The sequence below is a fragment of the Campylobacter sp. genome, from assembly GCF_052169515.1.
GTDB lineage: Bacteria > Campylobacterota > Campylobacteria > Campylobacterales > Campylobacteraceae > Campylobacter_A.
Genome location: NZ_JBQNCH010000018.1, coordinates 1 through 49,447, shown reverse-complemented (window position 1 = coordinate 49,447; position 49,447 = coordinate 1). Strand labels below are relative to the sequence as shown.

General features: G+C 38.3%; 53 protein-coding genes and 2 tRNA genes. 28 read left to right on the top strand and 27 right to left on the bottom strand.

The window, feature by feature from the left end:
• Positions 1 to 240: 240 nt before the first annotated feature.
• Positions 241 to 316: transfer RNA gene (locus ACTTKV_RS07565), tRNA-Val, on the top strand.
• 21 nt (positions 317 to 337) lie between these two features.
• Here the strand turns inward: ACTTKV_RS07565 and ACTTKV_RS07560 are convergent.
• The 5 genes from ACTTKV_RS07560 to ung form a co-directional block, all read right to left on the bottom strand.
• The gene (locus ACTTKV_RS07560) at positions 338 to 1,756 is read right to left on the bottom strand and encodes an alanine/glycine:cation symporter family protein (RefSeq protein WP_442549973.1); all 1,419 of its coding nucleotides are present in this window, start codon (positions 1,754 to 1,756) and stop codon (positions 338 to 340) included.
• Positions 1,757 to 1,844: 88 nt separating this feature from the next.
• Positions 1,845 to 2,360, bottom strand: coding sequence for a hypothetical protein (locus ACTTKV_RS07555; RefSeq protein ID WP_442549972.1), 516 nt, complete (start codon positions 2,358 to 2,360; stop codon positions 1,845 to 1,847).
• A 40-nt stretch (positions 2,361 to 2,400) separates the two neighbouring features.
• Entirely contained in the window at positions 2,401 to 3,567 is a 1,167-nt protein-coding gene (locus ACTTKV_RS07550; RefSeq protein ID WP_442549975.1) for a replication-associated recombination protein A, read from the bottom strand.
• Between the two features lie 29 nt (positions 3,568 to 3,596).
• Positions 3,597 to 4,124 carry a pyridoxamine 5'-phosphate oxidase family protein gene (locus tag ACTTKV_RS07545; RefSeq protein ID WP_442549971.1) on the bottom strand — a complete coding sequence of 176 codons (528 nt, stop codon included), beginning with the start codon at positions 4,122 to 4,124 and terminating at the stop codon, positions 3,597 to 3,599.
• A gap of 151 nt (positions 4,125 to 4,275) precedes the next feature.
• The gene (gene ung / locus ACTTKV_RS07540) at positions 4,276 to 4,968 is read right to left on the bottom strand and encodes a uracil-DNA glycosylase (protein ID WP_442549970.1); all 693 of its coding nucleotides are present in this window, start codon (positions 4,966 to 4,968) and stop codon (positions 4,276 to 4,278) included.
• Between the two features lie 61 nt (positions 4,969 to 5,029).
• Here ung and ACTTKV_RS07535 point away from each other — a divergent pair, with 61 nt between their 5' ends.
• From ACTTKV_RS07535 to infC, 3 genes are all read left to right on the top strand, one after another.
• A complete protein-coding gene (locus tag ACTTKV_RS07535) occupies positions 5,030 to 5,605 on the top strand; it encodes a YbaK/EbsC family protein (protein WP_442549969.1) in 576 nt (191 codons plus the stop codon).
• Positions 5,606 to 5,947: 342 nt separating this feature from the next.
• Positions 5,948 to 7,768 carry a threonine--tRNA ligase gene (gene thrS, locus ACTTKV_RS07530; RefSeq protein ID WP_442549968.1) on the top strand — a complete coding sequence of 607 codons (1,821 nt, stop codon included), beginning with the start codon at positions 5,948 to 5,950 and terminating at the stop codon, positions 7,766 to 7,768.
• Entirely contained in the window at positions 7,765 to 8,283 is a 519-nt protein-coding gene (gene infC / locus ACTTKV_RS07525) for a translation initiation factor IF-3 (protein ID WP_442549967.1), read from the top strand. Before thrS ends, infC begins: the two co-directional genes overlap by 4 nt.
• A 337-nt stretch (positions 8,284 to 8,620) precedes the next feature.
• Here infC and ACTTKV_RS07520 read toward each other — a convergent pair whose 3' ends face one another.
• The 6 genes from ACTTKV_RS07520 to glmM form a co-directional block, all read right to left on the bottom strand.
• Positions 8,621 to 10,060: an acetyl-CoA carboxylase subunit A gene (locus tag ACTTKV_RS07520; RefSeq protein WP_442549966.1), complete on the bottom strand. Its 1,440-nt coding sequence runs from the start codon at positions 10,058 to 10,060 to the stop codon at positions 8,621 to 8,623.
• A gap of 116 nt (positions 10,061 to 10,176) precedes the next feature.
• Positions 10,177 to 10,722: a hypothetical protein gene (locus ACTTKV_RS07515; protein ID WP_442549965.1), complete on the bottom strand. Its 546-nt coding sequence runs from the start codon at positions 10,720 to 10,722 to the stop codon at positions 10,177 to 10,179.
• Between the two features lie 9 nt (positions 10,723 to 10,731).
• Complete coding sequence (locus tag ACTTKV_RS07510) at positions 10,732 to 11,166, bottom strand: CopD family protein (RefSeq protein ID WP_442549964.1); 435 nt, start codon at positions 11,164 to 11,166, stop codon at positions 10,732 to 10,734.
• A 9-nt stretch (positions 11,167 to 11,175) separates the two neighbouring features.
• Complete coding sequence (locus ACTTKV_RS07505; RefSeq protein WP_442549963.1) at positions 11,176 to 11,538, bottom strand: NINE protein; 363 nt, start codon at positions 11,536 to 11,538, stop codon at positions 11,176 to 11,178.
• A complete protein-coding gene (gene lspA, locus ACTTKV_RS07500) occupies positions 11,528 to 11,980 on the bottom strand; it encodes a signal peptidase II (protein ID WP_442549962.1) in 453 nt (150 codons plus the stop codon). Before lspA ends, ACTTKV_RS07505 begins: the two co-directional genes overlap by 11 nt.
• Complete coding sequence (glmM, locus tag ACTTKV_RS07495; protein WP_442549961.1) at positions 11,973 to 13,313, bottom strand: phosphoglucosamine mutase; 1,341 nt, start codon at positions 13,311 to 13,313, stop codon at positions 11,973 to 11,975. Before glmM ends, lspA begins: the two co-directional genes overlap by 8 nt.
• A 158-nt stretch (positions 13,314 to 13,471) precedes the next feature.
• Between glmM and rpsT the strand changes: the two genes are divergently transcribed.
• The 4 genes from rpsT to ACTTKV_RS07475 all read left to right on the top strand — a co-directional run bounded on the left by rpsT (position 13,472) and on the right by ACTTKV_RS07475 (position 17,504).
• Positions 13,472 to 13,741, top strand: coding sequence for a 30S ribosomal protein S20 (gene rpsT / locus ACTTKV_RS07490; RefSeq protein WP_009295094.1), 270 nt, complete (start codon positions 13,472 to 13,474; stop codon positions 13,739 to 13,741).
• A 15-nt stretch (positions 13,742 to 13,756) separates the two neighbouring features.
• A complete protein-coding gene (gene prfA / locus ACTTKV_RS07485; protein WP_442549960.1) occupies positions 13,757 to 14,824 on the top strand; it encodes a peptide chain release factor 1 in 1,068 nt (355 codons plus the stop codon).
• A gap of 343 nt (positions 14,825 to 15,167) precedes the next feature.
• On the top strand, positions 15,168 to 15,587 hold the full coding sequence (locus ACTTKV_RS07480) for a TOBE domain-containing protein (protein ID WP_442549959.1): 420 nt from the start codon (positions 15,168 to 15,170) through the stop codon (positions 15,585 to 15,587).
• A 351-nt stretch (positions 15,588 to 15,938) separates the two neighbouring features.
• Positions 15,939 to 17,504 (top strand): flavocytochrome c, encoded by a 1,566-nt coding sequence (locus tag ACTTKV_RS07475; protein WP_442549958.1) that lies wholly within the window; start codon positions 15,939 to 15,941, stop codon positions 17,502 to 17,504.
• Between the two features lie 30 nt (positions 17,505 to 17,534).
• On the opposite strand, the gene ACTTKV_RS07470 is transcribed toward ACTTKV_RS07475, so the two are convergent.
• From ACTTKV_RS07470 to ACTTKV_RS07460, 3 genes are read right to left on the bottom strand one after another with little or no spacing between them, the layout of a single operon-like run.
• Positions 17,535 to 17,762 (bottom strand): replication/maintenance protein RepL, encoded by a 228-nt coding sequence (locus ACTTKV_RS07470; RefSeq protein WP_103604762.1) that lies wholly within the window; start codon positions 17,760 to 17,762, stop codon positions 17,535 to 17,537.
• 1 nt (position 17,763) lies between these two features.
• Positions 17,764 to 17,949 carry a diacylglycerol kinase gene (locus ACTTKV_RS07465; RefSeq protein WP_442549957.1) on the bottom strand — a complete coding sequence of 62 codons (186 nt, stop codon included), beginning with the start codon at positions 17,947 to 17,949 and terminating at the stop codon, positions 17,764 to 17,766.
• Between the two features lie 31 nt (positions 17,950 to 17,980).
• Positions 17,981 to 18,130, bottom strand: a complete 150-nt coding sequence (locus ACTTKV_RS07460) for a diacylglycerol kinase (RefSeq protein WP_442549956.1) — start codon at positions 18,128 to 18,130, stop codon at positions 17,981 to 17,983.
• 52 nt (positions 18,131 to 18,182) lie between these two features.
• Here ACTTKV_RS07460 and ACTTKV_RS07455 point away from each other — a divergent pair, with 52 nt between their 5' ends.
• Complete coding sequence (locus tag ACTTKV_RS07455; RefSeq protein WP_442549955.1) at positions 18,183 to 18,941, top strand: exodeoxyribonuclease III; 759 nt, start codon at positions 18,183 to 18,185, stop codon at positions 18,939 to 18,941.
• A gap of 3 nt (positions 18,942 to 18,944) precedes the next feature.
• Here ACTTKV_RS07455 and ACTTKV_RS07450 read toward each other — a convergent pair whose 3' ends face one another.
• Complete coding sequence (locus tag ACTTKV_RS07450) at positions 18,945 to 21,365, bottom strand: bifunctional diguanylate cyclase/phosphodiesterase (RefSeq protein WP_442549954.1); 2,421 nt, start codon at positions 21,363 to 21,365, stop codon at positions 18,945 to 18,947.
• On the bottom strand, positions 21,355 to 22,227 hold the full coding sequence (locus ACTTKV_RS07445; RefSeq protein ID WP_442549953.1) for a cytochrome-c peroxidase: 873 nt from the start codon (positions 22,225 to 22,227) through the stop codon (positions 21,355 to 21,357). The genes ACTTKV_RS07450 and ACTTKV_RS07445 overlap by 11 nt, the downstream gene beginning before the upstream one ends.
• A gap of 143 nt (positions 22,228 to 22,370) precedes the next feature.
• On the opposite strand from ACTTKV_RS07445, the gene ACTTKV_RS07440 reads away from it, so the two are divergent.
• On the top strand, positions 22,371 to 22,817 hold the full coding sequence (locus ACTTKV_RS07440) for a type II secretion system protein (RefSeq protein WP_442549952.1): 447 nt from the start codon (positions 22,371 to 22,373) through the stop codon (positions 22,815 to 22,817).
• Between the two features lie 146 nt (positions 22,818 to 22,963).
• Positions 22,964 to 24,286, top strand: a complete 1,323-nt coding sequence (locus ACTTKV_RS07435) for an MATE family efflux transporter (RefSeq protein ID WP_442549951.1) — start codon at positions 22,964 to 22,966, stop codon at positions 24,284 to 24,286.
• Here ACTTKV_RS07435 and ACTTKV_RS07430 read toward each other — a convergent pair.
• The 4 genes from ACTTKV_RS07430 to ACTTKV_RS07415 are packed head-to-tail and all read right to left on the bottom strand — an operon-like array spanning position 24,275 to position 28,285.
• Entirely contained in the window at positions 24,275 to 25,081 is an 807-nt protein-coding gene (locus ACTTKV_RS07430; protein WP_442549950.1) for a metal ABC transporter permease, read from the bottom strand. The two genes, ACTTKV_RS07435 and ACTTKV_RS07430, sit on opposite strands and share 12 nt — an antisense overlap.
• Positions 25,078 to 25,869, bottom strand: coding sequence for a metal ABC transporter ATP-binding protein (locus ACTTKV_RS07425; protein ID WP_442549949.1), 792 nt, complete (start codon positions 25,867 to 25,869; stop codon positions 25,078 to 25,080). Before ACTTKV_RS07425 ends, ACTTKV_RS07430 begins: the two co-directional genes overlap by 4 nt.
• Positions 25,866 to 27,365, bottom strand: coding sequence for a nickel/cobalt transporter (locus tag ACTTKV_RS07420; protein WP_442549948.1), 1,500 nt, complete (start codon positions 27,363 to 27,365; stop codon positions 25,866 to 25,868). Before ACTTKV_RS07420 ends, ACTTKV_RS07425 begins: the two co-directional genes overlap by 4 nt.
• Before the next feature lie 2 nt (positions 27,366 to 27,367).
• Entirely contained in the window at positions 27,368 to 28,285 is a 918-nt protein-coding gene (locus ACTTKV_RS07415) for a metal ABC transporter solute-binding protein, Zn/Mn family (protein ID WP_442549947.1), read from the bottom strand.
• 144 nt (positions 28,286 to 28,429) lie between these two features.
• On the opposite strand from ACTTKV_RS07415, the gene ACTTKV_RS07410 reads away from it, so the two are divergent.
• Positions 28,430 to 28,789: a Fur family transcriptional regulator gene (locus ACTTKV_RS07410; protein ID WP_442549946.1), complete on the top strand. Its 360-nt coding sequence runs from the start codon at positions 28,430 to 28,432 to the stop codon at positions 28,787 to 28,789.
• On the opposite strand, the gene ACTTKV_RS07405 is transcribed toward ACTTKV_RS07410, so the two are convergent.
• On the bottom strand, positions 28,780 to 29,172 hold the full coding sequence (locus ACTTKV_RS07405; RefSeq protein ID WP_442549945.1) for an acyl-CoA thioesterase: 393 nt from the start codon (positions 29,170 to 29,172) through the stop codon (positions 28,780 to 28,782). The genes ACTTKV_RS07410 and ACTTKV_RS07405 overlap by 10 nt on opposite strands.
• Positions 29,173 to 29,217: 45 nt before the next feature.
• Here ACTTKV_RS07405 and ACTTKV_RS07400 point away from each other — a divergent pair, with 45 nt between their 5' ends.
• Entirely contained in the window at positions 29,218 to 29,943 is a 726-nt protein-coding gene (locus ACTTKV_RS07400) for a class I SAM-dependent methyltransferase (RefSeq protein ID WP_442549944.1), read from the top strand.
• Here ACTTKV_RS07400 and ACTTKV_RS07395 read toward each other — a convergent pair.
• A complete protein-coding gene (locus ACTTKV_RS07395) occupies positions 29,940 to 30,812 on the bottom strand; it encodes a DMT family transporter (RefSeq protein ID WP_442549943.1) in 873 nt (290 codons plus the stop codon). The two genes, ACTTKV_RS07400 and ACTTKV_RS07395, sit on opposite strands and share 4 nt — an antisense overlap.
• The gene (locus ACTTKV_RS07390) at positions 30,809 to 31,558 is read right to left on the bottom strand and encodes a DUF4197 domain-containing protein (RefSeq protein ID WP_442549942.1); all 750 of its coding nucleotides are present in this window, start codon (positions 31,556 to 31,558) and stop codon (positions 30,809 to 30,811) included. Before ACTTKV_RS07390 ends, ACTTKV_RS07395 begins: the two co-directional genes overlap by 4 nt.
• Positions 31,559 to 31,666: 108 nt before the next feature.
• Here ACTTKV_RS07390 and ACTTKV_RS07385 point away from each other — a divergent pair, with 108 nt between their 5' ends.
• Positions 31,667 to 32,230, top strand: a complete 564-nt coding sequence (locus ACTTKV_RS07385) for a manganese efflux pump MntP (RefSeq protein ID WP_442549941.1) — start codon at positions 31,667 to 31,669, stop codon at positions 32,228 to 32,230.
• Positions 32,231 to 32,327: 97 nt separating this feature from the next.
• On the opposite strand, the gene ACTTKV_RS07380 is transcribed toward ACTTKV_RS07385, so the two are convergent.
• Positions 32,328 to 32,402: transfer RNA gene (locus tag ACTTKV_RS07380), tRNA-Glu, on the bottom strand.
• A 68-nt stretch (positions 32,403 to 32,470) separates the two neighbouring features.
• On the opposite strand from ACTTKV_RS07380, the gene ACTTKV_RS07375 reads away from it, so the two are divergent.
• From ACTTKV_RS07375 to ACTTKV_RS07355, 5 genes are read left to right on the top strand one after another with little or no spacing between them, the layout of a single operon-like run.
• Entirely contained in the window at positions 32,471 to 32,941 is a 471-nt protein-coding gene (locus ACTTKV_RS07375) for a hypothetical protein (protein ID WP_442549940.1), read from the top strand.
• Positions 32,938 to 33,789, top strand: a complete 852-nt coding sequence (gene nfo / locus ACTTKV_RS07370; RefSeq protein ID WP_442549939.1) for a deoxyribonuclease IV — start codon at positions 32,938 to 32,940, stop codon at positions 33,787 to 33,789. The genes ACTTKV_RS07375 and nfo overlap by 4 nt, the downstream gene beginning before the upstream one ends.
• Positions 33,786 to 35,015 (top strand): OmpP1/FadL family transporter, encoded by a 1,230-nt coding sequence (locus tag ACTTKV_RS07365; protein ID WP_442549938.1) that lies wholly within the window; start codon positions 33,786 to 33,788, stop codon positions 35,013 to 35,015. Before nfo ends, ACTTKV_RS07365 begins: the two co-directional genes overlap by 4 nt.
• A 12-nt stretch (positions 35,016 to 35,027) precedes the next feature.
• A complete protein-coding gene (locus tag ACTTKV_RS07360) occupies positions 35,028 to 36,695 on the top strand; it encodes a fatty acid--CoA ligase (RefSeq protein ID WP_442549937.1) in 1,668 nt (555 codons plus the stop codon).
• Positions 36,695 to 38,428 (top strand): ATP-binding protein, encoded by a 1,734-nt coding sequence (locus ACTTKV_RS07355; protein WP_148821741.1) that lies wholly within the window; start codon positions 36,695 to 36,697, stop codon positions 38,426 to 38,428. Before ACTTKV_RS07360 ends, ACTTKV_RS07355 begins: the two co-directional genes overlap by 1 nt.
• Here the strand turns inward: ACTTKV_RS07355 and ACTTKV_RS07350 are convergent.
• The 3 genes from ACTTKV_RS07350 to folE all read right to left on the bottom strand — a co-directional run bounded on the left by ACTTKV_RS07350 (position 38,425) and on the right by folE (position 40,996).
• A complete protein-coding gene (locus ACTTKV_RS07350; protein ID WP_442549936.1) occupies positions 38,425 to 38,622 on the bottom strand; it encodes a hypothetical protein in 198 nt (65 codons plus the stop codon). The two genes, ACTTKV_RS07355 and ACTTKV_RS07350, sit on opposite strands and share 4 nt — an antisense overlap.
• A 497-nt stretch (positions 38,623 to 39,119) precedes the next feature.
• Positions 39,120 to 40,427: a flagellar protein export ATPase FliI gene (fliI, locus tag ACTTKV_RS07345; protein WP_442549935.1), complete on the bottom strand. Its 1,308-nt coding sequence runs from the start codon at positions 40,425 to 40,427 to the stop codon at positions 39,120 to 39,122.
• A complete protein-coding gene (folE, locus tag ACTTKV_RS07340) occupies positions 40,424 to 40,996 on the bottom strand; it encodes a GTP cyclohydrolase I FolE (RefSeq protein ID WP_087579435.1) in 573 nt (190 codons plus the stop codon). Before folE ends, fliI begins: the two co-directional genes overlap by 4 nt.
• 137 nt (positions 40,997 to 41,133) lie before the next feature.
• On the opposite strand from folE, the gene tig reads away from it, so the two are divergent.
• The 9 genes from tig to ACTTKV_RS07295 are packed head-to-tail and all read left to right on the top strand — an operon-like array spanning position 41,134 to position 49,214.
• Positions 41,134 to 42,465 (top strand): trigger factor, encoded by a 1,332-nt coding sequence (gene tig, locus ACTTKV_RS07335; protein ID WP_442549934.1) that lies wholly within the window; start codon positions 41,134 to 41,136, stop codon positions 42,463 to 42,465.
• Positions 42,465 to 43,055, top strand: coding sequence for an ATP-dependent Clp endopeptidase proteolytic subunit ClpP (gene clpP / locus ACTTKV_RS07330; RefSeq protein WP_004317374.1), 591 nt, complete (start codon positions 42,465 to 42,467; stop codon positions 43,053 to 43,055). The genes tig and clpP overlap by 1 nt, the downstream gene beginning before the upstream one ends.
• Positions 43,056 to 43,064: 9 nt before the next feature.
• Positions 43,065 to 44,105: a GGDEF domain-containing protein gene (locus tag ACTTKV_RS07325; RefSeq protein ID WP_442549933.1), complete on the top strand. Its 1,041-nt coding sequence runs from the start codon at positions 43,065 to 43,067 to the stop codon at positions 44,103 to 44,105.
• A complete protein-coding gene (def, locus tag ACTTKV_RS07320; protein ID WP_442549932.1) occupies positions 44,102 to 44,620 on the top strand; it encodes a peptide deformylase in 519 nt (172 codons plus the stop codon). The genes ACTTKV_RS07325 and def overlap by 4 nt, the downstream gene beginning before the upstream one ends.
• The gene (locus ACTTKV_RS07315) at positions 44,617 to 46,122 is read left to right on the top strand and encodes a YifB family Mg chelatase-like AAA ATPase (RefSeq protein ID WP_442549931.1); all 1,506 of its coding nucleotides are present in this window, start codon (positions 44,617 to 44,619) and stop codon (positions 46,120 to 46,122) included. Before def ends, ACTTKV_RS07315 begins: the two co-directional genes overlap by 4 nt.
• A gap of 2 nt (positions 46,123 to 46,124) precedes the next feature.
• A complete protein-coding gene (locus ACTTKV_RS07310; protein ID WP_442549930.1) occupies positions 46,125 to 47,528 on the top strand; it encodes an NAD(P)H-hydrate dehydratase in 1,404 nt (467 codons plus the stop codon).
• Positions 47,510 to 48,097 (top strand): phosphoribosylglycinamide formyltransferase, encoded by a 588-nt coding sequence (purN, locus tag ACTTKV_RS07305; RefSeq protein WP_107709424.1) that lies wholly within the window; start codon positions 47,510 to 47,512, stop codon positions 48,095 to 48,097. The genes ACTTKV_RS07310 and purN overlap by 19 nt, the downstream gene beginning before the upstream one ends.
• Positions 48,090 to 48,818, top strand: a complete 729-nt coding sequence (locus ACTTKV_RS07300) for a TerC family protein (RefSeq protein WP_442549929.1) — start codon at positions 48,090 to 48,092, stop codon at positions 48,816 to 48,818. Before purN ends, ACTTKV_RS07300 begins: the two co-directional genes overlap by 8 nt.
• 21 nt (positions 48,819 to 48,839) lie before the next feature.
• On the top strand, positions 48,840 to 49,214 hold the full coding sequence (locus ACTTKV_RS07295) for a VOC family protein (protein WP_442549974.1): 375 nt from the start codon (positions 48,840 to 48,842) through the stop codon (positions 49,212 to 49,214).
• The last annotated feature ends 233 nt before the right edge of the window (positions 49,215 to 49,447 follow it).

Genomic DNA, 49,447 nt, shown 5'->3' with positions numbered 1-49,447 from the left:
ATAGTCCTCGTGTGGTTAAAATTGTATTAATGTTAAGGTAGTGTGCCGGGGAGGGGCAGATTGATTTATATGCTTTTGTATAGTTGTATGCCGGATATAATATAACTAGTTGCCTTTTATTGGCTATGTGGGTTAATAGAAATTTCTGATTTTGATTGAGAGAATTTATGCTTTTGCTAATTTTTCATCATTAAAATTAAGCTAAATAAAATAGAAAATAAAATATAATCCCAAATCTTTGGTCCCGTAGCTCAGTTGGTAGAGCACTACCTTGACATGGTAGTGGTCGATGGTTCGAGTCCATTCGGGGCCACCATTCAGATTTTTGGCTGTAAATTTATTTCAAATACTCTTTCGCATCATACTCTTTGCCAGCATCATGATCTTTTAAGAGTCTTGCAACGACCGGACTTAGAAGAATTATTGCGATCAAATTTGGTACGACCATTAAGCCATTGAACATATCTGCTAAACTCCAGACAAAATCCACCTTTTGCAAGCTTCCTAAAAATACAAAAACGACTACTAAAATTTGAAAAGCCCTGACTGCTTTTGCCCCTAAAAGGTAGCGTACGTTGATCTCGGCAAAGTAGTACCAGCCAAGGATCGTTGTAAATGCAAAGAAAAATAGGCAAATCGCCACAAAGCCATATCCGCCTGCTTTACCAAAGATGTGCGACGAGAAGGCCTCTTGCACTAAGGTGATGCCTGTAAAGACTGCCTTGCCGTTTTCAAAGCTGACGACATTTGCAGTAAGCACCACAAAAACTGTAATGTTTAGCACGATAAAAGTATCCACAAATACGCTCATTATACCAAGTACGGCTTGATCGACTGGGTGTTTGACGTTTGCAGCAGCGTGTGCGTGTGGGGTTGAGCCCATGCCAGCCTCGTTACTAAAAAGACCCCTTGCTATGCCGTATCTCATAGCAGCTGCGATGCTAGCTCCAGTCGCCCCACCCCAAGCTGCTGAAGGATCAAATGCGGCTCTAAAAATGAGCGAGACCGCTTCTGGAATTTGCTGAAAATTTAAAAATATGATAGTTAGTCCTACACCTACGTAAAGTAGCGCCATGATAGGTACGATCTTCTCAGCTACTCTTGCGATCGCTTTTACGCCACCTATGAAGATGATTGCACAAACTATCGCCAAAAAGGCACCAGTTAGCCACTGCGGTATACCAAAAGCACCACTAAAGCCATCTGATATGGAGTTTGCTTGAACCATATTGCCAATAAAACCAAGTGCAATGATGATAGCGATAGCAAAAAATCCAGCTAAAATTTTTGCCAATTTACCTTTTAAACCGCGGCTTATGTAAAATGCTGGACCACCTATTGTATGGCCGCTGTCGTCTTTTGTGCGGTAAATTTGAGCAAGGCAAATTTCAGCAAAATTTGTAGCCATGCCTAAAAATGCAGCACACCACATCCAAAAAATCGCTCCAGGTCCACCCATGATAAGAGCTGTCGTCGCACCCACGAGGTTTCCAGTGCCAACTTGCGCTGCGATCGCCGTTGCGACTGCTTGAAACGAGCTCATACCAGCCTTGCCAGCAGCCTCGCCGTGAAGTGAGAAATTTCCAAAAAGCTTGCCTAAACCCATTTTAAATTTAAAAATCTGAACAAAGCCAAGTCTAATGGTGAAAAATAGTCCAGTGCCGCAAAGTAGGGCGATAAGGAAGTATGGACCCCAAAGAAATGAATTTATACTTTCAACGCAGTTATTTAAAATTTCAGCAAAATTTGTAGGCATTTTTTAACTTTCGTAATTGATTTGGATTTGAGAAGTATATTTGAAAAAATATAAAATTTAAATTAACTACTAAAAAATCATGGCCGAGCTAAATTTTTACAAATGCGCCCTGCAAAACCACGCTTGAGTAGTAGTAAAAGCTGTAAAATAGCCTATCGTCATAGCTTAGCTCGTCTTGCTCGATGATCTCAAGATACTTTGGCTCTAGCATTTGCTCCATCTTTGCAAGCGGTTTTGCATGCTCCATCTGCTCTACTTTTTCGCAAATTTCAAGCATAAGCTTAAAAAACTCTTCAAGCTTACGTGAGATAAATTTAGCTGCTTCGCCTTTTTCGCTTAGCGCACTTTTATAAATTCGCACTAAAAAAACGAGTGCAAAGGGCGTTGCGTGCCAAAAAGTCTCTTGATACTCGCACTGAGCCACTATCTCATGAAGCAGGTCGGCAAGCTCATTTTCATCAAATTTAGACTTTTTCACAGCCTTTGCAAGTGTGTTTAAAATTTGCGCAAAAAGCTCCGCCGTGCCGTAACTGCAGCTTAGTCTATCCCATGGCACGTCTTTTATCTTTAAATTTTCGATATATTCTAAATTTTGCTCGTTCATGCGCGTACCTTTTTAAATTTCGAAAGGGTAAAGCCTAAATTTAGCCCTTTGACCTTATCTTTTCTAACCACTCATTTAGCGTTTTTTCAAAGCCTATGCCCTTGCTTTTGTAAAAAACGAGCGGTTTTTCTAGGTATTTTTGCTCGACCCAGCCGCCAAAATCATGCGGATAAAGGTAGTCTTTGCTCTCTTTTGTGTGGTTTTTTAGATATGGCGGGATTTTTAAAATTTCCTCGCTTTGCACGTATCTTAGGGCGGCATTTATCGCGTTGTAGCTGGAGTTTGACTTTGGCGAGCTAGCTAGATAGACGGCGCACTGAGCTAGTATGATCCTAGCCTCTGGAAAGCCTATCTCTTTTACCGCACTTAGCGTGCTTGCGGCTAAATTTAGCGCATTTGGGTTTGCATTGCCGATGTCTTCGCTGGCAAATATCGCCATCCTTCTGGCGATAAAGTCCGCACTCTCGCCAGCGTCTATAAGCCTTGCAAGGTAGTAGATGACGGCGTTTTCGTCGCTTCCACGCAGGCTTTTTATAAAAGCACTTGCTAGCTCGTAGTGCGTGTCATCCTCTTTTGCCCCTTCTTTTAGGGCGTTTTGGCGAAGTGTTTTTAAATTTTCTAAGCTCACATTTTCATCAAGCGTGATGGCAAATTCGAGTAAATTTAGCATAGCTCTTGCGTCGCCGCCGCTACTTTTAAAGAGATACTCTTTGGCATCTTCATCTATGCTAAATGAAATTTGCTCTTTTATCTTGCTAAGAAGCTCCTCAAAGTCGCCACTGCTAAGCGGTCTAAACTCAAAGAGCATCGAGCGACTTCTGATGCCTGAGCTTAGCGTGAAAAAGGGATTTTCTGTGCTGGCGCCTATAACTAGGGCTTTGTAGTTTTCCATAGGGATCAAAAGCGCTTCTTGTTGGGTTTTGCTAAGCCTGTGGATCTCGTCTATGAAAAAGAGCGGTTTGTTTAGGGCGTTTTCGTAGTTTTTTAAAATTTTGCGAAAGTCATCTATCTTTAAATTTCCGCCATCAAACTCATAAAAGTCGTAGTTTGCACCGCTTGCCACGGCTCTTGCAAAGCTCGTCTTACCACAACCTGCTGGACCATAAAAGATGGAGTGTGGGATCTTCCCGGTGGCTATAAATTTTAAAAAAGCTGCTTTAACTGCCTTTTGGCCACAAATTTCATCCAAGTTTTTTGGTCTAAACATCAGTGCAAGTGAGCTCAAATTTATTCCTTTTACTTTGTAGATTTTGGTAAAATTTTAGCCTTAGCACTAAGACTCTCTATCTTTAGCTCGTAAATTTTCATGATACCAAGTCCGTAATCCGCAGCCACGTCAAATGTGCTCATCGCATATGCTGTGTATTTTTGGCTAAGAATTTTTAAAATTTCATATCTTTTGGCCTCGTCCTTGACCTCATAGGCTCTAGTTTTTGCGATTGCACTTTTATATTCAGTTGTAAAGACCTTACCACCAAGTGCTTTGCCATCGTTCTTTATCTCTTCAAGCTCACTCTCGTTTAGATGTGGTACTTTGTTAAAACTAACGCAGACAAATTCCACTTTCCGTCCATTTTGCAGAAGTCTAGTCTTGCTACCAGCAGTCGCCCCGTGGACGAAAATAGACTCACCAACTCTAACAGGCGAAATAGGCACGCTAAAAATTTCTCCCTCATCATCAACGCAAGAGATCACAGCGTATTCGCAATTATCGATGATATCAAGCGCCTCGTCACACCCAAGCTCTCTATCTTTTCGTCTCATATCCCTATCCTTTCTTGTAAAAAATATTTTAAAATTTAAGTGCTTAAAGGCTAGTTTAACGCAAAAAATTTTTAAATAAAAAATACGGAAAATTACTATTTTTTACCTTTTAGCTTAAATTTGATTAGTTTAAATAGTGAGTCAAAACAGATCAAATTTTAGTATTTAGATCCCAGTCGATCGGTGTTTTACCATGATTTGCTAGGTAGATGTTTGCCTTCGAAAAGTGCCTGCAGCCAAAAAATGCTCCACGAGCAAGTGGACTTGGATGGGCGGCTTCTAAAATGAGGTGCTTGCTGGCATCTATTAGCGGCGCTTTTGCCTTGGCTGGGTTACCCCAAAGCATGAAAACTACATTTTGCAAATTTTCGCTTACTTTTCTGATAACAGCATCTGTAAAGCCCTGCCAGCCAAAGCTTGCGTGAGAATTTGCCGCTCCTGCACTTACGCTAAGTGTCGAGTTTAAAAGTAGCACGCCTTGCTTTGCCCAGTTTGTAAGATCGCCGCTATTTGGCTCCTCTATGCCAAGATCGGCGTAAATTTCTTTATAGATATTTGCAAGACTTGGCGGGACTCTCACGCCACTTGGCACTGAAAAACTTAACCCCATAGCTTGATTTGCACCGTGATATGGGTCTTGGCCTAGGATGACTACTTTGACGTCGTGAAATGGCGTTAGGTTAAATGCGTTAAATATAAGTCCACTTGGCGGATAGACGACGCCAGCACTCTTTGCTTTTAAGAAATTCTCTTTGATCTTGGCGAAATTTTCACTCAAAAACTCATCTTTTAGCATCTCTTTCCAGCTTGGTTCGATCTTTACGTCGTCTAAATTTATCTGCATTTCCTGCCTTTTTTGGTTTTAGCTGTATAATTTTAACTAAATTTATCCAAAGGAAAGAGCGGTGTCAGAGCAAATTTTTAATAAAATCCATGACCTTCTTAGTAAAAATGGGGCTAAATTTAAGGTGATAGAGCATGAGAGTGCTAGGACTTCAGAGGAGGTCGCTAAGATAAGAGGCACGAAGATGAGTCAGGGTGCAAAGGCGCTGGTATGCTCTATAAAGGGCGTAGATGAGGAGAAATTTGGGCAAATTTTTAAAGATGAAAATGTGTTAAATGACTACTTGCTAGATGATGAAAAGCCAGTGATGAAGGCTGGTAAAATTTACTTGCTAGCGGTCTTGCCAGCTGACGAGCAAGCGGACCTTGATGCGCTTGCTCAAAAATTTGATGGCAAAAAAGCGAGTCTTGCTAGCCCAGATGAGGTTACAGCCTTAGCTGATTGCGTATTTGGCTCGGTTCCGCCATTTAGTTTTCATAAAAATTTACATCTTGTTGTGGATGAGAGTTTGCTGGAGCGAAATGAGGAGATAGCCTTTAATGCAGGACTTCTTGATAGATCTATCGTCTTAAACGCAAAGGACTACTCTAGGATAGTAAAGCCGGTGCTTATTAAATTTACAAAAGAAAAGTGCTAGGCTAACCACTTCCTAGCACTAAATATTGTCGGGAGAAAAATGAATTTAAGTAATGCAAAGACGAGAAATTGCTAAATTCATTTCAGTGGCAAATATTATCAGTGATAATCTTAAAATATAATAAATTATATAAATAAAATATACGTAATCTAAGTATTTTTATATTTTTATATAAAAATATATATTTAATAACCTAAAAATTTTAGCTCGAATTTATAAAAATTTAAAAAGAATTTATAAAAATTTGCTTAGCAAATATTAAGTTTAGCTTAAAGCCCATTTTGATAAAATCCTTAATCGTTCTTTTATCGTAAAAAAGACAATTTGATATAAGGAAAAACAATGAGCGATATCATCGCATACAAACTAAATGGCGAAATAGTCGATACTCAAAGTATCGCAGGACGTGAGAGTAGTGCCGAGCCTATCTATTTTGACAACTCAAAAGAGGCACTACATGTTATCAGACACTCCTGTGCACACCTCATGGCACAAGCTATCAAATCACTCTATCCAAAGGCGAAATTTTTTGTCGGACCAAACGTAGAAGATGGATTTTATTATGATTTTAGAGTTGATGATGAGGGCACGAAGCTAGGCGAGAGCGATCTAGCAGCGATCGAAGATAAGATGAAAGAGCTTGCTGAGAAGAAATTTGACATCGTCAAAACCTGCTCAACTAAAGCTAATATGAGCGATAAATTTAAAGATGACGACCTAAAACAAGAGGTCCTAAAAAGAATTCCAGAAGGCGAAGTGAGCAGTTACTCGCAAGGCGACTTTGAAGATCTTTGCCGTGGACCACACGTACCAAATACTAAATTTTTAAAATTTTTCAAGCTTACACGCGTGGCTGGAGCTTATCTTGGCGGCGATGAGAGCCGTGAGATGCTAACTAGAATTTACGGCACAGCCTATGCTGACAAAGAGAGTTTAAAAGAGCACATCCGCATCATCGAAGAGGCCAAAAAGCGTGACCATAGAAAGCTTGGTACCGAGATGAAACTATTTACTTTTGATGAAGAAGTGGGTGGTGGCTTGCCGATCTGGTTACCAAATGGTGGACGCTTGCGCTCTAAGTTAGAGCAAATTTTATACAAAGCCCACCGCGACCGTGGCTATGAGCCAGTGCGTGGGCCAGAGCTTTTAAAGGCTGATGTGTGGAGAAGAAGCGGTCACTACGCAAACTATAAAGAAAATATGTACTTTACGACGATCGACGAGACAGAGTACGGTATCAAGCCGATGAACTGCGTTGGTCACATCAAAGTTTATCAAAGTGATATCCGCTCGTACCGCGATCTACCGCTTAAATTTTTCGAGTACGGCGTCGTACATCGCCATGAGAAAAGTGGCGTGCTTCACGGACTTTTCAGGGTTCGCGAATTTGCGCAAGACGACTCGCACATCTTTTGTATGCCAAGTCAGATCAAAGAAAATATCCTAGAAATTTTAAAATTTGCTGGCAAGATAATGGAGAATTTTGGCTTTAACTACGAGATGGAAATTTCAACCAAGCCAGCCAAAGCGATTGGCGGTGATGAAATTTGGGAAACTGCTACAAAAGCATTAAAAGAAGCCCTTGATGAAAATGGCTTTAAATACGGCATCGACGAGGGCGGCGGCGCATTTTATGGACCAAAGATCGACATTAAGATCACCGACGCGCTTAAGAGAAAGTGGCAGTGCGGCACTATCCAAGTGGACTTTAACCTACCAGAGCGCTTTGATCTAGGCTACATCGACGCAAATAACGAAAGACAGCGCCCTGTAATGCTTCACAGAGCTTTACTTGGTAGTTTTGAGAGATTTATAGGAATTTTACTTGAGCACACTGCTGGTGAGTTGCCATTTTTCATCGCACCTACGCAGGTTGTTATAGTGCCTATTAGCGACGCGCATTTAGACTATGCAAAAGAAATTTCACGCGAGCTAAGAAAGATCAACGTCGATAGTGAGATCGCAAGTAAAAATGAGAGTTTAAATAAGAGAATAAGAACGGCAGAAAAACAAAGGGTGCCTATGATAGTCGTGCTAGGAGACAACGAAGTAGCGAACAAGAGCGTTGCATTGCGCGACAGACAGGCTAGGACGCAGAGCGATATGAGCTTGGCGGAATTTATAAATTTAACGAAGGAGAAACTTAGTGAGGTACATTTTTGAGTAAGGAAAATGAAGTATTGCTCAATGAGGACATAAGGGCGAGAGAGGTAAGATGTGTAGGAGATGATGGCACTGCGTATGGTGTCATCTCAAGAGATGAGGCTTTAGAGATCTCAAATAGGCTTGGGCTTGATCTAGTGCTTATAGCACCTGATGCGAAGCCACCGGTTTGCAAGATAATGGACTATGGTAAATTCCGCTATCAGCAAGAGAAAAAGCAAAAAGAGGCCAAGAAAAAGCAAAAAATCATCGACGTCAAAGAGATAAAGCTCTCTGTTAAGATCGCCCAAAACGATATAAACTACAAGGTTAAACATGCGAGCGAATTTTTGCAAGACGGCAAACACGTTAAATTTCGTGTGTTTTTGAAGGGTCGCGAGATGAGCACTCCAGAAGCTGGTGTGACTATGCTAGAGAAGGTCTGGGAGATGATCAAAGATGAAGCTGACCGCGACAAAGAGCCTATGATAGAAGGTCGTTATGTAAATATGCTAGTAACTCCAAAAAAGGGTTAAATTTCTACAAAGAGCAGGTGCTAGCTTGCTCTTCTTCTATATACAAAATTTTAATGCAAAAATTTCATAAGATAAGCTGTTTTCAAAAATATTTTAGAATTTTTATTTATCTTTTTATATTTCATAAGAATACTTTGCGCGGCTTAATTTTTTAAATTGGTAATCTTTGTTAATGATATTGATTTGATGCCAAGCAAGCCATTGTATGTTTTATAGCTTAATTAAAGTTTGATTTATTATACGTAGAGTCTGAGATAGATTTTTTTAAAGTCTCACTTGGTTTAACCTAGGCTTTGGCAAATTTATCACCAAAGCCATAAGTGATGAGTGATTTAAGCTATCTTTTTTTCTTATATCTTTTTATCGCCTCAGTAATGACCTCTTGCAAGTCGTCATTTAGCTCATTATTCATGTCATCATATGTATTTTCAAGGATGGTTTTTAAATTTTTCTCTACGTAGCTAGTATCGAAAAATCCGCGTCTAAATTCCTTGCTCTTGCTGATTGTTAGCAAAAATGGGATGATCGTTCGTACGCCTTCGATGGTAAATTCCTCAAGCGCTCTTTCAAGTTTATTTACAGCGAGATCATAGTCGGTCGCTTTTACTATGAGCTTTGCGATAAGAGAGTCGTAAAATGGCGGTATAGTATAGTCTTTGTAGACGTGGCTATCGACTCTTACTGATGGGCCAAGAGCAGGGTAGTAACCCTCTATCGTACCAGGTGCCGGGATGAAATTTTCCCAGACATTTTCAGCGGTGATCCTGGCTTCTATCGCGTAGCCACGTGGTTTGATATCGCTTTGCTCTATCTCTAAAATTTCACCTGCGGCGATCCTTATTTGTCTAACGACTAGATCGTGTCCAGTGATCTCTTCTGTGATGCCGTGTTCGACTTGGATACGAGTATTCATCTCCATGAAGTAAAAGTTGTTGTAGTCATCTAACAAAAACTCAATCGTTCCAACGTTTGAGTAGCCAACAGCTTTTGCAGCAGCTACTGCTGTCATACCCATGATTTTTCTTAGGTTTTCACTTATAGATGGACAAGGGGCGATCTCTATAATCTTTTGGTGGCGTCTTTGAATAGAGCAGTCGCGCTCGCAAAGGTGGATAATATTGCCATAGTTGTCACCTAAAATTTGAAACTCTATGTGTCTAGGATTAACGACTAGCTTTTCCATGAAAACTTCATCGTTGTTAAAGTAGGTCTTTGCCTCTCTAGTACATGACTCAAAAGCATCTTGCATATCTTCTTCTTGCCAAACCTCTCTGATGCCACGGCCACCACCACCACCACTTGCTTTTAATATGACTGGATAGCCGATGCGTCTAGCATGTTCTTTTATTGTCTCCATACTTTCGTCATTTAGTTTTTCAGTGCCAGGTACGATTGGGATTCCGTTTCTTTTCATTAGGTATCTTGCGATATTTTTATCGCCCATTTTTCTGATCACTTCAGCTTTTGGGCCGATGAAAATGAGCCCAGCATCTTCGACCGCTTTTGCAAATTCGTAGTTTTCACTTAGAAAGCCGTATCCCGGGTGAATGGCATCAGCTCCGCACTCTTTGGCGAGTTTAACGATCGCTTTTGCGTCAAGATAGCCCTTGATCGGGTCATCGCCCACTTGATATGCCTCGTCGGCAATCCTGACATGCAAGCACTCACTATCAGGTTTTGTGTAAATTCCTACACTTTGGATATGCAAATCTCTACAAGCTCTGACTATTCTAACCGCGATTTCGCCACGGTTTGCGATAAGAATTTTATGTATCATAGGCTATCCTTTTTGAATTTTTCTTATCATATAACTATTCGTTTTATTTTTAGATAAATTTATTAAGAATATTTTTAAAATTTGAGTGCAAAGGTTAATTTTACACTCAAATTCGATCATTTTTGGATGATCTGTGGAAAAGGTGTGCTTAGGGCTTTTTTGCTAAAATCAGCCGCTTCAATGGTGAAATTTGTAGTAAATCTTTGTATACCATCTTTTTTATATGCACGCCTTTGGATGGTGAAAAGGACTAAATTTCCACCCTGCTTTGTGTAGCGATATATCGAGTGTTCTGCTGTTGGAGTGCCATTTATGTTTGAAAATATCGTGATATCAAGATAAATTTCATTTGCCATAGAGCCCTTTTTGTAAGCTACCTTTAGCCCTTTTTCTTTCATTTGGTTTAGGTCATTTATCTTTTGCTCGACTGCTTGCTCGATAGTGGCTTCAAATTTGAGCGTATTTAGTGAGAGCATGTAGCTAAAGCTCTCTAGCTTCTCGCCAGGAAGCAAATACTCCTGAGTGAATAAATTTGGCACAGGCTTGGCTGAATATGCTAGCGAATACAGCCTGTTGTCAAATTTAACCTGTATTGGCTCAAAATACTGAGTCGCTGCAAGCAAGAATATCGGCAAAGCGATAAATGCTAAAATTTTCTTCATCAAATTCCCTTAGAATGGATTTACTACCATGACCCAAATGATGATGAGCATCGCAACAGTCGGTACTTCATTGTAAGCTCTAAAGAAGATACCATTCTTATTACAGCGTTTTTCTTTGAGTTGTTTCATGTAACGACCAAGGTCTAGGTGATAGATAGCCATTATGATGACGACTAAAATTTTAACGTGTATATGACCCATTTTTATAAGATCAGGCATAGCAACTATGATCAAAGCGCCGGTTGCAAATGAGCCAATCAGTGCGACCCAACCGATGTAGTGATACATCTTGTACTCCATAACCTCGACAACTTTTACAAAGTCTGGTTTGTCCATGTTTTCAGCATGATAGACGTAAAGTCTTGGCTGATAAAACAGCACTGCCATCCACGATATGAAAAACAAATAGTGGAGGTATTTTAAGTAGAGATAGTATTCTGACATGATGTCTCCTTATCTAAAAAGTATTTCTTTTCTTGCTTCAAATTCGGCCTTGCTAATGGCACCACTCTCAAAAAGTTCATATAATCTTTTCAAGTCCTCTTCCTTATCTTTTAGCTTTAGCCTCTCTTTTAGCTCGGCCTTTTGTAAATTTTTATCCACGCCGCTGCCGACTAAAAATGCGTCGATGATCCACCAGATGAACCAGATGCCTAAAAATATATATCCAATGAGGATAATTTGTAAAGAGTAACCAATAAAAAACAGTCCCATCATTAAAAAGCCAGTTATAAATTTACCAAGGTAAATTCTATGTGCCCCAAGCCAGCCGGTAAATAGCCAAAGTGCGTAGGCAACATAGATGTTATTTCCCATTTTCTCTCCTTTTTCTAAAACTTTGCCAAAGTATCATCACTACGCAAAGATCTATCATAACATCAGCAAAGTTAAAGACCGCAAAGTTAAACCACTTGTGCCAAAAGACATAGTCTACGACACCGCCATGGATAAATCTATCTGTGATATTTGAGCTCCCAGCTCCCAGTAGGCCTCCAAGCCAAATAGCGTGTGCAAAAAGTAGTTTTTTTTCTACTAGTAGATAGACACAAACACCTAGGATAAGGGCCATCTGAATAAATTTTAGCCACTCATCTAAAAAGGCAAACATCGAAAATGCAACGCCCTTATTATATGTAAGAACTAGCGAAAAAAACTCGCCGTCCCACGAAAAACCATCTATAAATATCATTTTTATCGCTTGATCAACGATAAAAATGATAAAAAACGCTATGAAAAATTTAACCAAATTTTTACGCATTTAAGGCTTTTACGAAAAATTTCTCAACTTCATCCATGCGTTTTTCAACTAAAGTTTGATTTTTACCCTCAAGCAAAAGTCTGATTAAATTTTCAGTGCCAGAGTATCTAAAGAGCGATCTTATGCCATCTTTTGCAAGGCTAGCCTCAAGCTCTTTTAGCCCCTCTATCTTATCAAGCGGCTTTTTCTCCGTGATCTTTAAATTTAACAAAATTTGCGGATACGGCTTTAGTTCGCCAAAAATTTCACTAGCCTTTTTGCCTTTTTTGAGCATCATCGCAACTACTTGCATCGATGTGACAAGGCCGTCGCCAGTCTTAGCGTAGTCATTAAATATCACGTGACCGCTCTGCTCGCCGCCAAAATTTATACCATTTTCTTTCATCATCTCAAGTACATATTTATCGCCTACATTTGAGCGAAGCAGCTTGATCTTGCGAGCTTTTAGATAGTCATCAAGTGCAGCGTTACTCATTACAGTAGCTACGACAGCTCCACCTTTTAACGCCTTTTGCTCGTTTAAAAATGCAGCTAGCGCTCCAAGTATCGCATCGCCATGCACCACTTCGCCGTTTTCATCGACCACTACAAGCCTATCAGCATCGCCGTCAAGCGCAAAGCCGATGTCGGCACGCAGTCTTTTTACCTCGCTAGCTAATTCTTCTGGGTGAAGTGCACCGCAGTTTTGGTTGATGTTGCTACCATTTGGCTCGTCGTTTATGACGATTACGTCAGCTCCAAGCTCGCTAAATACAGTTGGCGCGACCTTGTAAGCAGCTCCGTTTGCCACGTCTAAAACTACTCGTAAATTCTTTAAATTTAGCTCTTTTGGGAATGAATTTTTGATCTGCACGATATATCTGCCTATAACATCGTCGATTCTCTTGTTTGCGCCGATCTCTGTCATCGTCTTTTGGGCGTTTGCGATGAGCTCGTCGTTGTAGAAAATTTTCTCTATCTCGGCTTCTATTTTTTCATCTAGTTTGTTGCCAAAGCTATCAAAAAATTTGATGCCATTGTCGTAGTACGGATTGTGCGATGCACTTATCATAATACCAGCGTCACAGCGCATATTTTCTGTTAAAAATGCGATCGCAGGTGTTGGCATAGGACCTATTTGAAGGACGTTGTAGCCAACCGCAGTAAGCCCAGCAACGATGGCAGTTTCGATCATATAGCCGCTTTTTCTAGTATCTTTTCCAACCAAAATCACATTTGTCGCTGAGGTCTTTCTGAAATAAATTCCAGCTGCCATCGCAAGACGCATAGATGTTTGAGCTGAGAGCTTTTCGCCTGCCTTGCCACGAACACCATCTGTTCCAAATAGTTTCATAAATTTATCCTTTTTATTATAAAATTGGACTATTTTATCAGAAATTAGCAAATTTGAAAGCTAAAATTTTACTTCTTTTAAGGATGACTTAAATTAAGGTTAAATTTATTATAGTTTTCATATAATCACCGACTAAAATTATCAAATAAAGGTATATTATGGCAAACCATAAATCTGCTGAAAAAAGAGCTAGACAAACTATAAAAAGAACCGAGAGAAACAGATTTTACCGCACTAGACTTAAAAATATCACAAAAGCAGTGCGTGTAGCTGTAGAAGCTAAAGATATTGAAGCTGCAAATGAAGCTTTAAAAGTTGCTAACAAAAGCATCCACAGCTTCGTAAGCAGAGGCTTTTTGAAGAAACAAACTGCTGCTCGCCGCGTTAGTCGCCTTGCTCAATTAGTAAACACTCTAAAAGCTGCTTAATCTATATAAAATTTAATGTTTGCTGATAAACTTCATCCATTTTTGGATCGCTATAATGAAATTTCTACGCTTCTTAGCGATCCAAATATAGCAAACGATATTGAAAAGATGACAAAGCTTTCAAAAGAGCAGTCATCTATCGAGCCAGTTGCAACTGCCGCAACAAAATATCTACAAATTTTAAATGACATCGACGAGAACAAAGCCCTACTTGAGGACTCTGAGCTTGGCGAACTTGCAAAAGAAGAGCTAAAAAATTTAGAAATTTCAAAAGAGAAGCTTGAAGAAGAGATCAAAATTTTACTTCTTCCGAAAGATCCAAACGATGATAAAAATATATTTTTAGAAATTCGTGCAGGCACAGGCGGTGATGAAGCAGCACTATTTGCTGGCGATTTATTTAACGCATACATTAGATACGCAGAGCTTCGCGGATATAAATTTGAGATCGTTAGTCAAAGCGAGGGCAACACTGGTGGTTTTAAAGAGATCATTGTGCTAATAAAAGGCAAAGGTGCTTACTCGAGGCTAAAATTTGAAGGTGGCACGCATAGAGTTCAGCGTGTGCCAGAGACTGAGAGCCAGGGCAGGGTGCACACCTCGGCTGTGACTGTGGCTATCATGCCAGAGGTCGAAGATAGCGAGATCGAGATCAATCCAAACGATATCAGAGTCGATGTTATGAGAAGCTCAGGCCATGGCGGGCAGTCGGTAAATACAACCGATAGTGCCGTTAGGATCACGCATATACCAACAGGCCTTGTCGTAACAAACCAAGATGGCAAGAGTCAGCACAAAAACAAAGAAGCCGCGATGAAGGTGCTAAAAGCTAGACTTTACGAGATGCAAGAGCAAGAGAGGCTTGCTAAAGAGACTAGCGAGCGCAAGAGTCAAGTCGGCACTGGAGACCGCTCTGGTAGGATAAGAACATATAACTTCCCACAAAACCGCATAAGCGACCACCGTATAAATTTAACACTTTACCGTCTTGATGCGATAATGGCCGCAGGCCTTTTTGACGAGATCATTGAGCCACTTATTACACATTATCAAGCCGAAGCAATGCTAGAGGCTGGCATCTAAAACTGCTCTTGAAATTTTCTATTTCTATCTTTTAAACTTATAAAATATCTGTGGTCATTAAATTTATCTCTAAATTTTACTTTTAGATCGGTTATTGATAAGGTAAATTATTAAACAATTTAAAATTATAAGTAATACTAAATATTATTTTTTATAGATTTTTATGTGAATAAGAGAAATTAAATTTTTTTATATAGATGCTCTAAACACCTATTCATCGTATTTAGAGTATTTTAAATTTATATTTTTGATATTAATAAATTCCACTAATTGGTTTTAAGTTTTAATTAAAAATGCCCCTTTATAATTACGAAAATCTTTTAAATTAAAACAAGGAGAAAATATGTCAATAAGTGCAAGAAATCAATTAAGTGTTGAAATTTCTGAAGTAAGAACAGGTTCAGTAAATTCACTAATCGCTGGCAAACTTGCAGGTGGCGAGGTATTAAAAGCAACTGTAACAGTTGATAGCGAGAAGAGCCTTGATCTAAAAGTTGGCAAACAAGCTATATTTTTATTCAAAGCTTCAAGTGTTATCGTTTCAAAAGACGATAGTATCAAGCTAAGTGCTACAAACCAAATAAAAGGTACTGTAAGCGAGATAAAAGATGGTGCAGTAAATGCTGAGGTTATTATCGATGCAAATGGTAGTAAAATTTCAGCTATCATCACAAAAGAGTCTGTTGGTAATCTAGCTCTAAAAACAGGCGATAAAGTAACTGCAGTCATTAAAGCAACTCAAATAATAGTAGGCGTTAAGTAATTTTTCGGAGCAAATTTGCTCCGATATTCTTTAATCAGATCTTTAATGCTCTATTTAAAATCTAAAACAATTCAAAAAATTATCTCTTATAATTTTGATCAAATAAAAATTTGATAATATTCTTAAAAATTTAAGTACCAAACTTTTATTTTTTATACTTAATTTATTTTAATCACTATTTATCGTAAATTTAAAGTCATATTTGGATAAAAGTAGCGTCAATAAATATTACGAAACTACGATAAATTCGCAATAAACTTTACTTCAATTTAATTTAAAAAATTAATTTGCTTATTTTAATGAAATGTCGTATAATGACCGTAACAATTATCTTACTTCAAAGGAGAGAGCATGAAAAATTCAGGTTTATCTAGAAGAGATTTTGTCAAATTTAGCGCTATCGGAGCTACTGCACTAGGTATTGGCGCTACAAATTTAATGGCAAGCCCAAAGAACGAAAAAGATGTCAAATGGGACGAAGAGTTTGACGTAGTCATCATTGGTTCAGGCTTTGCAGCTCTTGCAGCTGGTGTTACATCAGCTAAAAAAGGTAATAAGGTCGTCTTAATCGAAAAAATGGGACGCCTTGGTGGTAACTCTGTTATAAATGGAGGAATTTTCGCAGTTCCAAACAGTGACGTACAAAAGAAAGCCGGCGTAAAAGATAGCACTGAGCTATTTATCAAAGACTGCTTAAAAGCAGGTCGTGGCATCAACCACACTGACCTTTTGGCAAAGATCGGCGAGAGAGCACAAGATGCTTATAAACTAACACTTGAGTGCGGTGCAAAATACATCGAGCAACTAACTCACGCAGGTGGCCACTCAGTACCAAGAAGCCTTCAAACAGAGGTTGGTAGCGGTGCTGGTATCGTGCTTCCGATGACTGCGACATTTGAAAAAATGGAAGGCACAGCGATCAAGAAAAGAACAAAATTTGATGATTTTGTCTTTGATGACAAAGGTGCGGTTGTTGGTGTAATTGTAAGAGAAAACTATAAATTTGATGGCAATCTAATGAGCGACGACATTGAGAATAAAAGCGGCGACGTAAAATACATCAAAGCTAAAAAAGGTGTTGTGCTAGCAGCTGGTGGCTTCTGCAGGGATAAAATTTATAGACGCCTCCAAGATCCAAAGATCACCCCAGAAACAGACTCAACTAACCAACCAGGCTCAACAGCAGGCGCTCTTTTAACAGCATTTAGAGCAGGTGCATACCCAGTTCACCCAAGCTGGATCCAATACGGACCATGGGGTTGCGCTGATGAGACAGGCTTTGGCGTAGGATCTATGTTTAACGTAAACGGCGCTTTCCCATTTGGTATTTCTGTAAACCCAAGAACTGGTAAACGCTATATGAACGAGCTTGCAGACCGCAGAACAAGAACAGAAGCGATGTTTAAAGTCATTCACGAAAAAGGCGATGATGATAAAAACTTCCCTATCAACTTCTGCGACTCAAGAGCCCTTCCTCATATGCTTCCGAGCCACTATGAAAAAGCTCTTGCATCTGGTGTTTGCAAGAAATTTGAGACACTTGAGGCTTTGGCAGCTGAGTATAAGATCCCAGTTGATGAGCTTAAAAAAACAGTCGCAAGATACAATGAATTTGTTAAAAAAGGTGTTGATGAGGACTTTGGTAAGCCAGTTGTTGCAACTACAACAAAAGGCTATGATATCTCAGTTCCACCATTCTATGCAGAGCGTGGTGCTCCAAAAGTTCACCATACAATGGGTGGCCTAAATATCAACACAAAAGCTCAAGTCATGAACTCTCAAACAGCTATGCCTATACCAAATTTATATGCAGCTGGCGAGATCACAGGTGGCGTTCACGGTGCCAGCCGTCTAGGATCAGTGGCTATTACTGACTGCTTGACATTTGGTATGATCGCTGCTGAGACTATCGGCTAAAACAAAATAGTGGCAGGCATTTGCTTGCCACTATAAATTTTTAAATCTATAAACTCCGTTTTTTACTCTCTCAAAAATTTTCTTCTCTTCAAGTAGTTTAAAAGTATTTATCACGGTTGGTTTGCTTACATTTAGCTTTTCACAAATGTCTGAAATTTTTATTACGATAAATCCATTTTCATCACTTAGCTCGCAAAGTAAATTTATGATCTCAACTTTTTTCTCACCAAGAAGCGCTTTGTAAATTTGCTCTTTCACGCTAGCTCCAAATTTTATAGTATACGGCTACACACCAAAGCGCGCCACATAAGAAATTTGCGATCATCACAGCTGCACTCCCTGCATCTTTTGCTGCTTTTGCTAGGGCGTGATAGTCTGTGCTTGCAAGGTCTGTTATGCGCTCGATAGCTGAGTTTAAGCACTCACAAACTAGCACAAAAGCCATGCTAAATATCAAAAATAGGTTAAAAAAGAGATCAAATTTCCAAAAAAAATAGTGAGATTGTGGCGATCAAAAATATACAAATTTCTATCCGAAAGCTCTTTTCGTTTTTAAAAATTTCAGCCAAACCCTCTCTTGCGTAGCCAAAATTTTTAAAAAATTTATACGTTGGCTGGTTTCTCATAACCTTCCTTTTTGTGATTTTTGGCATAATTATAATTAAAAAAGGATGAAATTTGAAACTTATTAGCTGGAATGTAAATGGGCTGCGCGCAGTCGTGACAAAAGATGGCTTTAGCTGGCTTGATGAGATCAGACCTGATTTTCTAGGACTTCAAGAGATCAAGGTCAAAGAGGATGACGTTCCAAAGGAAATTTACAGCCTTGGTTTTAAATGTATTAGTGTAAATTCAGGCCAAAGAGCAGGCTACTCTGGTGTGATGAGCTTAGCTAATTTTGACGTTGCAACACAAAAATCGGTCTTTTTTGATGATACGGAGGGGAGGGTTTTGGAGCATAGATTTGGCGATATCGTACTTTTTAATATCTACTTTCCAAATGGGCAAAAAGACGACGAGCGACTGGCGTACAAAATGGATTTTTATAATAAATTTCTAGTTTACTGTAAAGAGCTTGTAAAAAGTGGCAAAGAGGTGATATTTTGCGGCGATGTAAATACTGCTCACCGCGAGATCGACCTTAAAAATCCAAAGGCAAACGCTAAAACCTCAGGCTTTTTGCCTATCGAGCGAGCGTGGATCGACGAGGTGATAAAAAGTGGCTTTATAGACACCTTTCGTGAGGTCAAAGGCGACGTAGCAGATGCTTACTCGTGGTGGAGCTACCGCTTTAACGCAAGGGTAAAAAATGTTGGTTGGAGGATTGATTATTTCTTTATCTCGCAAGGGCTAAAAAGTAGGCTAAAAGATGCCTTTATCTTGCCAGATATTACAGGTAGCGACCACTGCCCAGTTGGCATAGAGATAGAAATTTAGCTGTTATTCCATTCTGTGAGGTTTGCCTAGTAAGAATCCTTGCGCATATGAAATACCGAACTTTTTGATTTGGTTTAAAATTTCTTCTGAACTTGTAAATTCTGCTACTATCTTATAGCCTTGTTTTTTTGCAAAGCTTACGATAGTTTCTACTAAAACCCTAGCATTCTCGTCGAATGGAAGTTTTTTGATTATCGAGCCATCTATCTTTATAGTGTCTATATCAAGCTCCAAAATTCGGTAATAGTTCGAATAGCCTGAACCAAAGTCATCGATAGAAATTTTACATCCATAGCCTTTGACGCGTTTTATGAAAGAATTTACCGCTACATAGTCGCTAAGTTCTTCGCTCTCTAGCATTTCAAAACAAATTTTACTAGGATCTTTACACTCGATTAGTTTATTTTCTATAAGCTCTCTCATGCTAGCATCGGCTATATCTGTATTTGATAAATTTATAGAGAACATGTAGTCTGGATATCTTTTGGCTAAATCAAATGCATGACCTATAACTTTTTTGGTTATTTGCGGATATAGCTGAGTTTTCATAGCAATATCTAAAAATTCGCCCGGATAATGAATCTTGCCATTTTGATCAATAATGCGAACCAAAACTTCATAGTATTTTGCCTCGGTTTCACTTTCTGCTATATTGAAAATACCTTGTGCTTCGACGATGATCCTATCATTTTCTAAAGCATCTTCGATTAGTTGAACCGCTAGTTGGTTTTTATGATACTTCATCTCTATAGCATCGTTTTCTAGGTAATAGTAAATGTTGCTACCATTATCGATGGCAAGCTGATTTGCTAGGATTGACTGCATTAAGCGGTTAGTTTGTGGAGTGTCGTTTGGCAATGAAACACCGATTGCTATCTTTATACCAGGTAAATTTTCAAATTTTTCATCTATTGCGACATTTATTCTATTTGAGCCAAAATACTCTTTTATATACTCAATATCTCTTACTATATTTTCACCCTCATACCATATATAAAATGCGTCATCTTGAAATCTAAATAATTTTGCTTTTATCTCAGAAGTATCTATGCAAAGTTTTAATGTGTCAGCTACTGATTTTAGCATTGCATCAATAATTCTAGTTTGATAAAAAAACCTTAGGTTTTTAAAGTTTTTAATGCTTAAGCAAATGAGCACCCCATCTTTTTTAGCTTCTAAAATTTCAGTCAGAGCAAAATAGTTACCAAAGCCTGTTAGTTTGTCAATCGAAGATTGTATTTTTATCTGCTCATTTTTTTGTGTTAGCTCGTTTAGTATCAGCGTCTCTTTGGTTCTATCAAGCTTTACAGCTATGTAGCCCTCCAGTTTGTTTCTAAAGAAAAATGGTGACAATTTTACCTTTTCATATAAGAAATCGCCACTTTTGGTTCTGCTTATAAACTCATCGGCTTCCCAAGGTGTAGCTTTTTGCACAGCCTCTTTTATAGACACATAAAAGCTTTGTGGGTGCATATATGATTTTAATATTTTAGGGTCTTTACCTATAACATCCTTTAATTTATAGCCAGTTTTTTCTTCAAATGTTTTGTTTACATATGAAATTTTGTTTCTATTGTCGCAATAGACAATAGAGCTATGGCCATTATCAACAGTAGTTCTTAAAAGTTTTATTTGTCTTAGGTGTCTTGTAGCTATTTTGATCTGATAAAGACTAAGCATACAAAATATTATAAAAGTTATGAAACAAACTATTTGAGCTATTTTTGAATTATCCATTACGTCGGAGTGAATTTTTAGAACTTTGTCTCTAAAATTTTCTAGCAGATTATCAAGATGTAGTTCTTTTGCACTATTTGAGTTTGTACGTAAAGCTTTTGTACTTTGAGTTGCATAAAGTATCTTGTCTAATACATTTTGGACTTTTGCATTACTTTTATAATCATTTTTATATATTTTTATTTGATTTGAGATGTCTTCTAGTGCTTTTGGACTAAGCAATAAAGCACCTTTTATTGCATAAAAGATCGGCTCTAGTTTATTTGGAAGTGCGAGATTGTATATTTCATATTGGCTTACTAGGATGTAGGAATTTATAGATGAGTTTATGTAGGCTGATCTTTGTGTTAGATATGCTTTTTGATTAAATACCTCTTTTATCTTTTGCAGATCTTTTTTTATACCATTTTTATAAAATGGCAATATTCCATCGCTAAGCATTGCAAGATTGCTTAAATTTGTATCAAAAGCATTGATGTCGATATTTAGTTTATCGTAGTTTGAGATACTAGAAATATTATTTAAAGAAAAGGTCATTTCGTTATCTATAAATTTGAGATTTAAAATCCCATCATCGAATTTATTGGTTGAGTTAATGGCTATATTTGCTTTATATAGAAAAAGTGCACTAAGAAAAAATATAGCCGCTAAAACACCAAGTATAATTTTTATCTGTTTAGTACTCATCTAGTATCCTAGGTCTTTTGCCATTTAGCGTTAGTAAAAATGAGTATATGGCGTCTAGTTCATCTTTATTAAGATCATATCCTAGTTGATAGTTGCTTACATAGCGTAAAGCCTCTCTTAGATCATTTAGTTCCCCATGAGATAAATAAGGAGCAGTTTTTGTAATATTTCTTAATGACGGCACTCTTTTTAGTCTTTTATTTGTATCTAGAGCAGAAATTCTCTCATGACCAATATCTTGTATCAAATTTCCTCCCAAATTTTTACCGTTATGGCAAGCTACGCAACCTATATTGTTAAATATTTCAAATCCTTTTTTTGCGCTGTTGCTTATAGCGCTATCATCGCCTGATATAAAGCGATCAAATGGCGAATCAACACTTAAAACAGCTTTTTCAAACTCAGCTATCGCATCTGCAATATTATCAAAGTTAATACCGTCATCATAAATTCTTTTAAATAAAATTTTATATTCAGAGACATTACTTACCGAATCTACTATCTTGTCGTTATTTGAGTTTAGCTCCATTCTAGAAGTTATTGACTCTTTTACCTGGTCTTTTAAATTTGAGATCCTTGCGTCGTTATAGAATATATAATTTGCTGCAGCATTTAGGATACTTGGAGGATTTAAAGTGCCTTTTTCCAAGCCATCTTGATTGCTTCCGCTTAAATTCCAATATAAGTTGTGACAAGTTTGGCAAGAGTAGTTTTCATTTGGGCTTAATCTCTTGTCAAAAAATAGCTTTTTGCCGAGTAAGGCTTTCCCTTCATCATATTTTACTATTGTGAGAGGCTGATAGGATTCATATTTACAAAATGATGCGGTGATGATAAATAGACAAAATATAATACCCCTCATAATGCTCCTAATTTTTTGTTTTATTTTCTAATATCGGCAACTTTTCAATTTTATATATACCATAACTGTATTATTGTGTTTTCTGAAATTTACGATACAATTCGCCTGATTAAAGAAATATTTATATTCAGGGAGGAGAAGTCATGAAAAGAGGCTTTACAATGATCGAGTTGATCTTCGTGATCGTTATATTAGGCATATTAGCCGCGGTTGCTATACCAAAATTAGCTGCAACAAGGGATGATGCAGAGATATCTAAAACCGCTACAAACATACAAACACTTGTTTCGGATTTGGGTTCTTACTATACTTCACAAGGTGAATTTGCTAGTAACACAGATATTAATGAAGCCGTCAAAAAGATGTCAAACGTTAAGACGCCAGTAAAGGCAAAAAATGATGAGTGTTTAGAAGTACGTCCTGGAAATAATACTACTGGTGAGATAGGAATAACTATAAAAACAGGCGGTCTTTGTGAAAAAGTTTGGGGCTTGCCAGGCTTGGTAGATGTTAAGGCTTTAATCGAAAGCAGTGACAACAAGACAGCCAATACACTTAAATTTGGTGGCATGGGCATAAAATATAAATAAAAATTTAGCAAGGTATTTTCCTTACTTTTTATTATTTAAATTATTAAAAGACCTTGATACAATACAAACGGCTAGAAGTATCAAGTTTCAAAAATTTAGCCAAATCTCTTTCGCAAATTTTAAAGACAAAAACGTAAAATCTGAGCATGGATTTACTAAAAGACCCACTAAATAAGCTTATCATCTCACTATCACTCCCAGCTGGCACAGCAATGATGTTTAACACTCTTTATAATGTCACCGGTACATTTTTCGCGGCTAAAATTTCTACTCTTGCAGTAGCTGGTATGGCGATGAGTTTTTTGCTTTATCTAAGTGTTGTTGGTATAGGTCTTGGCTTTGGTTCGGCTCTAACCGCATTAATAGGCAACAACCTCGGTGCAAGCAAGCTAAAAGTAGCTAAATTTTATGCTTCAAATGGCGTTGTTCTTGTTTTAGTATTTGCTTTATTTATGGGGCTTTTTGGTTATTTGTTAGCACCAAGATTACTTATACTTTTGGGAGCTGATCATCACTATTTAAAAGAAGCACTTGATTATGCTGGTGTTATATTTATCGCATCGCCATTTTTCTTGCTTATCAAGTCACTAAATGGTGTGCTTGTGGCACTTGGCGATACAAAAAGTTACCGCAACTGGCTTTTTTGCGGGCTTTTTATAAATGCATTTTTTTGCTATTTTTTTGCATTTATTTTAGATTTTGGCACAAAAGGTATTGCTTTAGCAACTGCTAGTGTACAGTTTTTGGGCATGATCTACCTCTTTTTCAAAGTAAAAAGGTGCAAGATGATAGAGCTAAAAAATTTAAAATACTATGTGCCAAATTTAACTATTTGGGCAAAAATACTTAGACAAGCTTTCCCAGCTTGTCTAAATTATCTCTCTATGTCGATTGGCTCGCTTGTGCTTTTAAAATTTATAAGCTACTACGGTGTAAATGCTGTTGCAGGCTATGGCATAGCCCTAAGAATTGAGCAAATTTTGGTATTGCCAACTATTGGCATGGCAGCTGCGGTTTTAAGTATTGTCTCAAGAAACTATGGTGCTAAAAATTTCCAAAGAGTCAGGCAGTGCTATAAAACTTCGCTTCTTTTTTTGCTTGTTTACTGCGTTTTTGCTTGCCTTTTTGTAAGGATATTTGGCGAGCATATAATCAAACTATTTGATGATACGCCAGCAGTGCTTGAGGTTGCAAATTTATATCTTGGCATAAATTCTCTTGCTTACGTGGCTTACGGCATTATAAACGTCTCAGGTAGTACCCTTCAAGCTATAAAACGTCCTATGGCAATTTTCTTGTTAAATGGATTTAGACAGTTTGTGCTTCAAGGAGTGCTCTTTTACACGGTTGTTTTCTACCTTGGACTAGAGATTAAATTTATGTGGTTTGCTCTATTTTTTAGTGTTTATTTTACGGCTATTTGTTTTATTTTGTGGATACTTAGTCGCTTTAAAAGACTAAGAGCGTAGGCTTTTAAATTTAAAACAAAATGCAAAAAAGCAAAGTGAAGCCACTAAAATAATGCTAGCTCCGCCAGTGAGATTAAAATAAAAGCTGATAAATAGACCACTAAAGCAAAAGAAAACTGAAAAAAGAGCCGAGATGAGCATCATTAGCCCAAGTCTTTTGGCAAAAATTTGTGCTAGATATGGCGGTATAGTAAGCAGTGCGATCACTAAAATAAGACCAACTACACGTATCGTAGCCACTACACAAAGTGCCATCATACAAACTAAAAGATAGTGAAAAAATGTTGTGTTTACTCCTCTAAGCTTTGCAAACTCCGCATCAAAACTTATCGCAACAAGCTGACGATAAAAAAGGGCAATAACGGCTAAAAACAAAACATCTAAAATGCTCATAAATGCGATATCTGTTCCGCTAACTGCAAGGATAGAGCCAAAAAGGTAGCTCATAAGATCGGCGTTATAGCCAGGGGTAAGGTCTATAAAAATGATACCAATCGCCATGCCAAATGCCCAAATTGCACCGATAACTGAGTCGATATTGGTTTTGTCTTTTAGTGTGATCGTTGCGATTATTAAAGCTAAAAAAAGTGAAAATATACTGGCACCAAGAAGCGGTTCAAGGGAGAAGAAAAAGGCAAGACCTATGCCACCATACGCTCCGTGTGCGATGCCTCCAGCTATGAAGGTCATCTTGTTTATCACTACAAGTGAGCCTATCATGCCGCATATTATGCTTACTAAAATACCAGCATAAAAGGCGTTTTGCATAAAATTTAACTCAAAAATTTCACTCATTTTCTCTCTTTAAATTTAAAAACATTACTTTTATTTTTGCACTCACATTCACCAAGCGCGATCTCAACGTCACAAAAATGACTATGAGATTTTGCTAAGTGCTCTATAAATTCTCTTTTGGCAATGTTTTCATGGGTTTTATGCAAGTGTAAATTTTTACTTACATATGCTACTTTTGTTGCATAATTTAGCACAATATTTAGATCGTGACTTACTAAAACAACGCCAATACCGTTTGCATTTATGCCTTTTAAAATTTCATAAATTTCAGCTTGTCCTTTTGTGTCGATGCTGGCTGTTGGCTCATCAAGTACAAGAACTTTTGCGTTTGCGCAAAGCGCTCTAGCGATATAGACGCGCTGTCTTTGTCCGCCGCTTAGCTCGCCAATTCTCGCATTTGCAAATTCCCTCATACCAACTTTTTCAAGGGCTGCCAATGCCGTTTGTTTCTCATCTCTCGAATAAAAACCAAATGTCTTTTTGTTGATTAGCCCCATTAGCACTACTTCTAAAACCATCATCGGAAAGCTTTGATTTGAGAGAAAATTTTGCGGTACGTAGCCTATAAATTTACTAACCTCGCTCGGCTCTTTACCAAAGAGCTTTATCTCACCACTTTGTGGCTTTAGTAAACCCAAAATAAGCTTTAAAAGTGTGCTTTTGCCACCACCATTTGGGCCGATGATGGCCAAAAACTCATTGCTACTGTAGTCTAAATTTATATCTTCTAAGACAGTCTGTCTATCGTAGCTAAAGTTTAAATTTCTTATCTTAATAATATCTTTCAAAACAGACTCTTTTGTGTAAACGTCGTAATAAAAATGAAAAGCCCAAGCCAAAGCATAATGCTAAGTGCTGCAAATTCGGCGTAGATTTTAAACTTTTTTAGCTTAAAATTTGTGCTCGCATTTATCTTGGCTCCAAAAACTGCTGCCAAAAATATAACCGCACTCATACCAAGTGCCATAAATACACCGCTTACTATACCAGCAAGGTAGCTGCCTATTTCATTTGCCAGCACAAAGACTAATATCGTGCCAGGACAAGGAATAAGTGCTGCAGCAGCTGCAACTAGCCACTCTTCTTTACTTTTTGGCTTTTTAGTAGAGCAAATTTGACAGCCACAATCACTTGTAAATTTTGTATTTTTACTCAAATTTTGGTTCAAATTTGAGCTAAAAATATAAAATTTAGCCTCTTTTTTGTTTAAAAGATAAAATTTAACCTTTTTAACGAGCATAAATATCGCTACAAAAAAGATCACAACCCCTGAAAATGCTGTGGTTACACTTGCTGTATCCTTGGTCAAATCGCTACTTATTTCTCGAAGCAACAAAAAACTAAGCAATACAAAAATAAACGCACCGATAACATGCAAAAATCCGATCTTTAGTGCAAAGAAAAAAGCTCTTACATAGCTTCCGCCAGTTGCGGCGAAATACGAGCTTGTTAGCACCTTGCCATGCCCAGCACCAGCAGCGTGTAAAAAGCCATAACCAAATGATATACATGCTAAAAATATAAGTGTGAGTGGACTTTTGTAGTCAGTGCTCTTTAAAATTTGCTTTAGTCTGTCAAGCAAATTTAGACTAGTTTTTGAAACAAGGTCAAATTTAGCTTCGTCTATTTCATCAATCTGGCTTAAATTTTCATTTTGAGAATTTGCCTTTGGTTCTTTTATCAGCTCTTTTAATGCTGACTTTTCGTTGTGAGCCATTGCCGCTGCACGGCTTGAAAATGTAAAAAATATCAAATTTGTATTTGAATTTGGTATCGCCCAAAAGTGATTACCAACTGAAAATGCGTCACTTTGCGTGAATTTAAAGTTAAAATACCCCTCTTTATCCTCCACATCGACCGATACGACAAGGCTGTCGGTGATCTCTAAATTTGTCTTAAAACTCACGTCAAATTTAAGCCTGCTCTCTTCAAAATAGAGCTTGTATTCATTTAAATGCGGCTCTATTTTAGTGGCATTTTCGTCTTTGTAATAGTACTCAATGTCCGTTAGATAGTGCCTTGGCACGAGGTAGTCGAGTAAATTTAAGCGGATCTTTCTAAGCTCTTTATCATCTATCTTTTCATCTTGATTTAGGTCGAAATTTTGCTTCATCAGCTCTGAAAAATTTTGTGAAAAAGTCCATGTAAAAGCGATCCGCGTGATGTTGTTTTCGCTAGCTATAAATTTCACGCCAACGTGAGCTGTTGGACTATAAAGCGAGCATAGAGCACACCCAAAGGCATTTATGGCTAGTAGGCAAATGACGATCAGGCGTGCTAACATTTTTATAGGCTCTTAGCGAAAATTTCAGCCGTTTTTTTCATCTCGGCTAGCCAGTTTTCAGGCAACTGGTCGATACTAATTACTTTTGAGCCAGTCTCTTTTGCGATCAAATTTGCAGCCTTTGTTGGAAACTGCGGAGCTACGAAAATAACCTTTACGCCGTGCTTTTTAGCCTCTTCGATGAGCTCTTTTAACTCGGCTGGCTTTGGCTCTTTGCCTTCTATCTCGATAGCTATTTGCTCTAGATCATAGCGCTTTGCAAAGTAGCCCCAAGATGGATGATATACGATAAATTCTCGAGTTTTGACATCTTTTAGAGAGTTTTTGATAAAGGCGTCAAGCTCGTCAAGGCTAGCTTTAAATTTAGCCAAATTCTCCTCATAAAGCTTTGCATTTTGTGGGAATTTCTCTATTAATGCCTTAGCGATATTATCAGCTTGAGTTTTTACCAAGATAGGGTCAAGCCAGATGTGCGGGTCAAGTCCGTCATGGTGGCGATGGTAATCATGATGGTCGTGAGCGCCATGGTCGTGGTGCTCATGTTTATGTTCACCCTCATGCTTGTGCTCGTGGTGTTCATGATGTTCATGCTCCTCGCTCATAGCGATCTTTTCGATGCCTTCCTGCGTCTTTACGATACGTAAATTTTTAAATGTCTTTGAGAAGCGATCCAGCCACGCGTCCTCAAACTCGATGCCGATAGCAAAGTAAAGCTCGCTCTTTTCAAGCTCCTTCATCTGCTTTGGCTTTGGCTCATAAGTGTGCGGATCAGCACCTTTGCCAACCATCGCATTTACGCTAAGCGTATCTCCAGCGATCTGCTCGACAAAAAATTTCGTTGGCAGTATGCTAGTAGTCACAACCGGCTTTGCAAAAAGAGACAAAGCACAAACAGCTAATAAAACGATAATTTTTCTCATTATCTCTCCTTTAAAAATAATTGCGAAGTTTAGCAAAATGCAACTTGGTTGCAACTTAAAAAGCAAAAGCCTAAATTTAGCCTTTTCTTTTAAATATAGTTTAAATCTTTTAGCGTTAATATACGAAAAATGAAAAGGGCAAAGATGAACGCGAGAAATTTCTTAGAAGAGCACAATATCAAGGCTACGATGCTTCGCATAAAGCTTGTTGAAATTTTACAAAACGCCAAAGCACCGCTAAGCTATGATGAAATTTTGCAAATTCTTGACGCAAACAAGACGACCTTTTATAGAAGTATGGAAATTTTTGAGAAAGAAAATCTCGTGATAAAAACCGAAAACAACCACAAGAGCTACTACGAGCTGGCAAATGAAGCCAAAGCCTACTTCATCTGCGACGTCTGCCACAAGGTTACAAACATCGACATGCCCCGCCTAAACGTCGCTAAAAATATAAAAAGTGCCGTGATAAAGGGCGTTTGCGACGAGTGTGATCATGAGTAAAGCGCGATGATCTCAGCTGGAATCGCTTTTGGGCGGTTTGCCTTTAGATCGATATAGACAAACTCCGTCTTACCTGAGGCTATCACTTCGCCATCTTTTTTAAACTCAAAATATCTGCTCGAAGTGGCCTTACCATCGGCCTGCGTGTAGGTGTGGATAAAGACTTCATCCATCATTTTTACGCTCTTTATATACTTGATCTCATTTTTTCTAATGAGCCAAATTTCACCCCTTTGATACTGCGCCTCGACCGTATCGCCAACAGCGGCGGAGTGGGCAAACGCAGCCTCTTGCATAAGCGTGAAATAATAAACATTATTCATATGTCCGTGCATGTCGATGGCTTGTGGTGGGATGATGACGCGATATATAAAATCTCTCATTTTTGGCCTTTTTTGCTAAAATTATAGCCAAAAAGAGGAGCTAAGATGCAAAATTTATGGGATAAAAAGGCTTTAAATTATCAAAGATTTGACGGCAAGATCAGCGCTATCCAGCAGCAAATTTTTAGCAAGGCGTTGGCTTGGGGGATGGACTTTAACGGTAAAGAAATTTTAGATATCGGCTGTGGCACAGGCGTTTGGAGCATATTTTTATCCAAAACCGCCAAAAGCGTAACTGGTATCGATAGCTCCGAAAAGATGATAGAAATTTTAAACGAGGACGCGAAGAGATTTGGCGTAACAAATTTAAACAGCGAGGTTTGCTCATGGAGAGAATTTAAGCCAGCAAAGTACTTTGATATCGCAATTTGCACGATGAGTCCAGCTATTGCAAACGACTGGGACTTTGCTAAATTTCAAGAGTGCGCCAAGCAAAAGCTCTATCTTGGCTGGGACAAGCCTAGAAGCTCTGATCTTCTGGAGCCATTTTTTGAAAAATTTGGTCGCACGCTATCGCAAAAAAACGTCGTAAACAGGCTTGAAGTGTGGCTAAATGAGCAAGGCATCGCCTATAAGAGTGAAATTTTAAACGAAACTAGGATCGCTAGACGAAGCGTGCAAGAAGCTGCTGAAAATATCTGCTGGCACCTTGAGATAAACGGAGCCAAAAACTACGACGAAAAGGCGGTTTTAGCGATGTTAAAAGAGAGATTTGACTGCGAGTTTATAGATGAGAAAATAGAGTCGCAGATGAAGCTTTTTGTATTTTAAAATTTAGAGCAAATTTGCTTGCCAAATTCGCTAAAAATGACGCCAAAGATGATGAGAATGGCTCCAAAAATTTGTGAGACGCTAAGTATTTCGCCAGCTATAAAGTAACCTATTAGCCCAGCAGAGACTGGCTCTAGGCAGAAAAATAGGGCCGCCTTGCTAGCGGTCGTGTATCTTTGGGCGATAGTTTGGACAAAGTAGCAAAAAATGGTGCCGATCACCGTCGTGATAAATATCGCTATGAAAAATTCCCTATCAAAATTTGGCACGATACTGCCATGAAAAAGCGCAAAAACAAGCGATAGCAGGGCATTTGTGAGAAAGACCACAAAGACAAGCAAATAAAGCTCGCTCTTTCTTACAAAGTGGCCATTTAGCGTCGTATAAAGCGCATAAAATATCGCGCAGATCAAAGCCAAAGCCTCACCAGCTCCAAGTGCGAGCGTGGCGCCACTTAATAGCCAAAGTCCAAAAATAGCAATAAATGCACCAAGGATAGCAAAAATGGTTATCTTATTTTTAAAAAAGGTAGCCGCCATAAAAGGCACTATCACACACTCAAGCCCCGTAATAAAGGCGACGCTCGAGCTAAAAGTAAGTTTTAGAGCATAAGTCTGCGCGGTAAATGATAAAAATAGCACCACGCCAAGGATTACACCGTATATAACGCTCTTTTTGTCAAATTTCTTAGCAAATTTAAGTGCGACAAAGCCCATAAATATGGCCGAGAGAAAAAACCGGCAAAAAAGCATGACAAAGACACCATTTGTCTTTAGCGCGTTTGCCATGGGTAAAAATGTAGCGCCCCAAACGATGGCAACTACGATAAGAGCGATGTCGGCTTTGTTTTGAGCGCTTAAATTTTTCATTTAAAGATCGAGTCTAGCACCTTTTTGCCGCTATCTAGGTTTAAGCCGCCTCTTAGCCCCTTTTCCTTCTCGCTCATCACGTTAAATAGCCCATCTAGCGTCTTTCTCGTGATATATGCGTTTAGATCCTCGCTATCTTCTGGCACGTACTCACTTGCGCCTAAATTTTTAGCTAGGCTCTTTACTGATTTTATCGTTTCGTTGTTTTTTGCTGAGCCACCGATGAAAGAATTTAGCCCATTATACGCAGTCGCAAAGCTATTGTCGCTCATCATCTTTTCGATTATCGGAGTAAACGCCGCCTTTAGCTTTTGGCTAGAACTTTGTTGCAAATACTTTGTGACGCTGTCACTGCCGGCGTTAAAGAGCTTTTTGACATCGGCCTCGCTCATATTTTTTATGCTATCGCTAAAAATTTCAGCAGCCTTTGGTACAGCCGTAGTTGCAGCGTTGTTTATCGACTTGCTAAGGTCCTGCGCCCACTTCTCGCCACCTACTTTTTTGGCTAAACTTGACGCCATCTCAAGGCTTTTTGGTAGTGGGATTTTAGCTGTGGCGTTGTTTATAAAGCCCTCTTTTGAAAGCTCGCTAACAGCAGCATTTAGCGCCTCGCTAACCATGCTTTTATAGTCGCCACTTGATGCGTGAGTGGCGATTTTAACGCCTTTATTTATCATATCATCCATGCTTGCAGCTTGTAAATTTAAAGCAAGCGCGCCGCAAAGGATCATAAGAGATCTTTTCATTTTCTTTCCTTTTTACAAATTTAGAACAAAATCATACAAAAAATATCTAAACACTTAAAATAAATTTAATCTTTTTAGACTACAATTCGTGCCTTTTAAAGGGGATTTATGGAGCTTTTACTTCTTAGCTTTGCTCTTAGCATGGATAGTGCTGCACTAAATATGGCAAATGGTGCAAGGTATAAAAATTTGGTTCTTAACAAAATTTTATTTATCGCATTTATGCTTGGCTTCTTTCAGTTTCTTATGCCGCTTGTCGGCTATTTTTTAGGTATTAGCTTTGCTAAATTTATAAGCTCTATTGATCATTTAATCGCTTTTTTTATACTCTGTTTTCTTGGCTTTAAAATGCTAAAAGAGGCCTGTAGTAGCGAAGCTAGCGAGTCATTGGGTATGGATCTTAAGACCATTTTTATAGGCGCATTTGCCACAAGCATCGACGCACTTGCCGTTGGCGTTACGCTTAGCTTTGAAGCGGTTAGCATATTTGAAAGTGCGTTCATCATCGGCGTAGTCTGCTTTGTGCTAAGCCTAGCCGCCTTTTATATTGGTAAATTTATGGGTGAAATTTTAGAGAAAAAGGCTTTGTTGTTAGGTGGAGCAATACTAATTTTTCTTGGTTTTAAAATTTTAATAACACATTTAATAGAAGATGGTGTGATCTTGGTATAAACTTTAAAAAAGACGTTATAAAGCAGTCCAAATAAAAGTAGAAATAAGATTAACTAGATTTTAAAGCTTATGTGGATAAGATTTTGTCTTTTAGAAGTGGTGACCCATACGAGACTCGAACTCGTGTTACCGCCGTGAAAGGGCGATGTCCTAACCGCTAGACGAATGGGCCACATGTCGGTTATGAAGTTGGGATTATATTTCTTTTATGCTTAATTTTACATTAAAAAGGAAAAATTTTTGAAAAAAATTTTATTTATTTTGTTGTCTATTTTTATTTTTACAGGTTGTGTAGCTACTAAAACACCGCAAAATTCGCAATCTTTTCAAGTTACTTTATTTTCACCAATGATAAAGATAAATGATGTTGGATTTTTCCATAAATATAAAAATGAGCTAAATTTGCAAATTTATAGTTCCGGTGTAAATACCGCAAATATAAGCATAAGAGATAAAATTTGTATAAATAGTGCTTGTTTTAACAAGATTGAGTTTAACGAGAAATTTTTTCTAGCTCCGCACTATGAAAGCCTTTTTGAAGAAATTTTACAAAGACAAAAGATTTACGACGGCAAGGGTTTTACGGCTACGGAGTGTGGCTTTAGTCAAGATCTAAGTTCATATTTTATAAAATACGAGGTTTGTGATAACTACGTCAAATTTGTAGATAGCAAAAATAAAATAAGAGTGATAATAAAAGAGTTAAAATGAGATATATAGGAGCTCACGTAAGTGCGGCCGGAGGTGTGTTTAACGCTCCGTTAAATGCTGCAAAAATAGGAGCGAATGCCTTTGCACTTTTTACGAAAAATCAGCGTCAATGGAGCGCTAAAGAGCTAAGTAGTAGCGAGATAGAGCAGTTTAAAGCGAATCTAAAAGCCTCTGGGATAAGTACTAGGCATGTTTTGCCACACAGTAGTTACTTGATAAATTTAGGTCATCCAGATGAAGAAGCAAGAGTAAAGTCGCTTGGGGCCTTTGTGGACGAGATAGAGCGTGCTAGCAAACTTGGACTACAGCTTTTAAATTTTCACCCAGGCTCGCACCTAAAGCAAATAAGCGAAAAAGAGTGTTTAGATAATATTGCTGGCTGTATAAACGAGGCATTAAAATGCACAAGTGGTGTTAAGCTTGTCATAGAAAACACGGCTGCGCAAGGATCAAATTTAGGCTTTAGTTTTAAGCAACTAGCCTATTTAATAGAGCGAGCAGACGATGAGAGTAGGGTTGGTGTTTGCTTTGACACATGTCATGCATTTGCTGCAGGATATGATCTAAGAAGTAAAGAAGCTTACGCCAAGACGATGGGGGAATTTGATGCGATCATTGGTTATAAATTTTTATCTGGCATGCATCTAAACGACGCTAAATTTGGACTTGGTTCAAAAAAAGATAGACACGAGAGTCTTGGCAAGGGTGAGCTTGGGCTTGTGGCTTTTGAAAATATAATAAATGATGATAAAATAGGCGAAATTCCACTAATATTAGAGACGATTGACGAGAGCATTTGGGAAGACGAGATAAAAATTTTAAGAAAATTAGAGAAGGAAAAAATATGAAAAAAGTGCTGTTAAGTATTGTTGCTACGTGCTCATTGCTAAATGCTGGCGGATATAAAGTACCTGAGCAAAGTGCTGATTCTTTGGGTCTTGCAGCTAGTAACGTAGCTTTTAGCTTTGGAGCTGATGCGGCTTATTTTAACCCTGCAAATATGATGTTTTTAGATGGACTTCATCATTTTGAAAGTACGCTTGGATGGTTTCATATAAATAGCATTAATTTTAAAACAGATAACGGTACGAGCTATAAATCAGAGAAATTTGACTCACTAGCCGGTACGTTTAGTTTTGTGTCTCCTGAAATTTATGAAAACTGGAAATTTGGTTTAGCTCTTGCTGTTCCAGCTGCTGTTGGTATCTCATGGGAGGACCCAGCGACTGCCTTTACTGGCAAGAGATTTAAGCTACAAGTTGTCGAGCTAAATCCAACAGCGGCATATCGTATAAACGATAAACTTGCTATTGCTGTGGGTGCTAGAGGTGTTTATAGCAAAGGTAAAATCGCAAGTGACTTTGGAAACATAGGCTATAGGGAGATAAAAGGCGATGGCATGGACTACGGTTACAATGTCGCACTTACTTATAGACCTATTGAGGATTTAAGCTTTGCTGTTACTTACCGCTCAAAGGTAAATTTGGAACTTAAGGGCCATACAGATGCTGATTTTAACGGAGCGCTAGCACCTATAAGCTATCATGGAAAGACTAGAGTTGAGATCCCACTTCCTGCTCAGTTAGTGCTTGCTGCTGGCTATAAATTTAGCGATCTAACTGTTTTGCTAGCTTTTGAGCGAACATACTGGTCTAAATTTAAAGAGTATGATTTTGAATACATAGATAAAGGTCCAGCTCACTCACATCCAGCTTTTGCAAGGCTAATGGACGATCCAGTTATAAAAAACGCAAAAGATACAAATACGTATAGATTAGGACTCGCCTATGATGTCAATGAAAAGCTTAGATTAATGGCTGGTTTTGCTTACGATGAGGATATTACAAGCAGTAAGCATACTGGCTTAGAGCTTCCAAACACTACGTCTAAGGCATATTCTCTTGGGGTAAATTATAAATTTACACCAAATCTTGAAATGGCACTTGGATATGTCTATCAACATCGTGACAAAAAGCGTGCAACAGGTATTTCAACAGCTGCTGGAAAAATGTCAGGCGAGTTTGAAACCGGCAAGATCCAGATCCTTGGTACGACTTTTAAATATACATTTTAGTTAGGGTCAAGAATGCGATACTCTTATAATAATTTTTATGAAATTTTAGTCAAAGTAGCCAAAGAAAGCCCAAATCAAGTAGTACTTTTTGAAGAAAAAGAGAAGCTAAAATATCGTGAACTAAAAGAAAATGTCGATAAAGTGGCAGCTTATTTGCAGCTTTGCGGGGTAAATTTTGGCGATAAAGTAGCCATGGCAGTGGCAAACTCAAAAGAATTTATCATTTCATATTTGGCTATAACGGCTATTGGCGGTATTGCAGTGCCAATGAATACCTTTTTAAAAACAAATGAGTTTGAATATATTATAAATGATTGTGGTGCTAGAGTGCTTTTTGTCTCTAGCTCGCTAGCTAAAGAGCTTATCGCCCTAAATGATCTTGAAATTTTAAGAAAGATAATCTGGATCGGACCAATACCAAAAAAACTTCAAAGCGCATCAAAGGACGAGTACGCAAGTATTGACGAAGAGTATGGAGAGAGTGCCTATCTCACTTCAACACCTCAAATTTCAAAAGAGGATATGAGCAAGGGCTATGAAAATAATGGAGTCATTAAAAATGTAAATTTTACTGAAGCTTTAAATCACAAATATGCTCTTAGTATCGCAAAGTATCCGAAAATAGATGATTTAATGCACATAATTTACACTTCAGGTACTACTGGTAAACCAAAAGGTGCGATGATAAGCTATAAAAATATCTTTTCAAATTTAATTGGAGCTCATGAACGTTTTATTGTTAAAACGAGCGATAGGTTTATTGTGTTTTTACCTATGTTTCATAGTTTTACGCTAACTGCAATGGTTTTACTTCCGATATTTGCGAGTGCTTCGATGGTTCTTGTAAAGTCGGTATTTCCATTTTCAAATGTACTAAAACAAACCTTGCTAAAGCGTGTAACTGTATTTTTAGGAATACCAGCTATCTATACAGCTATCGGTAAGGCAAAAATTCCTTGGTATTTTAGATGGTTTAATTGTATTAGGCTATTTGTAAGTGGTGCTGCTCCGCTTGCAAAGCAGACTATTGATGACTTTAGGGTGAAATTTCCACGCGCAACGCTAGTCGAGGGGTACGGACTTAGTGAATGTTCTCCGATCGTAGCTGCAAATTTATTCAATAAACAAAAGCTTTTAAGCGTAGGGCCGGTACTTGAGGGCTACGAGGTAAAGATTGTAAATGATGAGATGATGGAGCTTCCAATCGGCGAGATCGGTGAGATCATCATTAAGGGCGACTGTGTCATGCAAGGCTACTACGGTATGCCAAGCATCACCGACGAGACCATCATAAATGGTTGGCTAAAGACTGGTGATTTGGGTAAGGTTGATGAAGAAGGCTTTATCTACATTGTTGATCGTAAAAAAGACCTCATTATATCAAAGGGTATCAACATCTATCCGCGTGAGATCGAAGAGGTTATTTACAAACTTGAAGCAGTAGAAGCAACAGCAGTAATCGGTGTAAAAGACGTGCATGCTGATGAAGAGGTTGTGGCATTTATACAAGTAAAAGAGGGTATGGACTTAGATGAAAAAACAGTGAGAGAGCATCTAAGGAAAAATTTAGCAAATTTCAAAATACCAAAAAGTATCTATTTTGCCGAAGAGCTGCCTAGAAACGCGACTGGCAAGGTACTAAAACGTGTGCTAAAAGAGCAGATCAAGGATAAAATTTAGTGAAGTATTTGCTTGATTTTCTAAACCAAGACCTCAAAAAAAGCAAAATTTACGAGCTCATAAAGTGTGGTGACGAAGAGGGAGAAATCCTAAAATATCTAAGCAGAGCTTACGTGCAAGGAACAGCTAGTATGAGCGTTTATGAGCTACTTGGAGCTGTTTTTGGTACGCAAAACGAAAAGCAGCTTTTGTACTTAAAATTTATAAAAAATTTGCTTGATAGTGGCTGGATAGTGCAAAACTACAGCCTCTTTAAAATGCCAGAGAGCTCACAAAAAAACTCAAGTCAAGGGCTGCTTTCGCTGCTTCATTCAGAAATTTCTCTCTCAGCTACATTTTTAAAAATTCTTGAAGATGGCAACGCCGACATAAGCCTACCAGAGCACACAGCTTATGAAGATCATTTGGAGTATTTAAAAGATCAATTTTTAAAAATAGAACTTTACTCAAAGGCTGCCATTTTTGGCGATGGCTCAAATGATGCTAAAAAGCGCATAAATGAGCAAATTTCTGAGCTTACAAAGCGCATAAATGAGCGCATAAAACTAAGTAAAATTAGCCTAAAAATAGAGCAAATTTTTAAAGAAAATTCGCTTGACGAAAAAGAGCAGATCATATTTTTAGCCCTTTTAAAAGAGGAGTACGCAGGGGACTTTGAAAATGGACGCGATCTAAACACGTTAGTCGGACTAATAAGCAAAGATGAGCTTGAACGCATCAAAAATCGCACACTTTTAGAGGACGGCTCAAGGCTCATAGAGAGCGCTCTCATTGACTACGACGAGGTTTTAAACGCTTACGGCAATGTAAGCAAGAGCTTTTTTATAAATGAAGAGATCTTGCAAAGCATAATGCACCCAAAAAATGACAAAAATAGCAAAAAAATCAAGATCGAAAGCCTGGTAAAAGAGCAAGAAATTTTTGAGCTCATCGAGCCAGTAACTAGCCTAGAAGACGTCGTGCTAAACGAAAAGACAAAGCAGCTTTTAAGCACGATCCTAAAGCAAGTCGATAAAAAAGTCCTCGCCAGACTTAGTAGCTGGGGTATAAAAACTAGGAAAAACATAGATGCTAAGATCATCTTTTATGGCGAGCCTGGCACTGGCAAGACGATGAGTGCCGTTGGGCTTGCGAAGAGCCTAAAGAAGCAAATTCTAAGCTTTGATTGCTCAAAAATTTTAAGCAAATATGTTGGCGAGAGCGAGCAAAACGTAAGAAAAATTTTTGACACTTACAAAGAAATTTGCAAAAAAAGTGGCAGTGAGCCAGTACTTTTACTAAACGAAGCCGATCAGTTCTTAAGCACGAGAGTGGAGAGCTCAAGCGGCGCTGAGAAGATGCATAATCAAATGCAAAACATCTTTTTAGAGCAGATCGAACGCTTTGAGGGTGTGCTGATCGCTACGACAAATTTCTTGCAAAGCCTTGATGTCGCGTTTTCTAGAAGGTTTGACTATAAGATCGAGTTTAAAAAACCAGACTTCAACGGCAGGCTTGCCATTTGGCGTAAAATTTTGCCTGAAAATGCGAGCTTTGAAGATGGCTTTAGTGTAGAAAGGCTGGCTGAGTTTAACCTAAGTGGCGCTCAGATCGTCCTTGCACTAAAAAATACCGCCTTAAAAGTTGCGATAAAAGATGATGGAATTTTTACCTTTGAGGACTTCAAAACTACGATAGAGCGCGAACTAAACTCAAGCTTTGGCGAAGATAAAAAGATGGGATTTGGCTCTTAGGCCTTTTTCTTACCGACTTTAGTTATTTTGTATGGGATCAGCAGTAAGATGATACTTTGTGCCAGGACAAAGACAAAAGTGCCTATGATCACTGATGTGAGCGAGAAAATTTGTTTTTCGTCTATGAAAATTTGCACGAGTGTCACTACTAAAATCCATAGTAGGATAAATATCCACTCATAACCGTTTAGCATAAATTTAGCTCGCTCGCTTACCTCAAATTCGCTATCACAACCTTTGCAAATGAGTAGTTTTTTATCAAAAAAGTCCCAAAATTTTGAAATTTTGTTACTACCTTTATCGCAAAATATAAAACCACAAAGATAATAAAAGCAGCTAGAAAATATTCTTTTTTATTATTAAAAAATATTGAGTGGACTGCGCTAAATAGTGCTATCATCGCTATAAAAGAAGCACTGGCATATATCTCGTTTGCTATCTTAAAAAGATTTACCACTTCAAATTCGCTCCTGCACTTTTTGCAGCATCGCTTTTCTGGACCAAAAATGAGATAAGAAAACGTAAATTTATTGATTTTTTGACCGCAATTTTCACACCTAAAACAAAGCAACGAAATCACCACCCTTTTTTGATAATAAATATAAAGATTTGATTATATTTTAGTCGCACTTAAGCCACTATGAAAATTTAATAGATAAATTTGTCAAAGTAGCTTGTAAATTTTAGAAATTTATTGATTTATTTTATCAAGTAGTTCTTCGACCTCTTCTAGTGCAAAGGCCTCTTCTGAGCTTTGTTTTAAAAAATTTTCCATAAATTCTTTTTTCGAGATCGCAAGGTCAAGCTCCTTGTCGCTACCCTTTTGATAGGCTCCGATGCGAAGCAGGACCTCATTTTCTTTTAAAAGTGAGTAGAGGCGCTTAAATTTCATCGCATTTTGCTTGTGCTCTTTACTGGTCACATCTCCCATGACACGCGAGGCCGAGTTTTGAATGTTGATAGGTGGGTAAATCCCAAAGTCCGTTAGCTCACGGCTTAACACGATGTGTCCATCCAGGATCGAGCGGCTTTGGTCGGCTATCGGATCGCTCATATCATCGCCCTCGACAAGCACGGTGAAAAAGGCTGTAATGCTACCCTTCCCTTCCTCTTTGCCAGCGCGCTCCATTAGCTGAGGTAAAAGTGTGAGTGAGCTTGGTGGATAGCCCTTTGAGGTCGGTGGCTCGCCAAGTGCAAGGCCGATCTCACGTTGCGCCATCGCAAAACGTGTCACGCTATCCATGATGAAAAGCACATCATTGCCCTGCTGTTTGAAGTACTCAGCCACACTCATCGCACAAAAAGCACCGTACTTTCGCATGAGCGAGCTGTCATCACTGGTCGCTACGATGATGACCGTGCCCTCCAGGTCTCCGCCTAGGTTTTTTTCGATAAATTCAGGCACCTCGCGACCACGCTCACCTATTAGCGCTACTACTTTTATGGGAGCAAGCGTGTTTTTTACGATCATGCCCATTAGGGTTGATTTGCCCACACCTGAACCTGCAAAAATTCCCAGCTTTTGCCCTTTACCACAAGTAAGCAGTCCATCTATCGTCTTTATGCCGACGCTAAATGGTTCATTTATAAGCCCCCTTTTCATTGCATCTATCGGTGCTCTCATGATTGGCATATACTCAGTCGTATCAATCGCCCCTTTACCGTCTATTGGCTTCATAAATGGATCGACCACGCGCCCAAGTAAATTTGGACCAACTGGAATATTCATGCCTTGATCACTCTCGTAGACAAAGTCACCTATCCTAAATCCCTCGACAAAGCCAAACGGGCTGATATATGCACCATCTGTCTTTATCTGTGTAACCATGCCAAGACCATTTTTACTCTTATCTTTTGCAACTATGCGCACGATGTCGCCAATGCTTGGACGAAGTCCAGTGATCTCGATAGTCGTAGCTGTGATTTTAGTTATGATGCCAAAGGTGTTTGAGAGTTTCACACCCTCATTAAGCTTTAAATTTATATGTTCTAAGCTCAAAAATGCGTTTCCCTAGGCGAATTTATAAGCGAGAAAAATTCTCGTCTCGTGTCTGCGTTTTTGATAAAGCAACCCCTAAGAGCCGAGGTCGTAGTGGTTGAGTTTATCTTTTGCACGCCTCTCATTTCAACGCACATATGCCTAGCCTCAACCACCACACCAACGCCTTTTGGAGCAATCACATCCTCAAGTGCTTTTGCGATCTGCTCGGTCATCTGCTCTTGGATTTGAAGGCGTCTTGCGTAGATATTTACCATGCGTGGAATTTTACTAAGACCAACGACCTTGCCATTTGGAATGTATGCGACGTGCACGCGGCCGATAATCGGCAACAAATGGTGCTCACAAAGGCTGTAAAACTCGATGTTTCGCATGAGAACCATTTCATTATTTGAGCTAGTAAATAGCGCATCACCTAGAACCTCTTTGGGATCTTGCTCGTATCCGCTGGTGAGAAATTTAAAAGCTTTGTAAACACGCTCTGGAGTTTTTAAAAGCCCCTCTCTATTTGGATCCTCGCCTATAATAGTTAGCATATTTTTAACCGAATTTTCAAAACTCTCTTGCATAAATTTTCTCCATAATTTTATTGCCAAATTCTACGTTAAAACGCCTTTTATATCTATAAAAATTTACAAATTTACAATGAAATAAGGAAAATTCTGCTATATTTTTGGCTAAAAATTTGTATTTATAAAGGAAATCGATGGAAATCAAAATCAAAGCTCTAGATAGCGTAAATACTCTAGCAAGCACGACCGTAAGTGCAGATGCTATAAAGTCTAGCGTAGAAAAGCTAGCAAAAAAAGCAGCAAAAACTATGAAAGTAGATGGCTTTAGACAAGGTCACGTTCCGGTTGCTGTTGTGCTAAAACGCTATGAAAAAGAGCTAACAAGCGACGCTGAGCAAGATGTTTTAAGAGATGTAGTAGAAGAGGCTATCAAACAAGCAGGAAAGAAAAATGACGATCTTATCGGCGAGCCTATCGTTTCAAAATTTGATAAAAAAGACGGCAATATAGATGTTGAGTTAACAGTTTCATTTAAGCCAAGCGTCGATGTGAGCGGCTATGAGAGTCTACTACCTGAGTTTTCAAACCCACGTGTATTGAAAAAAGATATCGATGAGAAAAAGAGCGAGCTTTTAAAAATGATAGCTCCACTTGAAAAAGTAGAGGGCAAAAGAGGCCTAAAAGTAGGCGACTTTGCAAAATTTGACTTTGAAGGTTTTGTTGATGGCGTTGCATTTGATGGTGGCAAGGCTGAAAACTACGTTCTTGAAATCGGTTCAAACCAATTCATCCCAGGTTTTGAAGATGGCATGGTAGGTATCAAAGCTGGCGGCGAAAAAGATATCGAGGTTAAATTCCCAGAGAATTACGGTGCTGCAAATCTAGCTGGCAAAGACGCTATCTTTAAGATAAAACTTCATGAGATTCAAGAGAGAAAGATCCCTGAAAAACTAGACGAAGATATGCTAAAAATGGTACTTCCAAATGAAGAGAAACCAACTGAAGAGTTACTTGAAGAGCGCATAAAAGAGCAAATCCGCCAAGAGAAAATTTATAAACTTATAAATGATGAGCTAAAACCAAAATTTGCTGAAGCTGCAGTTGAGAAATTTAAATTTGATGTGCCAAAAAATATAGTTGAGCAAGAGATCGATATGCAGTTTAGAAATGCTTGGAGTTCATTTACTCCAGAAGATATGCAAAAATTTAGAGAAGACAAAGATGCTCTTTCTAAAAAACGCGATGAATATAGAAAAGATGCCGAAAATAGCGTTCGCTTAACTTTCATCATCGATGAGCTAGCTCGCGTAAGAGACGTGAAAGTGAGCGATCAAGAGGTTGTTCAAGCGATTTATTTTGAGGCTTATAGAAGTGGCCAAGATCCAAAAACACACCTTGACATGTACCGCAATCAAGGCATGCTTCCGGCTATAAAAATGTCAATGATTGAAGAGAAGCTATTTAACGAGCTTTTTAACAAAGAAAAAGACGATAAAAAAGCAAGTAAAAAAGAGAAGGCTGAGTAATGAGCTATTACGTCCCTGTCGTAGTTGAAAGAACTAGCAGAGGTGAGCGAAGCTATGATATTTATTCTCGTCTTTTAAAAGACAGGATCGTTATGTTAAGTGGTGAGATAGAAGATGGCATGGCCGCTTCTATCGTTGCTCAGCTTTTGTTTTTGGAGGCTGAAGATCCTGATAAAGATATCTATCTTTACATAAATTCACCAGGCGGTGTGATAACAAGTGGCTTTAGTATCTATGATACTATGAACTATATAAAGCCAGATGTTTGCACTATCTGCATTGGTCAGGCCGCTAGCATGGGTGCATTTTTATTAAGCTGTGGTGCACCAGGTAAAAGATATGCATTGCCAAATTCTCGCATCATGATACACCAACCACTTGGCGGTGCTAGAGGACAAGCGACCGATATCGAGATACAAGCTCGTGAAATTTTGCGTTTAAAAGAAATTTTAAATGGAATTTTAGCCAAGAATACAGGTCAAAAACTAAGCAAGATCGTAAAGGACACAGAACGTGATTTCTTTATGAGTTCAGCAGAGGCTAAAGAGTATGGACTTGTTGATAAAATTTTGGAGAAAAGTTTCAAATAAGGCTTAACTGTGATAAAGATAGATAATGCCCCAGATCCTAAGAAAAAAGTAGTTGAAGTAAAGCCTGCTCAAGAAAAAGAGAAGGTAAGTATCTATAAATTTTCAGAGGATGTTTTACATGAGTTAAGTGACGATAATGTTCCTTCTACACCAAATAATTATTCTATCTATTTTGAAAAAATGCTTGATGGGCAGTCTGATGATTTCAGAAAAGAGATTGGTGATATCATAGTCGCAAATTCTGAAATTTCAGTGCCTGCAAATGGTAATATTTCTATTGAAAAAGAGATAAAACAAGGTTTTATTCAAATAAAAAGCATGCTCCAAGCTGTGGTGCTAATCTATAAAAATTTAGGCATTATGAGAAGTCTAGTGCAAAAACGTATGGATGCACTTAAAAATAACACAAATATCCTAGCTCTTCAAAATGTCCTAAGTGCATTTAATAATGATCTAATAAAATTAAATAGTCTTATGGACAAGCATCTTGACGTTATCAAGGTCAGCTATGATGAAATAGCGAAGATGCTTAAATCTATTGAAGAGCAGTCTATTTATGATACGACATATGAAGTCTATAATAAAAAATTTTTGGTAGCTACGGTACAAAGTGAAGTAGAAGCTGTTAGAAGATATGGATATAACGCATCGCTTTTACTAGTAAGAGCAAAAGATAGATTTACAAATCGCGTTAAAAATTTAAAAGAGCGAAATAACATGTTTAAGGCTATGTCGCAGCTTCTTTTAAGAACCTCAAGGAGAAGTGATATAGTTGCTCATTATGGGGATGGCTGCTTTGCTATGGTTATGAAATATACCGATGAGCAAGGCACAAAACAAGCTTGCAATAGAATTTTAAACATGCTTTCGTCTATACCTTGGAAAATAGATGGCGAAGAGTGCAAACTCGACATCCAAGTAGTTTCTAGCATGATAACAAAATCAAAAAGTGCTGAGGAGCTAATCTCTTATTCTTTAGATCAATTGATGCTTACGCAAGACGATGAACAGCCTATATTTTTAGGCGAAGAAGCAGGAGTTGAAGTTTGATCTTAGAGGTTTTATCTTACCCAAATAAAAAACTTTATGAAATTTCTAAAGAAGTTAAAAATTTCGACGAAGAGCTTCACAAGCTGCTCGATGATATGTATGATACGATGATAGCAAAAGAGGGCATCGGTCTTGCTGCCATTCAAGTAGGTGTTGCAAAAAGAATTTTTATTATAAATTTAGTTAACGAAGAAGGCGTGCAAGATAAAGAAAATCTAATCGAGATCATAAATCCAAAATTTGAGCTACGTGAGGGCGAGTGTGTCTACCAAGAGGGTTGCCTTAGTGTGCCTGGCTTTTATGAAGAGGTAAAAAGAAGTGAGGCTGTTGGCATAAAATATCAAGACCGTTTTGGTAAAGAACAAAGCCTAAGAGCTGATGGGCTTCTAGCGATCGCTATCCAGCATGAAAATGACCACTTGGATGGACATCTTTTTATAGAAAAAATAGGCTTTAACAAACGCAAAAAATTTGACAAGGAATATAAAAAGCAGAAAAAAGAAAAAATATCATGAAGTCCCTAAGATGTGCTACTTACGGCGATGGGCTAAAGATAATTGACGTTGAGTCTATCTTCTCTCGTGGGCTTCCTGGTTTTAGCATCGTTGGGCTTGCAAGCACAAGTATCAAAGAGAGTACAGAACGCGTAAAAGCAGCACTTCTAGCACTTGATTTTTCTTTTCCAGCACAAAAGATTACCATAAATTTATCCCCTTCAGATTTGCCAAAGAGCGGCTCACATTTTGACCTAGCTATCGCTCTTCTTATAGCTCTTCAAAAGGCAAAAAACTTAGAGAAAATTTTTGTATTTGGCGAGCTTGGACTTGATGGAAGCGTAAAAAGCACAACAAATTTATTTTCTATCTTACTTTTTTTAAGCACGCAGGTAAAAAATACAAAAATTCTAGTGCCAAAAGAGATAGCTCAAAAAGCTTCTATGATCCCAAATTTAGAGATTTATGCTGTTAGTACTTTGGAAGAGGCGATCAGATTTTTTAGCGATGAAGAATTTGCAAAAAGCATACGTTTTAACGCTACGCATGAGCTATTTTCAAACGTGATAGAAATTTCTGGCAAAAGATACGTTCCAAATTTAAACTTCGAGCTTGATTTTAAGGACGTTTTGGGTCAAGAAAGAGCCAAAAGAGCCTGCGTTATTGCAGCCGTTGGCATGCATAATATTTTATTTGAAGGCAGTCCAGGCAGCGGTAAAAGCATGTGCGCAAAACGCCTCGTCTACATCATGGCGCCACAAAGCTTAGAAGAGGTGCTAAAGTCTGCCGCCTACCGCTCTTTAAACCTTCAAGATAGCGAATTTACAAGCACTAGAGCCTTTCGCTCGCCCCATCACACTTCAACCAAAAGTTCAATCTTTGGCGGTGGCTCAAATGTCGCAAAGATCGGTGAAATAGCACTTGCAAATGGCGGAGTGCTATTTTTTGATGAGTTCCCTCACTTTTCAAAGCAAGTCATCGAAAGCCTGAGAGAGCCACTAGAAGACAACCAAATCCACATTGCAAGAGTAAATTCAAAAGTAACTTATGAGACTAAATTTGTCTTCGTAGCAGCTCAAAATCCATGCCCTTGCGGAAATTTATTCTCTCGCAATTTAAATTGCAAATGTAGCGAAAATGAGATAAAAAACTATAAATCAAGAATTTCAGCTCCAGTGCTCGACCGCATTGATTTAAAAGTTGCTATGGACGAGAGCTCACCAAATGATAGGTCAAGTTTGAGCTCACAGCAAATGAGCGATATGGTTTTAAAGGCGTTTATCTTTCAAAAAAAACGCGATCAAGATGAGCTAAATGGTAAGCTAAATGACACACAAGTAGAAAAATTTTGTCTACTAGATAATGAAGCAAGAGAAATTTTACAAAAGGCAGCCTTGAAGTACAATCTTTCCCAAAGGGGCATAAAAAGGACGCTCAGAGTGGCTAGAAGCATCGCTGATCTTGATGAGAGCGAGCAAATTTTAAAGTCCCACATCTTAGAGGCGCTTAGTTTTAGGGCATAAAGATGAAAAATTTATATTTAGATACGAGAATTTTGGACGAGCGAGCAGGCGAGAAATTTGACCTTAGCGAAGAAATTTTAATGGAAAATGCCGCCGCTGGCATAGCAAATTTTATCCGTAAGAAATTTAAAAAAGGCGTGAGGGTGCTTGGTGTTTGCGGAAGTGGCAACAACGGTGCTGACGTGCTTTGTGCGTTAAGAATGCTTGAGGGTGAGTTTGAATGCGAATTTATATTAGCTGGTCAGAATTTAAAACTACTTGCGAGCAAGCAGCTTGAACGTGCAAAACTAGCTAATGTGCGAGAAAGTCACGATATAGACACCAGCTTAAAAGAAGCGAAGTGTGTTATAGACGGACTTTTTGGCTCTGGTTTAAATAGAAATTTAGACAAAAAGCACATAGAGCTTATCTCAAAGATAAACAAAAACTCTGCCTACACCATCGCTTGCGATATGCCAAGTGGACTAAGTAGCGAGGGTAAGGAGCTAGGTGCTTGTGTAAAAGCAGATATTACGATCACGATGGGAGCTAGAAAGCTTGGACTTTATAGCGACGCTGCAAAAGACTTTGTTGGCAAGATAAAGGTAGCTGATCTTGGTATAAGCGCGCAAAACTACGAATGCGAGAGTGACTATCATTTGCTTGAAAAATGCGATCTTGTACTTCCAAATAGAAAAAATCAGTGCGTAAACAAGGGCGACTTTGGCCACGCATTTATCATATCTGGCGAGCACATAGGAGCTAGCAAACTTTGCGCAAAGGCGGCATTTGCCTTTGGGACCGGGCTAGTTAGCGTGATAGGCGAGCAGGGTTTAAATTTACCAACGCACATCATGCAAGCTAGCAAGTTAAGCGAGAAAATGAACGCTGGAGCCGTTGGCATGGGTCTTGGCGAAAAAGGCATAAAAGAGCTTGATGCACAAATTTTAAAGGGCAAAAAGCTTGTGCTTGACGCTGATATTTTTTACAGTGCAAAAGTGATTGATCTACTAAATGAAAACTGTGTTTTGACGCCCCATCCAAAGGAATTTTGCTCACTTTTAAGGCTTTGCAATATAGCAGATATCGACGTAAAAACATTACAAGAAAATAGATTTACTTACGCTAAGTCTTGGAGCGAGAAATTTAAAGCTGTACTTGTGCTAAAAGGCGCAAATACAATAATTGCTAAAGATGGAAAAATCTATATCATGCCTTATGGCAAAAACACACTTGCAAAAGGTGGCAGTGGTGATGTGCTAAGCGGACTTGTGCTTGCTCTTTTAGCTCAAGGCTACGAGCCACCGGATGCTGCCATCTCGGCTACACTAGCTCATGCACTTAGCCTTAGAAATTTTGGCAAAAACAGTTACGCGCTCGAGCCAACAGATATTATAAAAGGAGTAAAATGCTTACGAAAAAAATAGCCGTACTTTTTAGCGGTAGTGGCTCAAATTTAGAAGCGATACTTAAAAAAGTTCATAATCAAATTTTTAATGGCATAAAAATCGAAGTTTGCCTTTGTATCTGCAACAAGCCAGGCGCATACGGTATAGAGCGTGCTAAGAAATTTGGGCTTGATACGACGATAATAGAGAGTGCCAAATTTGCAAATAGAGAAGAATTTGATGCTGCAGTTGTGGAGCAAATTTTAAAAAGCGGCGCCGAACTAACGGTGCTTGCTGGGTTTATGAGGATATTAACTCCTGTTTTTACATCAAAGATAAAAGCCATAAATTTACACCCTTCTATATTGCCACTTTTTAAGGGCGCTCATGCGATAAAAGAGAGCTTTGAGAGCGATATGATGATAGGCGGTGTCAGCGTGCACTACGTGAGCGAGGAGCTTGACGGAGGTAAACTCATCGCACAAAGAGCGTTTGAAAGAGAAGATGGTATGAGCTTAGAGGATTGGGAGAGCAAAATCCATGCGATAGAGCATGAAATTTTGCCTGATAGCATAATAAAAATTTTAACAAAGGAAGCAAATGTTTGAATGGTTTAGTTCGCCAGAAGCGTGGATATCACTACTTACGTTAACTGGCTTAGAGATAGTTTTAGGCATAGATAACATTATATTTATCGCTATTTTGGTAGGTAAACTACCTCCGCAGCAGCGTGGCAGTGGTAGGATTGTCGGCCTAGGGCTAGCTATGGTGACTAGAATTTTACTTTTACTTTCATTGTTTTGGATCATGAAGCTTACGAAGCCGCTATTTACTATTGCAGAATTTAGCATAAGTGGCAGGGATTTGGTGCTTATACTAGGTGGTCTATTTTTACTTGTAAAATCAACCCTTGAAATACATTCTAGTGTTTCTGGTGATGGCGAAGAGCATAAAGATAGTAAAAAATCACATGCAAATTTCTTGGTTATTGTAAGCGAGATAGCTGTTTTGGATATCGTTTTTTCTCTCGATAGTGTTATCACAGCTGTTGGAATGGCTGAGCATATAGAGATAATGATCATAGCTGTTATTTTAGCAGTTGGTGTAATGATGGTAGCATCAAAAGGTATTTCTAATTTTGTAGATAATAACCCGACTATAAAAATTTTAGCACTCGCATTTTTGGTGCTTGTGGGCATGACACTAGTTGCTGAAGGATTAGGATTTCATATTCCAAAGGGATATATCTATTTTGCGATGGCGTTTTCATTGGCAGTAGAAAGTATAAATATATATGCCAAAAAGAAAAAAGATGGTTTGTTGCACTAATAGGAATTTAACAAAATGTAGATAAAAAATATTGACCACATTGTTATTGTAGTAAGCGATATAGAAAAAGCGATTAAATTTTACTGCGAAATTTTAGGGATGCAGCTTTGCAAAAATAATGGTCGCATCTCATTAAAATTTGGCTCACAAAAGATAAATTTACATAAATTTGAAGGTGAGTTTTTACCATCTGCAAAATATCCCAAAAAAGGTAGTACTGATATTTGTTTTGTAGTGGATGATCTTATAGAAAATGTACGCGCTGAGTTACTTGAAAAGGGTGTAAAATTTGAGCTTGATATCGTAGAGCGAAATGGAGCACTTGGTGCTATGAAAAGCTTGTACTTATACGACTTTGATGGAAATTTGATAGAACTTAGCTCATATAAAAAATAATTTTTCTAGTAAACGTCCATTTGCAATTTAAATAAGTCTCTTTTTTTGCACTAAGAAAAAAAATATTAGTTTAAGTATTTTTTAATTGACATTAAAAAAAAATCTAGTTAAAATACGACTTTTTAATGAGGTAGTGGCATAAACTTACAAACACGACTCAGGCGGGGTGTAGCGCAGTCTGGTTAGCGCATCTGGTTTGGGACCAGAGGGCCGAAGGTTCGAATCCTTTCACC

What these genes read in the sequence shown, in the direction of transcription:
- ACTTKV_RS07560 (WP_442549973.1), bottom strand. Translation starts at nt 1,756, where the DNA reads ATGCCTACAAATTTTGCTGAAATTTTAAATAACTGCGTTGAAAGTATA.
- ACTTKV_RS07555 (WP_442549972.1), bottom strand. Translation starts at nt 2,360, where the DNA reads ATGAACGAGCAAAATTTAGAATATATCGAAAATTTAAAGATAAAAGAC.
- ACTTKV_RS07550 (WP_442549975.1), bottom strand. Translation starts at nt 3,567, where the DNA reads ATGTTTAGACCAAAAAACTTGGATGAAATTTGTGGCCAAAAGGCAGTT.
- ACTTKV_RS07545 (WP_442549971.1), bottom strand. Translation starts at nt 4,124, where the DNA reads ATGAGACGAAAAGATAGAGAGCTTGGGTGTGACGAGGCGCTTGATATC.
- ung (WP_442549970.1), bottom strand. Translation starts at nt 4,968, where the DNA reads ATGCAGATAAATTTAGACGACGTAAAGATCGAACCAAGCTGGAAAGAG.
- thrS (WP_442549968.1), top strand. Translation starts at nt 5,948, where the DNA reads ATGAGCGATATCATCGCATACAAACTAAATGGCGAAATAGTCGATACT.
- ACTTKV_RS07520 (WP_442549966.1), bottom strand. Translation starts at nt 10,060, where the DNA reads ATGATACATAAAATTCTTATCGCAAACCGTGGCGAAATCGCGGTTAGA.
- ACTTKV_RS07515 (WP_442549965.1), bottom strand. Translation starts at nt 10,722, where the DNA reads ATGAAGAAAATTTTAGCATTTATCGCTTTGCCGATATTCTTGCTTGCA.
- ACTTKV_RS07510 (WP_442549964.1), bottom strand. Translation starts at nt 11,166, where the DNA reads ATGTCAGAATACTATCTCTACTTAAAATACCTCCACTATTTGTTTTTC.
- ACTTKV_RS07505 (WP_442549963.1), bottom strand. Translation starts at nt 11,538, where the DNA reads ATGGGAAATAACATCTATGTTGCCTACGCACTTTGGCTATTTACCGGC.
- lspA (WP_442549962.1), bottom strand. Translation starts at nt 11,980, where the DNA reads ATGCGTAAAAATTTGGTTAAATTTTTCATAGCGTTTTTTATCATTTTT.
- glmM (WP_442549961.1), bottom strand. Translation starts at nt 13,313, where the DNA reads ATGAAACTATTTGGAACAGATGGTGTTCGTGGCAAGGCAGGCGAAAAG.
- rpsT (WP_009295094.1), top strand. Translation starts at nt 13,472, where the DNA reads ATGGCAAACCATAAATCTGCTGAAAAAAGAGCTAGACAAACTATAAAA.
- prfA (WP_442549960.1), top strand. Translation starts at nt 13,757, where the DNA reads ATGTTTGCTGATAAACTTCATCCATTTTTGGATCGCTATAATGAAATT.
- ACTTKV_RS07480 (WP_442549959.1), top strand. Translation starts at nt 15,168, where the DNA reads ATGTCAATAAGTGCAAGAAATCAATTAAGTGTTGAAATTTCTGAAGTA.
- ACTTKV_RS07475 (WP_442549958.1), top strand. Translation starts at nt 15,939, where the DNA reads ATGAAAAATTCAGGTTTATCTAGAAGAGATTTTGTCAAATTTAGCGCT.
- ACTTKV_RS07465 (WP_442549957.1), bottom strand. Translation starts at nt 17,949, where the DNA reads ATGGCTTTTGTGCTAGTTTGTGAGTGCTTAAACTCAGCTATCGAGCGC.
- ACTTKV_RS07460 (WP_442549956.1), bottom strand. Translation starts at nt 18,130, where the DNA reads ATGAGAAACCAGCCAACGTATAAATTTTTTAAAAATTTTGGCTACGCA.
- ACTTKV_RS07450 (WP_442549954.1), bottom strand. Translation starts at nt 21,365, where the DNA reads ATGAGTACTAAACAGATAAAAATTATACTTGGTGTTTTAGCGGCTATA.
- ACTTKV_RS07445 (WP_442549953.1), bottom strand. Translation starts at nt 22,227, where the DNA reads ATGAGGGGTATTATATTTTGTCTATTTATCATCACCGCATCATTTTGT.
- ACTTKV_RS07440 (WP_442549952.1), top strand. Translation starts at nt 22,371, where the DNA reads ATGAAAAGAGGCTTTACAATGATCGAGTTGATCTTCGTGATCGTTATA.
- ACTTKV_RS07435 (WP_442549951.1), top strand. Translation starts at nt 22,964, where the DNA reads ATGGATTTACTAAAAGACCCACTAAATAAGCTTATCATCTCACTATCA.
- ACTTKV_RS07430 (WP_442549950.1), bottom strand. Translation starts at nt 25,081, where the DNA reads ATGAGTGAAATTTTTGAGTTAAATTTTATGCAAAACGCCTTTTATGCT.
- ACTTKV_RS07420 (WP_442549948.1), bottom strand. Translation starts at nt 27,365, where the DNA reads ATGTTAGCACGCCTGATCGTCATTTGCCTACTAGCCATAAATGCCTTT.
- ACTTKV_RS07415 (WP_442549947.1), bottom strand. Translation starts at nt 28,285, where the DNA reads ATGAGAAAAATTATCGTTTTATTAGCTGTTTGTGCTTTGTCTCTTTTT.
- ACTTKV_RS07410 (WP_442549946.1), top strand. Translation starts at nt 28,430, where the DNA reads ATGAACGCGAGAAATTTCTTAGAAGAGCACAATATCAAGGCTACGATG.
- ACTTKV_RS07405 (WP_442549945.1), bottom strand. Translation starts at nt 29,172, where the DNA reads ATGAGAGATTTTATATATCGCGTCATCATCCCACCACAAGCCATCGAC.
- ACTTKV_RS07400 (WP_442549944.1), top strand. Translation starts at nt 29,218, where the DNA reads ATGCAAAATTTATGGGATAAAAAGGCTTTAAATTATCAAAGATTTGAC.
- ACTTKV_RS07395 (WP_442549943.1), bottom strand. Translation starts at nt 30,812, where the DNA reads ATGAAAAATTTAAGCGCTCAAAACAAAGCCGACATCGCTCTTATCGTA.
- ACTTKV_RS07390 (WP_442549942.1), bottom strand. Translation starts at nt 31,558, where the DNA reads ATGAAAAGATCTCTTATGATCCTTTGCGGCGCGCTTGCTTTAAATTTA.
- ACTTKV_RS07385 (WP_442549941.1), top strand. Translation starts at nt 31,667, where the DNA reads ATGGAGCTTTTACTTCTTAGCTTTGCTCTTAGCATGGATAGTGCTGCA.
- nfo (WP_442549939.1), top strand. Translation starts at nt 32,938, where the DNA reads ATGAGATATATAGGAGCTCACGTAAGTGCGGCCGGAGGTGTGTTTAAC.
- ACTTKV_RS07365 (WP_442549938.1), top strand. Translation starts at nt 33,786, where the DNA reads ATGAAAAAAGTGCTGTTAAGTATTGTTGCTACGTGCTCATTGCTAAAT.
- ACTTKV_RS07360 (WP_442549937.1), top strand. Translation starts at nt 35,028, where the DNA reads ATGCGATACTCTTATAATAATTTTTATGAAATTTTAGTCAAAGTAGCC.
- ACTTKV_RS07350 (WP_442549936.1), bottom strand. Translation starts at nt 38,622, where the DNA reads ATGCTAAACGGTTATGAGTGGATATTTATCCTACTATGGATTTTAGTA.
- folE (WP_087579435.1), bottom strand. Translation starts at nt 40,996, where the DNA reads ATGCAAGAGAGTTTTGAAAATTCGGTTAAAAATATGCTAACTATTATA.
- tig (WP_442549934.1), top strand. Translation starts at nt 41,134, where the DNA reads ATGGAAATCAAAATCAAAGCTCTAGATAGCGTAAATACTCTAGCAAGC.
- clpP (WP_004317374.1), top strand. Translation starts at nt 42,465, where the DNA reads ATGAGCTATTACGTCCCTGTCGTAGTTGAAAGAACTAGCAGAGGTGAG.
- ACTTKV_RS07315 (WP_442549931.1), top strand. Translation starts at nt 44,617, where the DNA reads ATGAAGTCCCTAAGATGTGCTACTTACGGCGATGGGCTAAAGATAATT.
- ACTTKV_RS07310 (WP_442549930.1), top strand. Translation starts at nt 46,125, where the DNA reads ATGAAAAATTTATATTTAGATACGAGAATTTTGGACGAGCGAGCAGGC.
- purN (WP_107709424.1), top strand. Translation starts at nt 47,510, where the DNA reads ATGCTTACGAAAAAAATAGCCGTACTTTTTAGCGGTAGTGGCTCAAAT.
- ACTTKV_RS07300 (WP_442549929.1), top strand. Translation starts at nt 48,090, where the DNA reads ATGTTTGAATGGTTTAGTTCGCCAGAAGCGTGGATATCACTACTTACG.